The following is a 55,315-nucleotide window of genomic DNA, read 5'->3' on the forward strand; positions in this document are numbered from 1 at the left end:
TACTGCAGGGGGGACCCTGTGGGAGAGTAGGACGCCGCCGAACAATTATTCAGGGAAAGCCCCCCGCCATTTCTGGCGGGGGGCTTTTTCGCGTTCCCGGGCTCTCAGAGAATCGGGCCGGCCAGGGTTTCGATCGGCAGCCGGCGGTCCGTTCCGGACTGCTCCGGCGTTCCTGTGGCCCGTCGGGGGTAGAGGTCGTCCCAGCCGCCGACGTAGGTGGTGGTCGGGATGTGGTGGATGCTGCCGTCGTGGCGGTCCACCAGGTAGGGGCCGGAGCCGATCAGGGCCGTGCGCCGGTTCCGGGTGCGGACGAACTCCGCCGACTGCCAGAAGACCAGCCAGCCGGCGGTGTGTTCTTCCACGCGGAGGATGGCGAGTTCGGGGAGGCGGGCCATCCAGGCCACCTCCCCGCGTCGTCTCTCCAGCAGTGCCTCGACCAGTTCGGCAGCGCGCTCTTTCGTGATCATGGATGCGAGTCTGCACCAGGCATGCCGGGGGTCACAGGTGCGAGCCGCCGGTCGCGTCGATGGCCTGGCCGGTGATCCAGCGGGCGTCGGGGGTGGCGAGGAAGGCGACGACGTCGGCGATGTCGTCGGGCCGGCCGATGCGGCCGAGGGCGGAGAGGGCGGCGGCCTGCTGCTGGGCGGCGGGGTTGTCGCGGAGCCAGGAGGCGTTGACGTCGGTGTCGACGATGCCGGGGCGAACGGAGTTGGCGGTGATGCCGCGGGGGCCGAGCTGGGCGGCGAGGTTGAGGGTGAAGTTGTCGAGGGCACCCTTGGTGGCGTTGTAGGCGATGATGTCGGGCATCGCGATGCGGGCGACGCCGCTGGAGATGTTGATGATGCGGCCGCCGTCGCGCAGGCGCGTCAGTGCGTGCTGGACGACGAAGAACGGCGCGCGGACGTTGACCGCGAAGACCTCGTCGAACTCCTCCTCGGTCAGCTCGGCGAGAGTGGAGCTGCGGCCGATGCCCGCGTTGTTGACCAGGATGTCGAGCCGGCCGTCGGGCGCGTAGTCGCGGCCGGCCTCGTCGAAGGCGGCCCACAGGCGGGCGGCGTCGCCGTGGCTGCCGAGCGGGGCGTGGACCAGGAAGGCCCGGCCGCCGTCGGCGCGGATCTTCTCCAGCACGGTGGTGGCGGCGTCGTGGTCGCGGGCGTAGCCGATGGCGACGGTGGCGCCGTCCTGGGCGAGCCGCTCGGCGATGCCGCGGCCGATACCCCGGGAAGCGCCGGTGACCAGGGCGATCTTGCCGTCAAGTGCGCGTGCAGACATGGTGGTTGACCCCGTCCCAACTTATTGAGTGCTCGTTCAAGAAAGACCGTAGCACGGCCCGGCGCACTTATTGAGTGATCGCTCTAAAATGGATGCCATGACGACGAGTACAGGTGCGAGACGAGGCCGCCCGCCCGCCTTCGACCGGGCGGCGGTGCTGGCGGCGGCGACCAGGCTGTTCTGGGAGCGCGGCTACCAGGCGACCTCGGTGGGCGAGCTGACCGGGGCGATGGGGATCAAGCCGGGCAGCCTGTACGCGGCGTTCGGTGACAAGGAATCGCTGTTCCGCGAGGTGGTGGGGGCCTACCAGCAGTCCCCGATGGGCCAGTTCGTCGGCCTGGCGTTCGCGGAGGAGCCGACCGTCCGGGCGGCGTTCGACCGGCTGCTGCGGGACGCGGCGCGGATCTACGCGGATCCGGCGCACCCGGCGGGCTGCCTGGTGATCAGCGCGGCCGCCAACGTCGCCGCCCAGGACGACGAAGTGGCGGTGTTCCTGCGCGATCTGCGGGCGGCCAACCTGGCCGGCTTCGAGGAGAAGCTGTCCACCGCCAAGCGCCTCGGCGAACTCCCGACGGACGCCGAACCGGCCGCGCTGGCACGGTACTTCGGCGCGGTGCTGCAAGGCATGTCGCAGCGCTCCCGGGACGGCGCGGACACCGCCGAGCTGACCGCCACGGCCGAACTGGCCATGCACGCCTGGCCGGTGGCCGACAGCCCGGCCGACAGTCCGGCCGCCTGAGCGCACCGCCCCCGGAAAGCGTCCCCGAGGACGTACGCTCGGCGGTATGCAGACTGCTGAGAACACGTCGGGCGAGGGCCGGGTCGAGCGCGTCGAGGTGCTGACGGCGGAACAGGCCGCGTTGGTGCGCGAGTTGCTGACGGAGGCGGCCCGGGCGGACGGCCGCGAGGCGGTCTCCGAGGCGGGCCGCCTGCGCATCCGCCCCGACAGCCCGCGACCGGGCGTGCGGCACCTGGTGCAGCTGGCGGACGGCCGGGTGACGGGTTATGCCCAGGTCGAGGGCGAACGCCCGGGGACGGTCGAGCTGACCGTCGCCCCGGCCGACCGCGGCCGGGGCCTCGGCGCGGCGCTGGTGCGTACCGTGCTGGACGGCGCGGCCGGCGGGCTGGACTTCTGGGCGCACGGCGGCCTGCCGGCGGCCCGGCACCTGGCCGAGGTCCACGGTGCCGAGCTGGTACGGGAGTTGCGCCAGATGCGCCGCACCGCCGAGGCACCGGAGCCGGCACCGATGCCGGCCGGCGTCGAGCTGCGGACCTTCGAGCCGGGCCGCGACGAGCAGGCCTGGCTGGCACTCAACGCGCTGGCGTTCGCCCACCACCCGGAACAGGGCTCGTGGACGGAGCAGGACCTGGCCGAGCGGATGGCCGAGCCCTGGTTCGACCCGAAGGGCTTCTTCCTCGCCGAGCGCGACGGCCGGCTGGTCGGCTTCCACTGGACCAAGACCCAGCCGGACGGCCTGGGCGAGGTCTACGTGGTGGGCGTGGACCCGGCCGAGCAGGGCGGCGGCCTGGGCAAGGCGCTCACCGCGGCCGGCCTGCGGCACCTGATCCTGGAACGCGGGCTGCCGACCGTGATGCTGTACGTGGACGCCGACAACACGGCGGCCGTCCGGGTGTACGAGCGCCTGGGCTTCGCCGTCCACGAGGTCGACCTGATGTACCGCTGGGAGCCCTCCGCGGAGCGCTGAACGCGCCGGGGAGCGGGCGGGTGCCGGGCGGACGAGGCCGTCCGGTAACCGCCACAGGGGTGACGGACTCAGCTTTCCTCCCGGCCATGCGGTGTTTACCGTGGATTCAATTGGCGCCGCGAAGATCACAGAATGTCGTCCGTATTGCCCCGTCCGCGTCACCGCTCCACCCGCCGCCCGGCCGGGCCGGTTCCGGCTGCGCCGGGTGGGTGGCCGTGGGTCGACGAGGACGAGCAGCGTGCGGAGGTGTGTCCTTCGTCCCGCCGGGACCACGTCCTGCAGGAGGAGCTGGAACTGATGAGCATCCCGCGCCCCGTCTCCGACCCGGCCGCGGCCGAGTCCACGGCCGTGTCCGCCGCCGCGTCCGGCAGAGAGCCCAGCAGAGAGTCCGGCACCGAGCAGAAGCCGACCGCCCGGCCCGGCGGGAAGGCCAGGTCCAGGGCCGCGGCCAAGGAGCCGAAGCCGCGCGCCAAGGCCGAGCCGGCCCGGGCGACCACCGCCCTGCCCGCCGCGGTGGCGGCGACGTTCCTCGGCAGCGGCGCGGCCGGCACGGCCGCCGCCGCGGACGGCGCGCGCGGCGGCCAGGAGGCCGAGCTGCCGGAAGGCCGGTTCCTGGACCGCGAGCGCAGCTGGCTGGCGTTCAACGAGCGGGTGCTCGAGCTCGCCGAGGACCCGAACATCCCGCTGCTGGAGCGCGCCAAGTTCCTGGCCATCTTCGCGTCCAACCTGGACGAGTTCTTCATGGTGCGGGTGGCCGGCCTGAAGCGCCGGATCGCCACCGGCGTCGCCCAGCGCTCGGCGTCGGGCCTGCAGCCCCGCGAGGTGCTGGACCTGATCTGGCGCCGCTCGCGCGAGCTGATGGCCCGCCACGCCGCGACCTTCCAGCAGGAGGTGCTGCCCGACCTGGCCGCCGAGGGCATCGAGCTGGTGCGCTGGCCGGACCTGGCGGAGACCGAGCAGACCCGCCTGCACACGCTGTTCCGGCAGCAGATCTTCCCCGTCCTGACGCCGCTGGCCGTCGACCCGGCGCACCCGTTCCCGTACATATCGGGACTGTCGCTGAACCTGGCGGTGGTGGTGCGCAACCCGGTGTCGGGGCACAAGCACTTCGCCCGGGTGAAGGTGCCGCAGCTGCTGTCGCGCTTCCTGGAGGCCTCGCCGCAGCGGTACGTGCCGCTGGAGGACGTGATGGGCGCGCACCTGGAGGAGCTGTTCCCGGGGATGGAGGTGCTCGCCCACCACGCCTTCCGGGTCACCCGCAACGAGGACCTGGAGGTGGAGGAGGACGACACCGAGAACATCCTCAAGGCCCTGGAGAAGGAGCTGATGCGGCGCCGCTTCGGCCCGCCGGTGCGCCTGGAGGTCGAGGAGTCCATCGACCCGTACATCCTGGACCTGCTGGTGCGGGAGCTGAACATCACCGAGGCCGAGGTCTTCCCGCTGCCCGGCCCGCTCGACCTGACCGGCCTGTTCGGCCTCGCCGACCTGGACCGCCCGGAGCTGCGCTACCCGAAGTTCGTGGCGGGCACCGCACGCGGCCTGATCGACGTCGAGTCGGCCTCGCAGCCGGACATCTTCGCCGCGATGCGCGAACGCGACGTGCTGCTGCACCACCCGTACGACTCGTTCTCCACCTCCGTGCAGGCGTTCCTGGAGCAGGCCGCCGCCGACCCGCACGTGCTGGCGATCAAGCAGACGCTGTACCGCACCTCCGGCGACTCGCCGATCGTGGACGCGCTGATCGACGCCGCCGAGTCCGGCAAGCAGGTGCTGGTCCTGGTGGAGATCAAGGCGCGCTTCGACGAGCAGGCCAACATCAAGTGGGCCCGCAAGCTGGAGGAGGCGGGCTGCCACGTCGTCTACGGCCTGATCGGGCTGAAGACGCACTGCAAGCTGTCGCTGGTGGTCCGCCAGGAGGGCGACACGCTCCGCCGCTACTCGCACGTCGGCACCGGCAACTACCACCCGAAGACCGCCCGGCTGTACGAGGACCTCGGCCTGCTGACCTCCGACCCGCAGGTCGGCGCCGACCTCTCCGACCTGTTCAACCGCCTGTCCGGCTACTCGCGCCGCGAGTCCTACCGCCGGCTGCTGACCGCGCCGCGCGGCCTGCGCGACGGCCTGGTCGCCCGGATCAACGGCGAGATCGCCCACCACCGGGCCGGCCGCCCGGCCTTCGTCAAGCTGAAGGTCAACTCGATCGTCGACGAGGTGGTCATCGACGCCCTGTACCGGGCCTCGCAGGCCGGCGTGCCGGTGGACGTGTGGGTGCGCGGCATCTGCGCGATCCGGCCGGGCGTGCCCGGGCTGAGCGAGAACGTCCGGGTGCGGTCCATACTCGGCCGGTTCCTGGAGCACTCCCGGGTGTTCGTGTTCGGCAACGGCGGCGACCCCGAGGTGTGGATCGGCAGCGCCGACATGATGCACCGCAACCTGGACCGCCGGATCGAGGCCCTGGTACGGGTCACCGACCCCGCGCACCGGGCCGAACTGAACGGGCTGCTGGACCTCGGCGTCTCCGACGAGACCGACTCCTGGCACCTCGGCCCGGACGGCGCCTGGATCCGGCACGCGCAGGACGCCGAGGGCCGCCCGCTGCGGCACGTCCAGGACCTGCTGATCGACTCACGCCGCCGCAACCGCGGCTCCGCCGCCGCACGCTGAGCGGCACCCCGCCCGCGCCGGGAGGCCCCCGGCGCGGGCGGCATGCAGCCCCGGGGCGCACCCGGGGAAGGAATCGGGGAGAGCCACAGCCATGACCGATGCGCCGACGACGGCCCCGGTGGCGCGCGCCGCGACCGCCGGGGAGGTCCTTGCCGGCTACCTGACCGCCCAGGCGGGCGCGTTCCTGCGCGCCCTGCCGCAGGCGGTCGGCGAGGCGGGCTCCAGACCGGGTGCGCTGCCCGCGTCGGCACAGGCCGCGGACGACCTGCGGCGCGCGGTGCGCCGGATCGGCGGGGCGCTGCACACCTTCGCCCCGCTCTTCGACCCGTTCTGGGCGCAGGAGTCGCGGACCGAGCTGCGCTGGCTGGTCGAACTGCTCGCCCAGGAACCCGGCTACCGGAGCCGCGCCGACCGGCTGCTCGGCGCCGTCGACTCGCTGGCCGACACCGGGCCCGACGGGGCCGGCATGCTGGCCGGCCACCCGGGCGCGCCCAAGGCCCGGGCGCTGCTGGAACGCCAGCTGACACTGGCCCGCACCCGCGCCCACACCGCGCTGCTGCAGGAGCTGCGCTCGGCCCGGCTGCACGCGCTGGCGGACCGGATGACGCTGCTGGCCGGCGAGGTGCCGCTGCTGCCGGAGACCGCCGCCGAGCCGGCCCCGGCGCTGCTGCCGCTGACCGCGGCGGCCCTGGGCGCGCTGGTGGCGGAGGTCGAACGGCTGCCCTGGCAGCGCTCCGCGCAGGCCTACGCCGGGGCCGGACTGCACCGGCTGGGCACCGCCCCGGCCGACCCCGGCACCGTCCCGGCGGCGCGCGGTACGGCGGAGGCCGACGTGGCGCTGGCGGCGGACGACGCGCCGTGGCTGCGGGTGCGGATCCTGGTGAAGCGGGCCCGGTACGCGCTGGAGGTGTGCCACGCGCCGGACGGCGAACTCCTGGAGCTGGACCGGGTGCTGGCCCGCCACCAGGAGGCCTCGGACGCGGCGGCCACCGTCGCCACCGCCGCCCGCACGCCGCGGATCACCCCGGCCACGGCGTACGTGCTGGGCGTGGTGCACGCCGATCAGCGGCTGGACGTGGAGGCCGCCCGGTACGCTTTCGGGCGCCAGTGGCCGGTGGTGTCGCCCGGGCTGGCCGGCCCGGCCGCGGTGCTGCCGGACTGACCCCCCGTTCCCCGCCCGGATGGATCGCGTGCCGCAGCTCCCCGACCGCCCGTCCCCGCCCGACCGCGCCCGTGCCCGGTCGGGCGGCGCCCGCACCGACCGCCGCCCCGCCGCCGGGGCCCGCTCGACGGTGCTGGCGGCGGGCGCGGTGCTCTGGGTGCCGGGCCCGCCGCGCAAGGACGGCAGCCGCAAGAAGCCCCGGGTGGCGCTGGTGCACCGCCCCAAGTACGACGACTGGAGCCTGCCGAAGGGCAAGCTCGACCCGGGCGAGGGCTGGCAGGAGGCCGCGCTCCGCGAGGTCCGCGAGGAGACCGGCCTGCACTGCGTGCTGGGCCCGGAGCTCCCCACCCAGCACTACCGGGTGCAGGGCCGGCCGAAGGAGGTCCGGTACTGGGCGGCGGTCCCCACCGGCGGCGCCTTCCGGCCGAACCGCGAGGTGGACCGGCTGGAGTGGCTCCCGCCCCGCCGGGCCAGGCAGCGGCTGACCCACCCCCGCGACCGGGTGCTGATCGACGCGCTGCTGGAGCTGCTGCGCGCCGAGCACTGAGGCCTTGCCCCGCCCCGGTGGTTCGGGTTCCCCCGACGGGTGATCTGCCCGCGCCCTCCCTGTGACGCAACCGTTACTACCGGCCCAGGTTTCCTGACATCCGTCCGAGGTTCACTCCCCGTTCATTTGTGACGGACTGACGCGTCACCTGATCTGCCTAACTTCGGGGTTACCGGAGGGCCGATAGGGCCCCGGACCACAGCAAATCCGGTCGCGCGGCGGCCGGTATTGCCTCAGAAAGGGACACCCTGTGAACCTGCGGAACGGCCGCTCCAAGGCCCTCGCCATCGGTGCCGTCGCGCTCGTCTCCACGCTGTCGCTGTCGGCTTGCGGCACGGACGAGAACACCAAGCCCGCCGCGAACGGCTCGTCCTCCGGTGCCCCTGCGGCCAAGATCGCCTGCTCCGACAAGGGCGGCCAGCTGCTGGCGGCCGGTTCGACCGCGCAGACCCCGGCCATCGAGGTCTGGAAGGCCGCCTACGGCACCGCCTGCGCCAACACCACCCTGACCTACAGCGGTGGCGGCTCCGGCGCGGGCGTCACCCAGTTCAACCAGGGCAAGATCGCCTTCGCGGGCTCCGACGGCGCCCTGAAGCAGTCCGAGATCGACGCCTCGAAGACGGTCTGCACCGGCGGCCAGGGCATCGACCTGCCGATGGTCGGCGGCCTGATCTCGATCGTCTTCAACGTTGAGGGCGTCAACAAGCTGATCGTGGACGGCCCGACGCTGGCCAAGATCTTCGACTCGCAGATCACCAAGTGGAACGCCCCGGAGATCGCCGCCCTGAACCCGGGCGTCAACCTCCCGGCCGCCGACATCCAGGCGATCCACCGCTCCGAGGACTCCGGCACCACCCAGAACCTGACCGCCTACCTGGCCAAGGCCGGCGGCGGCAACTGGAAGTACCCGGCCGCCAAGAGCTGGGCCGGCCAGGGCGGCCAGTCCGCCAACGGCTCCGCCGGTGTCGCGGCCCAGGTCAAGCAGACCAAGAACTCGATCTCCTACGTCGAGCTGTCCTACGCCCAGACCAACAAGCTGAACAGCGCCGCCATCGCCACCGGCGCCTCCAAGCCGGTCGAGGCCACCGCCGCCAACGGCGCCACCACCCTGGCCAACGCCAAGGTCGTCGGCCAGGGCGCGGACATGGCGCTGGACATCGACTACGCGACCAAGGCCGAGGGTGCCTACCCGCTGACCCTGGTCACCTACGAGATCGTCTGCGACAAGGGCAACAAGGCCGAGACCCTGCCCGCCCTGAAGTCCTTCCTGACCTACACCGTCAGCGAGGAGGGCCAGCAGGCCATCGGCGCGGTCGGCTACGTGCCGCTGCCCAAGGAGCTCGCCGGCAAGGTGAAGACCCAGATCGACGCCCTCGCCTGAGGCTGATCGACGACCGGCCGGGCGGCCCCCGAAGGAGGGGGAGGGGCCGCCCGGCCGGGCCGCGTCGAAGCTCCACCCGCACCACCCACCACCAGAACGTCCGGGGCACCGCCGCCAAGGTGCCGCCCTCCGCGGGGCAGCGCCGCCAGACCGGAGTAAACGATCATGACTTCTTCCTCCCCCGCCGACGCGCGGGGACGGACCCCACGACGCCGCGGCGACAGCCGCCGCGGTGACGCCGTGTTCTTCAACCTCTCCCGCGGTGCGGGCATCCTGCTGCTGGTCATCATGGCCGCCATCGCAGGATTCCTGACCTACCGCTCGGCCCTCGCCCTGGGCAAGAACGAGGGCAACTTCCTCACCACCTTCGAGTGGACGCCGGACGCCGCCAAGCCGGTGTTCGGCATCGCCGTCCTCACCTTCGGCACCCTGGTCAGCGCGCTCATCGCGATGGCCATCGCCGTTCCGGTCGCGGTCGGCATCGCGCTGTTCATCTCGCACTACGCGCCGCGCCGGATCGCCCAGCCGTTCGCGTACCTGGTGGACCTGCTGGCCGCCGTCCCGTCGATCGTCTACGGCCTGTGGGGCGTGCTGTTCCTGGTGCCGCACATGGACGGCCTGACCAGCTGGATGGACCAGTACCTCGGCTGGACGTACATCTTCGACCAGTCCAGCGCCGGCGTCCCGCCGCGCAACCTGTTCACGGTCGGCATCCTGCTGGCGATCATGGTGCTGCCGATCATCACCGCGGTCACCCGCGAGGTGTTCCGCCAGGTCCCGCGGATGCACGAGGAGGCGGCGCTCGCGCTCGGCGCGACCCGCTGGGAGATGATCCGCACCGCCGTCCTGCCGTTCGGCCGCCCCGGCATCATCTCCGCGTCGATGCTCGGCCTCGGCCGCGCGCTCGGCGAGACCATCGCGGTCGCGACCGTGCTGTCCACCAACAGCAAGCTGACGCTGCACCTGCTCGACCCGGGCGGCGGCACCTTCGCGGAGAACATCGCCCTGAAGTTCAGCGAGGCCCAGCCGCTCGGCCGGGACGCGCTGATGGCCTCCGGCCTCGTCCTGTTCGTGATCACGCTGCTGGTGAACGGCGCCGCCCGCGTCATCATCGCCCGCCGCAAGGAGTACTCGGGGGCCGCCGCGTGAGTACCGTCTCCACCGTCACCGAAGCCACCCCGCCGCAGCTCAACCACCGGCTGACCGCGGCCCGGCTGCCCCGCTGGGCGCCGGCGGGCATCGCGGTCGCCTCGATCGCCGTCGGCTGCGGCATCGGCGCCGTCGCCGGCCTCGCCAGCCACCTCCAGTGGGGCCTGCTCTCCGCGCTGGTCTTCCTGGCCGCCAGCTACGCCGTCTCCGCCTCGGTCGAGGGCCGCCGGCAGGCCAAGGACCGCTTCGCTACCTCGCTGGTGTGGGTCGCCTTCATCTGCGCCGTGGTGCCGCTGGTCTCGCTGACCTTCTACACCGTGCAGCAGGGCATCGGGGCGATCAGCCCCGAGTTCCTCACCCACTCGATGAAGGGCGTCGTCGCCACCCTCAGCCCGGACGGCGGCATCTACCACGCCATCATCGGCACCATCGAGCAGGTCCTGCTGGCCACCCTGATCGCCGCGCCGATCGGCCTGCTCACCGCCGTCTACCTGGTGGAGTACGGCCGCGGCCGGCTCGCCAAGGCGGTCACCTTCTTCGTCGACGTGATGACGGGCATCCCGTCGGTCGTCGCCGGTCTGTTCATCCTCTCGCTCTGGAACATCCTGCTCGGCTTCCAGTACTCCGGCTTCTCCGGCAGCCTCGCGCTGGCGATCCTGATGATGCCGGTCGTGGTCCGCTCGACCGAGGAGATGCTCAAGCTCGTCCCGAACGAGCTGCGGGAAGCCTCCTACGCGCTCGGCGTGCCGCGCTGGAAGACCATCCTGCGGATCGTGCTCCCCACGGCCATCGGCGGCATCACCACCGGCGTGATGCTGGCGGTCGCCCGCATCACCGGCGAGACCGCGCCCGTGCTGATGCTGGTGTTCGGCGCCGACTTCATCAACAACGATCCGTTCAACGGACCGCAGCAGTCGCTGCCGCTCTACATCTGGCAGCAGTACTCGCAGGTCAACAACGAGTTCGGCTACACGCGCGCCTGGGGCGCGGCGCTGGTGCTGATCGCCTTCGTGATGGGGCTCAACCTCATCGCCCGGGGCATCGCGCGCTGGCGCTCGCCCAAGGGCGGACGCTGACCCCGACTGACGTACGAACAGACGAGAGAAGACGAAAGATCATGGCCAAGCGCATCGACGTCAGCGGACTGTCCGCCTACTACGGCTCCACCCGCGCCATCGAGGACATCTCGATGACCATCGAGCCCCGCTCGGTGACCGCGTTCATCGGCCCCTCCGGCTGCGGCAAGTCCACCTTCCTGCGCACCCTCAACCGGATGCACGAGGTGATCCCCGGCGCCCGCGTCGAGGGCAAGGTGATGCTCGACGACGAGAACCTGTACGGCTCGAACGTCGACCCGGTCGCCGTCCGCCGCTCGGTCGGCATGGTGTTCCAGCGCCCCAACCCGTTCCCCACCATGTCGATCTACGACAACGTGGTGGCCGGCCTCAAGCTGGCGGGCGTCAAGAAGAAGTCCGTGCTGGACGGCGTGGTGGAGAAGTCCCTCCAGGGCGCCAACCTCTGGAACGAGGTCAAGGACCGCCTCAACAAGCCCGGCGCGGGCCTGTCCGGCGGCCAGCAGCAGCGCCTGTGCATCGCCCGGGCGATCGCCGTCGAGCCCGAGGTGCTGCTGATGGACGAGCCCTGCTCGGCCCTCGACCCGATCTCCACCCTCGCCATCGAGGACCTGATCGGTGAGCTGAAGTCGCAGTTCACCATCGTGATCGTGACCCACAACATGCAGCAGGCGGCGCGCGTCTCCGACCGCACCGCGTTCTTCAACCTGGCGGGCGTCGGCCAGCCCGGCAAGCTGATCGAGCTGGACGACACCCAGCGGATCTTCTCCAACCCGTCGGTCCAGGCCACCGAGGACTACATCTCCGGCCGCTTCGGCTGACCGGCCCGGCGCCCAGGCGCCGAGCCCACCGGCTGCTCCGCGGCGCTGCATGGCGGTGCCGCCGCGGAGCGAGGAAGGGCCCGCCCCCGTGCTGTGGGGGCGGGCCCTTCCGCTGTGCCGGTCAGTGCGCTCAGAGGACGATCAGATTGACCAGTCCGAACATCGCGGCGGCCACGACCGCCGCCGCCGGCATCGTGATGAACCAGCCCATCACGATGTTCTTCGCCACGCCCCAGCGGACCGCGCGGACCCGCTTGGTGGCGCCCACGCCCATGATCGCCGAGGTGATCACGTGGGTGGTGGAGATCGGCGCGGCGTAGACGAACGAGGTGACGTACATGACCGCGGAGGCGGTGGCCTCGGCGGCGAAGCCCTGCGGCGGGTCCAGCTCGATGATCTTCCGGCCGAGGGTGCGCATGATCCGCCAGCCGCCCGCGTAGGTGCCCAGCGAGAGCATCAGGGCGCAGGAGATCTTCACCCAGATCGGGATGCCCGTCCCGGAGTGGTGGCCGGAGATGGTCAGGGCCATCACCACGATGCCCATGGTCTTCTGGGCGTCCTGCAGGCCGTGGGCCAGCGCCATCGCGGCGGCCGAGGCGGTCTGCGCCACCCGGAAGTTGCGCTTGGCCTTGTGCGGGTTGGCCTTCTTGAAGATCCACAGGATCGCCAGCATGACCAGGAAGCCGCCGATCAGGCCGACGACCGGAGAGATGATCATCGGAAGGATGATCTTCTCCACCACGCCGTGCCAGACCACGTCGGTGCCGCCGGCCAGCGCCGCTCCCACCATGCCGCCGAACAGCGCGTGCGAGGAGGAGGACGGAAGGCCGAAGTACCAGGTCACCAGGTTCCAGGCGATCGCTCCGACCAGCGCGGCGAACAGGATCGCCATGCCCTTGGAGCCCGTCGGGGTCGCGATGATCCCCTCGGAGACGGTCTTCGCCACCCCGCTGCCGAGGAAGGCGCCCGCCAGGTTCATCACCGCCGCCATCGCCAGCGCCGCCCGGGGCGTCAGCGCCCGGGTGGAGACCGAGGTGGCGATCGCGTTTGCGGAGTCGTGGAAGCCGTTCGTGTAAGTGAAGAAGAAAGCGACGCCGACGACGACGATCAGTGCTGCCATGTCCACGGAGCTCAGGACTCCTTGACGGCGATGGTCTCCACCGTGTTGGCCACGTGCTCGAACGCGTCGGCGGCCTCTTCGAGAACGTCCACGACCTGCTTGAGCTTCAGCACCTCGATCGCGTCGTACTGGCCGGAGAACAGGTGGGCCAGCAGCTTGCGGTGGATCTGGTCCGCCTGGTTCTCCAGCCGGTTGATCTCGATCCAGTACTCGGTGAGGTTCGACATCGACCGCAGGTTGGGCATCGCCTCGGCGGTCAGCTCGGCCGCCCGGGCCAGCACCTCGATCTGCTGCTCGATGCCCTTGGGGAGGGTCTCGATGTCGTACAGCACGACGAGGTCGACGGCCTCCTCCATGAAGTCCATGATGTCGTCCAGCGAGGAGGCCAGCGTGTAGATGTCCTCCCGGTCGAACGGGGTGATGAACGAGGAGTTCAGCTGGTGGAAGATCGCATGGGTGGTGTCGTCCCCGGCGTGCTCGGCGGCGCGCATGCGCTCGACGATCTCCGCGCGGGCGGACACGTCCGAGCCCAGTAGTTCCAGCAGGAGCTTCGATCCGACGACCAGGTTCTCCGCCGCGGCGGCGAACATGTCGTAGAAGCTCGTCTCCTTCGGGGTCAGGCTAAAACGCACGGAAATCTCCGATGTGCGGGGTCGGTACTTGACGATGCTAGGCGCACGCCCGGCGTGTCCGAGCACGGGGCTGCCGACGCGCGCCCTAAGTGTGTCCCACGACACGCCGGTTTGCTCCCGCTCTGCACGGGGATCTCTGAGCTGACGCCCGGACGGCGGAACACCGCGCGGGCCCCGAATGTTGGAAACTGGGGACACCTCCCGGCCGAAGGCCGGGGGAGGGCCGAGTACCGAAACCAAGAGGGCGGACCGGGATGACCACCATCGACACCCCCAGCACCAAAACCGCGCCGGCCTGCCACGGAGCGGTGCAGGGCGACGGCCCGCACGGCTACAGCGCCGACAAGGAATCCCACCTGAAGCGCCTGCGCCGGATCGAGGGCCAGATCCGCGGCCTCCAGCGGATGGTCGACGAGGACGTCTACTGCATCGACATCCTCACCCAGGTCTCCGCCTCCACCAAGGCGCTGCAGTCCTTCGCGCTGTCGCTGCTGGAGGAGCACCTGGCGCACTGCGTGGCGGCCGCGGCCGCGGCGGAGGACGGCGGCGAGGAGCTGAACGCCAAGGTCTCCGAGGCCAGCGCGGCCATCGCGCGCCTGCTGCGCACCTGACGCACCGCCCGTTCCCGACGACCGCTCAGCCGTCCGTGCCCGCCGCGCCGGACGGCTGAGCGGCGTCTCTGCGCAGCAGCACCCGGTCGATCTGCTCGGCGGCCAGCCGCTCGGCGTGACTGGCCGAGGCGGCGATCATCAGCTCGCCGGCCAGGTCGATCTCGTCCAGCGCGGTGCTGTCGTGGCCGCCGGTGCCGCTCTCCCCGGTTGCCATTGGCCTCCACCCCTTCCGCGCCCCGTCCGTGCCGACCGGCCCCCGTACCAGCGTAGGCAGCGGGCGGCCCGCCCACATGGCACGGACGGGCCATCTCTGGTGTCCGAAACGGGTGGGACGGTCACTTCGGGGAGGGCGAGGGCTTCATCGACCACAGGTCGCCGGCGGGCGGCTCGGCGGCCTCCACCGGCTTGCCGAAGTCGCTCAGCCGCAGCGTGGAGACCACCTTCACCTGGTCCTTCGCGGCAGTGGAGCCGGCCACCCCGGCGAAGGTGAAGTTCTCCACCACCTTGTGCAGCCGGCCCTGGCCGTCCAGCCAGACCTCGTACGGGACCTCCTTGACCGTGAAGGTCTGCCCGGCCATCCGCAGCCCGTCCGCGCCGCGGCCGCCGGTGGCGTCGGCGGCCTTGGACAGGTCCAGGGTGCCCTTGAAGTGCTTCAGCTCCACGCCGTCCACCGTCTCGGCGCCGACCAGCTCGGCGGTCTGCGCGCCGCGCAGCGCGCCCGCCGCGGTCGCCGGGTCGGTGGCGCCGGAGCTCACCAGGTTGCCGTCCGGGAGCTGGCGGACGTCCAGCTTGACCCACTTGCCCTCGGGGATCTTGGCGCCGCTGTTCTGCAGGTAGACCGTGCCGGGCAGCACCACCTCGGTGATCCTCCCGCTGGTGGCGGCACCCGGCGGGACGTCGATCTCCAGCCGGCCCAGCCGCTTCACGTAGTCGTAGCCGCCGGTGCCGTGGAACACCGACTTCTTCTCCGCCGACTCCGTGCTCAGCTCGGTGACGGCGTGCGCCGAGCCGGTGCGGCCGGTGATGTCGGCGGCGGAGCGCACCGCCGTCAGCGGGTCGGCGGACAGCTGGTCGGCGGAGCTGTCCTGGTTCTGCCCGCCGCCGGTGCAGGCGGTCAGCAGCGCGGCGAGCACGGCCGCGGCGGCGACCCCGTTGAGCTTCTTCACGACTTCGACAACCCCCTGCGCCCCGGACGACCCGGCAAGCAGCCGCCCCGGATGGGCAGCGCGCCTGCCCGGCAAACGAGTTGGGGCGCGGAAGGTTACGTCTCGGACACCCGTGCCGTTCTGGGGCCGGAGGGGACTACCGTGAAACACGTGGCAGACCGGAAGCCGGAGACGACCGGCTTGGCAGCACGGAACGACCATCGGCCCGAGGTGGTGGAGCGCGGCTCCTTCTGCTTCGCCCAGTGCGACTGCGGCTGGTACGCCCCCGGGCGGCGATCCCGCGACAAGGCCCGGCGGGACGCGGCCGGGCACGAGGCGGACCCGGACCCGGCCGACTGACCCGGCCGGCCGTCAGGCCGCCAGATCCGACTCCCGGTCGCGCTCCGCCCGCCGGCCCGCGCGGCCGAGCCGGCCCCCGGCCGGGGCGGCCGACCGACGCCGGCCGCCGGCCGCCGCCGGGGCCTTGGCCATCACCAGCGGTCGCAGCGCCGTCCGGGACAGCGCGTGGCACAGCGGCACCAGCACGGCCATCGCGATCGGCGCGAGCAGCAGCACCACGGCGGTGGCCAGCGCGTAGCCGCCGATCACGTCGGTCGGGTAGTGCACGCCCACGTACATCCGGCAGAAGCCCTGCAGCAGGGCGAGCGCCCCGGCGGCCACGCCGAGCTTGCGGTTGACCAGGAACACCGCGACGGCGATGCCCATGGACATCGCCGAGTGGTCGCTGACGAAGGACAGGGTGTCCTCCTTGCCGGCCACCAGCACGTCGATCTCGGGGTGGTCGACGAACGGGCGGGGCCGGTCCACGATGGCCGAGATCGGCAGGTTGGCGAGCTCGGCGATGGCGACCGCGATCGGCGCCCACAGCACCCCGGCGACCGCGACCGGCGCGTCCGGGCGGCGGCGGGCGCTCAGCCAGGCGGTCAGTCCGATCGCGGCCAGGCCCAGCAGGATGCCGTACTCGGCGGTCCAGGAGACCAGCGAGTCCAGCCAGCCGGGCGCGTCGGCGGCCAGGCCGTTGACGGCCTTGAGCACACCCAGGTCGGGATCGCCCGAACCGGCTCCGGCATCGGCGAGCAGCGTGGGCACGCCGCACCTCCCTGTCCGCATCTCCGCAGTGGTTCCCGGTCCGTGCGGCCGGGTGCGGACGTCCGGCAGCCTCCTGAGTCAACGCGATCCGGGCGGTCGGGGGTTCCGCCGAAACGTGCTGTTATGCAAACTTGACTCAGCGTCCACCCCGCATGCACATGCCGACCGGACGCCCTGTCAGCTCTTTGCCGGCCCTTGACCCGCCGTGATGGTGCCGTCGTTCATGTTCCGGGCCGGCAGCGCCGCCGCCCCGTCCGGGGTGACCCGGGTCGCCCCGATGTAGTCGCGCTGGTTGATGGTGTCGTAGCGCACCTTGGCGCCGGTGTGCGGGGCGTCGATCATGTACCCGCCGCCGACGTAGATCCCCACGTGGTGGATGGTGCGCGGATCCTCCAGGTCATTGGCGAAGAACACCAGGTCGCCCGGCCGGAGTTGGTCCCGCGACGGGTGCGGACCGCTGTACCACTGGTCGTTGGCCACCCGGGGCAGCGTGATGCCCACGCTCTCGAACGCCGCCCGGGTCAGGCCCGAGCAGTCGAACCGCCCGTCCTCCCAGGCCTGTCCGGTGCCGCCCCACAGGTAGTCGGTGCCCAACTTGCTCTGCGCGAAGTAGATCGCCCCCGCCGCCTCCTTGGACAGCGCCAACTGCGCCCCCGGCTTCGGCGGCGCGGTGAACGAGGTGGCCAGCGCCCTGATGCTCTTCACGTACCCCTGGGTCTCGCGGTACGGCGGCACCCCGTTGTACTTGATCACCGCGTACGGCCCCGCGTTGTACGCCGCCAGCATGTTGGCCTGCTTGTCCCCGGGCACGTTCGCGACGTCCCGGGCCAGCGCGCAGTCGTAGGTGGCGGCGGAGGCGATCGCGTCCTCCGCGTTCCAGATGTCCGACTTGCCGTCGCCGTTGCCGTCCGTCCCGTACGTCGCCCACGTCCCCTCCAGGAACTGGGCCATCCCGTACGCCTTCGCCGGGCTCTTCGCCAACGGGTCGAAACCGCTCTCCTGGTACAGCTGCGCGGCCAGCATCGGCGCCGAGATCTCCGGGCACAGCAGGCCCCACTTCTGGATCTGCGCCCGGTACTGCGCCGGCACCGTCCCACCGGACAGCGCCAGTTCACCGGAGCGCTCCGGGGCCCCGCTGGCCGCGTACGTCCCCAGCGTCACCACCCCGACGAACCCGACGGCGACCACCGCGGTCGCGGCACCCGCGAGCTTCGCCTTCCGGAGCACCATCCCGCACCATCCCGACGGATCGTCAGCTGCCATGTCCCGTTGCGTTATTGCCCGGTGCAATCATCACAGATACCAAGGGCGGGCAGTATCCTCGGACTACCGGACATCTTGGCGGAGGCGTCCGGCCACCACGAGCGATCCGCGAGAAGCAGCCAAGTCGACGTCAGATCTGGCCAAGAATAGGACCTGCCCCTTCGCTCGACCGTGGTCCGGGGCCTTGAATTTTCCTGATCGGGCGGTGAGATGGGATGAACCTGAACGTGGACAGCACAACGATCCGGTACCTGGCGGAGGACCCGCCCAAGAAGGCCAACATCGACACCATCATCGGCGGCATCGCCCCCGACTGGGGCCCGTTCGCCTCGCTCGGCTCCTCGGCCCGCGTGATGGTCCAGGTCGTGATGGCCGTCGCCATCCTGCTCTGCCTCGGCATCGCCATCTGGGGCGCCGCCAAGCAGCGGATCGGCGCCACCGCGATGCGCGACACCTTCAGCGCCGAACAGGGCAAGGGCCTGATCATCGCCGGCCTGACCGGCGTCTTCATCATCGGCTCGCTCGGCACCCTGTTCACCATCGTCTACGGCATGGCGATCTGACGACCCGCCGACTCCCGTCCCACCCGCGCCGACCCACGCACCGCGTCCCGCGCGCCGACACCGAGAACACCCGTCACGCCGCGTCCCCCACGCGGTGACGCCGCACCAGGAGGGCCCCGTGCCGTTGTCCGACGACCAGCCGCACACCCGCACGCGGCTACCGGTCGCCGAACAGACCGCCCCCGCGGCAGGCCGCCAGGCCCGGCCGCTGCGCACCCTCCTGACCATCCTCGGCATCGTCACCCTGCTGGTGGTCGCCGTCGCCATCGCCAACCGCGACAAGGCCGTCCCCGGCCGCACCCCCGCCGCCGCCTCCGGCGACCAGGCCCAGGGCGGCGCCACCCCCACCGCCGGCCACACCGCCGCCACCGGCCAACAGCCCGTCACCACCACCACCAACGGCATCGCCACCGGCTACCCCCACACCGACCAGGGCGCGCAGTCCGCCGCCGCCAACTACGCCGTCGCGCTGGGCTCCACCGACATGTTCCGCCCCGACACCCGCCACACCATCCTCGCCACCCTCGCCGACCCCACCACCCTCCCCACCCTCCAATCCCGCCTGGACCAGGCGTTCTCCCCGGAGACCAACGCGCGCTACGGCCTCGACGCCAAGGGCGGCGCGCCCAAGGGCCTGACGTTCATCAGCCGTACCGTTCCGATCGGCGCGGACCTGGCGAACTACTCGGACACCGGGACGAAGGTGGACGTGTGGTGCAACTCGCTGGTCGGGCTGACGGGCGACGCCTCGACGATCCCGGTCACCGAGAACTGGTACACGCTCAACATCACGCTGCGCTGGACCGGCAGCGACTGGAAGCTCATCGATTACAGCCGGAAGGCAGGCCCGGCCCCGTTGCCCGCTGACCAACAGGCCGCGACCTCGGAGGAGATCACGGATGCCGTCCAGCAGTTCGGAGGTTTCCGTTATGCGCGCTGACGGATCGGGCAGAGGCTTCGGCCGCCGAGTCGCAGCACTGGCCGGCGCGAGCGCCGTCCTTCAGATGGTGATGCTCGCGGTGGCCAGGGTCGCCACCGCCGACCCCAGTCCCAGCGCCCAGCCGACCTGCAAGGTGGACGTCCCGGTGCCGGGCGCCGACAAGCTGTGCACTCCCCCCGATGCGGTGTACATCCCCGGCGGCAATTCCGTCTCCAACGTCACCGACCCCCTCGGGTCGCTCGCGAAGGGTTGTGCCCAGGCCGCTGCCTGGGTGGTGCGGCAGTTGGCGGGGGCGATCGACGGGACGACGAAGGTCGACTTCACGAACGCGGCGTTCCTGCAGCAGTACGCGGTGGTGTTCGCGGTGTCGACGGTGGTCACGCTGGTGCTGTGGCTGCTGGCGGTGACGAAGCGGGCGGTGCGGGGTGCGCCGTTGGGGCAGGCGTTCGGCGAGGCGGTCGGGTTCCTGTGGCTGACGGTGATCGCTTCGGCGTTCACGCCGCTGATCCTGTACACGGTGGTGACGGTCACCGACGGGATGACGGAAGCGATCGCGGCGGGGACGAAGTCCGACACGGGGACGTACCTGGGCGGGTTCGCGGACACCCTGGACAAGGGCACCATGGGCGGTGGCCCGCTGATCCTGATCATCGTGTCGCTGGTGGCGGTGCTGGCCGCGGCGGTGCTGTGGATCGAGCTGGTGATCCGGGCGGCGATGCTGTACGTGGGCGCGCTGCTGGGGACGGCGGTGTACGCGGGGCTGGTGGACAAGCAGCTGTGGAAGCACGTGCGCCGGTGGGCCGCGATGATGCTGGCGGTCGACCTGGCGAAGCCGATCATCGTGATCATCCTGGGCCTGGCGGGCGCGGTGGCGACCGGCTCGGGCGCGGACGACGATTTCGCGCGGGTGCTGAGCGGGCTGGCGATCCTGTTCCTGTCGATCTTCGCGAGCGCCGCGGTGTACCGGTTCGTGCCGGGCTTCGGCGACGAGCTGCTGTCGATGCGGCGGGCCCGGGCGAGCGCGGTGCAGGCCGGCAGTGCGATGATCAACGGCCCGGCGAACCTGGTGAAGCAGGGTATTTCGACGCACGGTTCGCGCGTCGGCCCGCAGGCCGGGAACGCCTCGCCGGGCGCGGGCGGTGGCGGGGTGGCCCCGGGCATCGCCGCGCACGCGTCCCGTCCCGCCGGTCCCGGTCGGGCGGCCGCGCCGCCCGCGCAGTCGCAGGCCCCGGTCAACAACCCGAAGGGAGGGTGACGGGTAGATGAGCAGCGAACAGTTCGGCCAGTACGGCACCCAGTACGCCCAGCAGCGCCGCAGCTACCTGATCGGCAAGGCGCGCCCGAACGCGCCGATCGGGCGCAACCGGGAGACCGGCGAGATCGTGCTGATCATCGCCGGCGCGGGCCTGGGCATGCTGTGGGGCCTGGGGGTGCCGATCCTGCCGCTGCGGCTGGCCGGCCTGGTGGGCTTCCCGCTGCTGGCGATCATGGCGGTGTACGTGCCGTACCGGCGGCGGACGTTCTACAAGTGGGTGGAGATCAACCGGACGTACCGGCGGACGGTGCGCAGCGGCCGGGCGGTGTGGAAGCCGGAGGTGCACGAGGCCGGGACGCGGTTGGACGGGCGCGAGGTGGAGGTCGGCCCGCCGCCGGGCGTGGGGCGGCTGCGCTGGCTGACCGCGCCGTTCGGGCCGGACGAGGTCGCGGTGCTGATGCACCTGGAGCGGCGCACGGTGACCGCGGCGATCGAGATCGAGGGCCCGGGCGTGGGCCTGCGCGACTCGGAGGACCAGGAGGCGCTGGTCGACCGGTTCGGCACGCTGCTGAAGCACGTGGCCAACGGCGACGGCTTCGTGACGCGGCTGCAGATCCTGGCCCGGACGCTGCCGGCCGACCCGGACGCGCACGCCAAGGACGTGGAGCGGCGCGGCGACCACTCGGCGCCGCGCTGGCTGCAGGAGAGCTACGACCAGCTGCAGTCGATGGTGTCGACCTCTTCGGAGCAGCACCGGGCGTATCTGGTGGCCTGCATGCAGTACACCCGGGAGCTGGCGTCCGAGGCGCATGCGATGGGACGGACCGCGTACGGGCGCGGGGAGGGCAAGCGGGACCGCGGGGACGACGGCCTGGCGACCGTGATGGCGCGTGAACTCACCGACATCTGCGCCCGGTTGGCGGAGGCGGACATCCGGGTGCGGCAGCCGCTGGGGCAGGCCCGGCTGGCCTCGCTGATCCACTCGATGTACGACCCGGACCACCCGATCGACCACATCCAGGCGATGAGCAGGCGCAACGCCTGGCCGGCCGAGCTGGACGCCACGCACCCGCAGTACCTGCAGGCGAAGACCCGGGAGTCGGCGACCCGGGAGCCGTGGTGCCACGCCACCGCGTGGATCAAGGAGTGGCCGCTGACCCCGGTCGGGGTGAACTTCCTGGCGCCGCTGCTGGTGCACACCCCGGACGTGATCCGGACGGTCGCGGTGACCATGGACCTGGAGCCGACCGACGTCGCGATCGAGCGGATGCTCACCGAGAAGACCAACGACGAGGCGGAGGCCAGCCGGGCGGCGAAGATGAACCGCACGGTGGACCCGCGCGACCTGGCGCACACCGGCCGGGTGGACCAGCGCGGCGACGACCTGGCGTCCGGCGCGGCCGGGGTGAACCTGGTGGGCTACCTGACGGTGTCCTCGCGCAGCCCGGAGGCGCTGGCCCGGGACAAGCGGACCATCCGCGCCTCGGCGGGCAAGAGCTACCTGAAGCTGGAGTGGTGCGACCGCGAGCACCACCGGGCCTTCGTCAACACCCTGCCGTTCGCCACCGGCATCCGCCGCTGACCCCCTCGGAGGCCCGCTCATGATCGGCAATCTCACCGACGCCTTCGCCAGCGCCCTGTTCGGCCGGGTGGAGACCACCCGGCTCCCGGTGCGCACCTCCAGCGGCCAGGCGCAGGCGGTGTACCTGCCGACGGCGGCGCCCGGCCTGGGCGACTCCGGGGTGATCATCGGCCGCGAGGTGTACAGCGGCAAGGGCTACGTCTACGACCCGTTCCAGCTGTACGGCCAGCAGCTGCCGGCCCCGCACTGGCTGGTGCTGGGGGAGTCCGGCAACGGCAAGTCGGCGCTGGAGAAGACTTACGTGCTGCGGCAGTTGAGGTTCCGCGACCGCCAGGTGGTGGTGCTGGACGCGCAGGGCGAGGACGGCGTCGGCGAGTGGAACCTGATCGCCAACGCGCTGGGGATAAAGTCCATCCGGCTCGACCCGATGGCGGCCCGGGACGGCGGGGTGAAGCTCAACCCGCTGGACCCGTCGATCACCACCACCGGCCAGCTGTCGCTGCTGCGCACCATCATCGAGGTGGCGATGGGCCGCTCGCTGGAGGAGCGGGCGGGCTTCGCGCTGAAGGCCGCGCACGCGTACGTGCACGCCACGGTGAAGGACCGCCAGCCGGTGCTGAACGACATCATCGACACGCTGCGCAGCCCCGACCTGTCGGCGGTGGAGTCGCTGGGCGTGGAGATCGGCGAGGTGCAGTCCTGGGGCCTGGACGTGGCGCTGGTGCTGGACCGGCTGGTCGACGGCGACCTGCGCGGCATGTTCGACGGCCCGACCTCGGCGGGCATCGACCTGGACGCGCCGCTGATCGTTTTCGACCTGTCGCACATCGACCGGAACTCGATCGCGATGCCGATCCTGATGGCGATCGTCGGGGTGTGGCTGGAGCACACCTGGCTGCGGCCGGACCGGGTGAAGCGGATCTTCCTGGTCGAGGAGGCCTGGCACATCATCAACAGCCCGTTCGTGGCGCAGCTGTTCCAGCGGCTGCTGAAGTTCGGGCGCCGGCTCGGCCTGTCGTTCGTGGCCGTGGTGCACCACCTGTCGGACGTGGTGGACGGGGCGGCGGCGAAGGAGGCCTCGGCGATCCTGAAGATGGCCTCCACCCGCACCATCTACATGCAGAAGGCCGAGGAGGCGAGAGCCACCGGCCGGGTGCTGGGCCTGCCGCGCTGGGCGGTGGAGATCATTCCGACGCTGTCGCCGGGCATCGCGGTGTGGGATGTCAACGGCAACGTGCAGGTGGTCAAGCACATCATCACCGAGGCCGAGCGGCCGCTGGTGTACACCGACCGCGCGATGACCGAGGACGCGGTGGAGGAGCGCGAGCGCGCCGAGCAGCAGTTGGCCGCGCAGCCCAGGATCTGACGCCGGAGGACCGGCTGACGGGGTGTCGGCAGAGAACTCGTCAGCCGTCGGATACCAGCTCGTTACTTCAGGGTTCCTGACAGCTACGCGCGTGGACTCTAGGCTGCTCCCCGATACAACGCCAGGCCGCCGTCTCGGCGGCCCCGACGGTGCAGGGGATCCTCATGCCCATTTCCGGCTCCAACGGCCGCCGCAGGACCGCGCTCGCGGCCGCCGCCGCTGCCGCCCTCCTCGGTTCGATGGCCCTGCCGGCCACCGCCGAGGCCCACGGGCACGGCCAGGACAAGCCCAAGTACGAGGACCTGCAGCTCCTCGCCATCAACGACCTGCACGGCAACCTGGAGCCCCCGGCGGGGTCGTCCGGCACCATCAACGAGGGGAAGGTCGACCCGGCGACCGGCAAGCCCCTCGGGACCCCCGCCGGTGGCGTCGCCTACCTGGCTACCGCGCTGAACGAGGCCCGCGAGGGCCACAAGAACAGCATCACCGTGGCGGCCGGCGACCTGATCGGCGCCAGCCCGCTGGTCTCCGGCCTGTTCCACGACGAGCCGACCATCGAGGCGCTGAACATGATCGGCCTCGACGTGACCTCGGTGGGCAACCACGAGTTCGACGAGGGCGCGGCCGAGCTGAAGCGCATGCAGAACGGCGGCTGCCACCCGACCGACGGCTGCTACGAGCCGGGCCGCACCTTCGAGGGCGCCGACTTCCCGTACCTGGCGGCCAACGTCACCGACGAGAAGACCGGCAAGCAGCTGCTCAAGCCGTACTGGGTGAAGAACGTCCGGGGCGTCAAGGTCGGCTTCATCGGCGTGACCCTGGAGGGCACCCCGAACATCGTCACCGCCGCCGGCGTCAAGGGCCTCAAGTTCGACAACGAGGTCGCGACGATCAACAAGTACACCGCCGAGCTGAAGCGCCAGGGCGTCAACTCGGTGGTCGCGCTGATCCACGAGGGCGGCCTGCCGGCCAGCAGCGTCTACAACTACGACTGCGGTGCGGGCGGCTCCGGCATCTCCGGCCCGATCGTGGACATCTCCAAGCGCCTCGACCCGGCGGTCGGCGCGATCGTCACCGGCCACACCCACAACTCGTACGCCTGCATGATCCCGGACCCGAACGGCGTGCCCCGCTCGGTCACCAGCGCCGCCTCGTTCGGCCGGCTGTACACCGAGATCAACCTCAAGCTGGACAAGCGCACCGGCACCATCGTCCGCCCGTCGGTGACCGCCGCGAACCACATCGTGCGCCAGACCGACGCGAACAGCGACGTGCTCGACCTGATCAAGCGGTACAGCGCGCTGGCCGCGCCGATCGCCAACCGCCCCGTCGGCTGGATCAGCGCCAACATCGACGGCCGCGGCTCCAACGACATCGAGAAGCCGCTCGGCGACGTGATCGCCGACGCGCAGCTGGCCGGTCTCGCGCCCGCCGACAAGGGCGGCGCGCAGGTCGCCTTCATGAACCCCGGCGGCATCCGCTCGGACCTGGTCTTCACCGCGTCCGGCAGCGAGGGCGACGGCGTGGTGACCTACGGCGAGGCGTTCACCGTCCAGCCGTTCACCAACATGATGCAGGTCAAGACCCTGACCGGCGCCCAGCTGATCCAGGTCCTGCAGCAGCAGGTCTCCGGCTCCAACGCGGCCGCCCCGAAGATCCTGCAGATCTCCTCCAACCTCAGCTACACCCTGGACCAGGGCAAGGCCGGTGCGGACCGCATCGTCCTCGACTCGGTCCGCCTGAACGGCGCCCCGATCGACCCGAACGCCACCTACCGGGTCGCCGCCAACGAGTTCCTGGCCGGCGGCGGCGACGGCTTCCCGGCCTTCGCGGCCGGCACCGACAAGCTCGTCGGCGCCTCCGACCTGGACCTGTTCAACGCGTACCTGAGCAGCCACAGCAGCGCCACCGCCCCGCTGGCCCCGCCGGCCCAGAAGCGGATCACGGTCATCCAGCCGCCCAAGAACGGCTGACGACACACAGGAGTTCACGGAGGGCGGGGCGTCGAAGCGCCCCGCCCTCCGGCGTGCTCAGCGCGGGTCGTCCGGCTGCCCGGGCAGCACCATCACCGCCTGCGTCCCCGGCCTGCCGTCCGACGCGGGGCCGAGCGAGACCTGGCCGCCGGTGTCCCGCACGGTCTGCGCGACGATCGACAACCCCAGCCCGGAGCCCGGGAGTTGGCGGGAGGACGGGGAGCGCCAGAAGCGGTCGAAGACGAACGGCAGCTCATCGGCGGGGATGCCCGGGCCGTGGTCGCGGACCGTCAACCGCCCGCCGCGCAGGCGGACTTCGACGGTGCCGGACGGCGGCGAGTACTTCACCGCGTTGTCCAGCAGGTTGATCACCGCCCGTTCGAGGGCCGCCGGGTCGCCCTGCACGTACCAGGGGTTGACCTCGGCGGCGAAGGTCAGCGCCGGGCCGCGCAGCCGTCCGCGCTCCAGCGCGCGCTCCACCGTCTCGTGGAACGGCACCACGGTGCGCACCGACTCGGGGTTCGGGGTGTCGGGGCGGGAGAGCTGCAGCAGGTCGCCGATCAGCACGGTGAGCTCCTGCATCTGCGCCTTCATGTTGCCCAGCATCCGCGCCCTGGTCTCCGGCGGCAGCGCGCGCCCCTGCTGGTCGGAGCGGATCAGCAGGTCCACGTTGGTGCGCAGCGAGGTGAGCGGGGTGCGCAGTTCGTGGCCGGCGTCGGCGATCAGGCGGGTCTGGCGCTCGCGGGAGTTGGCGAGGGCGGTGGACATCGAGTTGAAGGAGGTGGAGAGGCGGGCGATCTCGTCGCTGCCGTTGACGGGGATGGTGGTGCCGACCTCCTCGGTGCGCGCGATGTGCTCGACGGCGTCGGTCAGCCGGTCGACCGGCCTGAGCGCGGAGCGGGCGACGACCCGGCCGGCGACGCCCGCCCCGATGACGCCGAGGCCGGCCAGGCCGGCCATCAGCAGGGCGAGGCTGTTCAGCGATTCGTGGACGTCCTTCATCGGGGTGGCGGTCAGCATCACCGCCGGCTTGCCGCCCACCGCGACGGGGAGCACCCGGACCATGGCCGACCCGCCGTCGGCGTAGTGGCCCTCCCGGTAGGCCGGGCGGGTGGGGGTGCCGGCCTTGAGGTCGGACAGTACGGTGTCGATGGCCCGGGTCGAGCCGAGCGGGAAGCACACCTGGCGGTCGGCGGTGATCACCTGGATGTCCCACTTGTTCTGGGCCAGGTGGTCGGTCCTGGGCGGCAGCGCGTCCAGGGCCTCCTCGGCGTTGTCGGCGCACTTCCCGAGGATCAGCTCCCGGTTCGGCGTCGGCTTGGGCGCCTCCGCCAGCGCGTTGCGGGCCTGCTGGTAGAGGCTGTCGCGGACCACGAGCCAGCAGGCCACCGCCGCGACCGCGATCGCCACCGCCACCGCGGCGGCCGTGAGCATGGCCAGCCGGCTCCGCAGCGATCTGCTGCGGAACCACCCCGTGAGCCGGCCGATCGGCTTCACGCCGCGGCGCCGCTGGGGACCGTGCGCAGGGCATAGCCGACGCCGCGCACGGTCTGGATGATGCGGGGCATGCCGTTCTGCTCGGTCTTGCGGCGCAGATACATGACGTACACGTCGAGGGAGTTGGAGGACGGCTCGAAGTCGAAGCCCCAGACGGCCTTGAGGATCTGTTCGCGGGTCAGCACCTGGCGCGGGTGGGAGAGGAACATCTCCAGCAGCATGAACTCGGTGCGGGTCAGCTCAATCGGGGTGCCGGCCCGGGTGACCTCGCGGGTGGCGGTGTTCATCCGCAGGTCGGCGAAGGCGAGCACCTCGCCGCCGTCCTCGTCGGCGGCGGTGCGGGCGGCGGCCTCGGCGGCGAGTGCGTTGCGGCGGAGCAGGGCGCGGATCCGGGCGAGGAGCTCGTCGAGTTCGAAGGGCTTGGCGAGGTAGTCGTCGGCGCCGACGTCGAGTCCGGTGACGCGGTCGCCGACGGCGTCCCGGGCGGTGAGCATCAGGACGGGGACGGTGTCGCCGCGCGAGCGCATCCGGCGGACGGCGGTGAGGCCGTCCATGCGCGGCATCATGATGTCGAGCAGGACCAGGTCGGGGTGCTCGCGTTCGACGGAGGCGAGGGCCTCGTAGCCGTCGGTGGCGGTGGTGACCTGGTAGCCCTCGAAGGCGAGGCTGGATTCCAGCGCGTCGCGCAGGGCGGGTTCGTCGTCGACCACGAGGACGCGGGCGCCGCCGCCCGGGGCCTCGGCAGGGGTGCGGTCGTCGGCGGGGGGAGTCATCGGCGCGGGGCCCTTTCTGAGTCCGGTCGGTCGAGGCCATTGTCCGTCGCTCGGGGACGGAACCGGCGGGTGTCAGAGGTTCTGGCCGGCCTGGAGCTGCGGCAGGACCTGCTTGACGCTGTTGATCGGGATGGCGAAGCCGAGCCCGACGCTGCCCGCTTCGGCGGAGGCGCCGGAGCCGGTGTCGGCGCCGCTCGCGGAGTACATGGCCGAGTTGACGCCGATGACCTGGCCGGCGGCGTTGATCAGCGGTCCGCCGGAGTTGCCGGGGTTGAGCGCGGCGTCGGTCTGCAGTGCCTGGTAGGTGGCGGTGTCGGGCCCGGTGGCGCCGGTGGAGCCGCGCAGGCCGGGCAGGTCGGGGAGGCCGAAGCCGCCGTTCGCCCTGGTGGTGCCCTCGTCGACCTGGACGGAGACGGTGCGGTTCTTGGCGGAGACGATGCCGGAGGTGACGGTGCCGGTGAGGCCCTCCGGGTTGCCGATGGCGACCACGGGATCGCCCACGGCCGTCGCGTCGGAGTCGCCGAGCACGGCGGTGGTCAGGCCGCTGACGCCGGACGCGGTGACGACGGCGGTGTCCAGCGACTTGTCGGTGCCGGTGACGGTCGCGGAGGCGCTGCGGCCGTCGTGGAAGGTGACCGTCATCCGGCCGCCGCCGGTCACCGCGCCGGAGACGACGTGGTAGTTGGTGAGGATCCGGCCGTCGCCGGTGAGGACCACGCCGGTGCCGGTCGCGGTGCCGCTGCCGGTCCTGACGGTGATCTGGACGACGGCGGGCGAGAGTGCGGCGGCGATCGCCGAGACGTCGGCGCTGCCGTCGGCGCGCGCCGCCACCGGGCGGGCCGGGGTGCCGCTCGCGGTGGAGGAAGAGCCGTCCCGGTCGTGCGCCAGGACGCCGCCGGTGACGCCGCCGAGCAGGGCCGCCACGGTGGCGACGGCGGTGGCCAGCGCGACGCGGCTCCTCAGCAGGCCCCGGCGGGCGCGGTGGCCCCGGGGCTGCGGCTCGGGCTGCGGCTGGGGCTGCGGGTCGGCCTCGGGGAAAGCGGGGTGCGCGGTGCGGTGCTCGCTCATGGGAACGACGGTCCGCCCGCTTCATGAACGTTCGATGAGAGCGCGGTACGAGTTCCCCCAGAAGCCTGTCAGCTTCTCATAAAGCCTGGTCAGGCGGGCTCGCCGGAGCAGCCGCAGGAGCGCCGCACGACCAGCCGGGACGGGAACTTGCGGACCCGCTCGGTGTCGCTGCCGGGCACCATCAGCGAGTCGTCGAGGACCAGGTCGACGGCGGCCCGGGCCATCGCGTCCCGGTCGGAGGCGACGGTGGTGAGCGGCGGGTCGGCGAACCCGGCCTCCGGGATGTCGTCGAAGCCGGCCACCGCGAGGTCGTCGCCGACCTTCAGGCCGAGCTCGCGGGCGGCCCGCAGCACGCCGATCGCCTGGTCGTCGGTGGAGCAGAAGATCGCGGGCGGCCGCCGGTCGGAGGACAGCAGCTCCAGCGCGACCTGGTAGGCGCCGTAGCGGTGGAACGGGGCGTCGATCAGGTACGGCTCGGTGGGCAGGCCGTGGGCGGTCATGGCGAGTTCCCATCCGGCCACGTGGTCGATGACCGGGTCGCCGGGGGCGGGGGATTCGACCGGGCCGCCGAAACATGCCACGTACGGGTGACCGTGCACTTCGAGCAGGTGACGGACGACCAGTTCGGAGCCGCCGACGTCGTCGGTGACCACGGCGACGTCGTCGATCGCCTCGGGCCGGCGGTGCAGCAGCACCACCTTGGCGCCCTCCATCGCGGCGAACTCCTCGGCGGCGCGCTGCGAGGGGCCCTGGCTGACCAGGATCAGACCGGAGACCCGCATGCCGAGGAAGGCGCGGACGTAGTGCACCTCGCGGTCGTCCACGTAGTCGGAGTTGCCGATCAGCACCAGCTTGCCGCGCTCGGAGGCGGCGCGTTCCACGGCGTGCGCCATCTCCGCGAAGAAGGGCTGCCGGGCGTCGGGGACGACCATGCCGATCAGGTTGGTGCGCCGGGAGGCCATCGCCTGGGCGACGGAGTTCGGGCGGTACCCGAGCTGCTCGATCGCGGCGAGCACCTTCTCCCTGGTGGCCGGGGCGACCGGCCGGGGACCATTGTTGATCACATAGCTGACGACCGCGGTCGAGGTCCCAGCCAGTCGGGCTACATCGTCGCGCGTCACCTTGGCCACGGGGGGAGTCTACGCGGGTCGTTCGGCGCTCCGAGCCGGGGTCGCACCTGGTGGGACGGGGCGCGGCGGCGGGCCCGGCGGGCCGAAAACGGACCGATCCGGGCAAGCCGGGCGAGGTGGCGCCGCCCGGCCCGTCGCCGCCGGATCCGGTCAGCGTTCGCGCCGCGCCGGGGCTCTGGCCGGCTCCGCCCGCTCGCCGCCCTTGTCGGTCCGCTCCGGCACCACGAAGCGGTAGCCGACGTTGCGCACGGTGCCGATCAACTGCTCGTTCTCGACGCCGAGTTTGGCCCGCAGCCGGCGTACATGGACGTCCACGGTGCGGGTGCCGCCGAAGTAGTCGTAGCCCCACACCTCCTGGAGCAGCTGCGCCCGGGTGAACACCCGGCCGGGGTGCTGGGCCAGGTACTTGAGCAGCTCGAACTCCTTGAAGGTGAGGTCGAGGACGCGGCCCTTGAGCTTGGCGGAGTAGGTGGCCTCGTCGACCGACAGGTCGCCGTTGCGGATCTCCATCGGGGAGTCGTCGACGGCGACCTGGAGCCGGCCGAGGGCGAGCCGCAGCCGGGCCTCGACCTCGGCGGGCCCGGCGGTGTCCAGCAGTACGTCGTCGATGCCCCACTCGGCGGTGACGGCGGCCAGGCCGCCCTCGGTGACCACCAGGATCAGCGGGCTGCCGATGCCGGTGGACCGCAGCAGCTGGCACAGGCTGCGGATCTGCGGCAGGTCGCGGCGCCCGTCGACCAGGATCACGTCGGCGCTCGGGGTGTCGATCAGGGCGGACCCCTCGGCGGGGGCCACCCGGACGCTGTGCAGCAGCAGTCCGAGGGCGGGCAGCACCTCGGCGGAGGGTTGCAGGGCGTTGGTCAGCAGGAGCAGTGAACTCATACCCGGCCAGTCCCCTTTCCGGGTCGTCGCGGTGGCGTCCGCCGGGGGGACGGCGGGCGCGGTACAGGGTGGGGGAGCGCCCACAGCCCGGAGGAGGCGGCGGCGGACGGGGCGGCGGCCGGCCGGGGGTCCCGCAACCCCTGGCGTCCCGCTGGTGCCTCGTCCATCGGCGTACCCTCCGCTCTGTCCGCCGACGGCCGGCACGTCGTCGTGCGGCCGGCGGCGGGGTCGGTCCGGCGGCCGGTGCGGGTGGGGCACCGTTCGCAAGAACGTCCTACTGGCGTCCTGAAAGCACAAAAGGACCCGGGGGCGACTCTGCCCGGATCCCTTACGGAATCGAGAATAGCCGACCACCCGCGCGCCCGGGAGTGGCGCGAGCGGCGCACGGGCCCGCGAGGGGCCCGGGAACGGGTGAGGTACGACACCTTGCGCCCCCGTGGCGAGCTGGGAGGTTTGCCCGGCGGCGGGGGCCGGGGGCGATGATGGGGCCTGCACCGGGCCGGCCGCCGCACCGGTCGAGCACCGACGAGAGGGGTTGCCGTGACCGGGACCGCCGATGCCCGTACCGCGCCGAATTCACCTGTGCGGGTGAGCGGGACGGTCCGCTACTGGGCCGCCGCCAAGTCGGCGGCGGGCCGCGCCGAGGAGCCGTACCTGGCCGCGACGCTGGCCGAGGCGCTGGCCGCGGTGCGGGCCGCGCACGCCGGGCGGCCGGAGCTGCTGCGGGTGCTGGGCATGTGCTCGTTCCTGGTGGACGGCGATCCGGTGGGCGCCCGGGACCACGCGGCGGTGCCGCTGAGCGAGGGCGGCACGGTCGAGGTGCTGCCGCCGTTCGCCGGGGGCTGAGCGCGGATGTGTCCGAGTGCCGGGCCGGAACCCGGGCATCCGTGCGATCGTCCTAGGTGTCCGAGACCGGTTCGTCGACGGAACGGCCCGGCCGGACCGTCCAGGGGGAAGCGATGCATGGCGCAGTGAAGCTGCTGATCGGGCTCGGAGTGGTGGGCGGCCTGCTGGTCGCCGCCGACCGGGTGGCCGTCGGGGTCGCGGAGGACCAGGCCGCCGACGCCGCGGTCTCCTCCGGCTGGCTGACCGACAAGCCGGAGGTCGAGATCGGCGACGTCCCCTTCCTGACCAGCGCGGTCGCCGGGGAGCTCGACCAGGTCGACCTCTCCTCGAACGGGATGACGGTCACCGACGGCAAGGAGCGGGTGACGGTGCACTCGTTCAAGGCCAGCCTGTCCCAGGTGAAGTTCACCGACTCCTACCGCGGCGTGACGGTCGGACGCGGCGACGGCCAGGGCGTGGTCGACTACAAGGACCTCGCCAAGTTCATGAAGGGCGGCGGCCTGCTCGGCCTGGAGTACGCCGGCCCCGGCGCGGTGAAGGCCTCGGTGCCCGGCGGCGGGATCACCGGCAAGCTGCACAGCGAGGGCGACGAGGTGGTCGTCGACGACGTCCAACTGACCGGCACCGCCTCGGCGTTGAAGGGCCTGGCGGGCGACCTGCTGAAGCCCCAGCGGTTCCGGCTGACCGGCCTGCCCCGGGGCCTGTCGCTGGCCGAGGCCACCCCGGAGCCGGACGGCGTGCGGCTGCGCTTCACGGTCGCCCCGGGGACCACGCTGGGGCACTGACGCCTGTCCGGTGGGCGAGACACGCTGTCCAGCACCGCCGGGGGAAACCTTCGCAGCACCGGTTCGCCCGGGCCCCGCACGGGGTCCGGGGCCCGGCCGGGCCGACGGGCGCGCACGGGAAAAGCGGTAAATCTCAGTATTCGGTTGATCGAGTCTCATTATTCGACACGATGATGACAGCGCCCCTTCGGAGTCCCTAGCATCGACGACATGAAGCGACAGGCGGACCTCACAAAGCGGCGGGCGGTAGACCACTGCCGCGTGTCGAGCTGCCTGTGTCGAATGCGCTGACCGGGCGGTCCTGACCCAGTCACGGCACGCCCTCCCCCGTTCCGACGCCGCGAACCGGTAGCAGTTCCGCACCGGTGCGTCGGGGACGACGAGCACCTCTCTCACGATTCACCCCCGGCTCTGCCGCACCTCACGCCGTCCCACTATGCGGACAGGTGTGCGGACAACGCGGCCCGGGACCCTCCAGCAGCCTTCCGCCAACCGCCCCCGGATGGAGAAACAGCACATGAGCCGCAGCGACGTTCTGGTCGATGCCGACTGGGTCCAGGCCCACCTGGACGACCCGAAGGTGGTCGTCGTCGAGGTCGACGAAGACACCGCCGCCTACGACAAGAACCACATCCGCAACGCGGTCCGGATCGACTGGAAGAAGGACCTCCAGGACCCGGTCCGCCGCGACTTCATCGACCAGGCCGGCTTCGAGGCGCTGCTGTCCGCCAAGGGCATCGCCAACGACGACACCGTGGTGCTGTACGGCGGCAACAACAACTGGTTCGCCTCCTACGCCTACTGGTACTTCAAGCTGTACGGCCACGGCGACGTCCGCCTGCTGGACGGCGGCCGCAAGAAGTGGGAGCTGGACTCCCGCGAGCTGGTCGTCGAGCAGCCCCAGCGGGCCGCCACCCAGTACACCGCGCAGCCGGCCGACTCCTCGATCCGCGCCTTCCGCGACGACGTGATCAACGCGATCGGCACCCTGAACCTGGTCGACGTCCGCTCGCCCGACGAGTTCTCCGGCAAGCTGCTCGCCCCGGCGCACCTCCCGCAGGAGCAGTCGCAGCGCCCCGGCCACGTGCCGAGCGCGAGGAACATCCCGTGGGCGAAGAACGCCAACGACGACGGCACCTTCAAGAGCGACGACGAGCTGAAGGCGCTCTACGAGGCCGAGGGCGTCGACCTGGCCACCGACACCATCGCCTACTGCCGGATCGGCGAGCGCTCCGCGCTCACCTGGTTCGTCCTGCACGAGCTGCTCGGCCAGGCGAACGTCAAGAACTACGACGGTTCGTGGACCGAGTACGGCAGCCTGGTCGGCGTGCCGATCGAGCTCGGCAACTGAGCCCCGGCTCGCGCGAAGCAAGGAAGAGGGAGAACAGACATGTGCGGTGCGAAGGCCGGCGGCCCGGACCTGGCAGGAGTTGACGTGGCGAACGAGACGATCATCCAGGGTTCGGTGACCCGCAACGAGGAGCCGGTCAACGGCTACGTGCGGCTGCTGGACGAGAACGGCGAGTTCACCGCCGAGGTCCCGACCTCGGCGACCGGGCAGTTCCGGTTCTTCGCCCGCCCGGGCAAGTGGACCCTGCGGGCCCTGGTGCCCGGCGCCACCGTGGACCGCCAGGTGGTCGCCACCCAGGGCGAGTTCACCGAGGTCGCGATCGCGGTCTGACGAGGGCGAGCAGCACGAGGGCCCCGGGCGTCCTTACGACGGCCGGGGCCCTCGGCCTACCCTGGAGGCGTGCAGGCACACCGGCGGCACGTGCGCTACTTCGTGATGATGGGCGTCTGTCTGGGGCTGTTCGTCCTCGCCTGGGGCGTGGTGCGGTTCTTCTCGGTCGGCGCCGCCATCGGCATGTGCGTGGTCGCGATGGTGATACCGCCGCTGGCCGCCGTCCTCGCCAACCGGCGCGACAAGGACGACGACTGGTGGAACGACCCGCGCTGGGACGACCCGCACTGGGAGCGGCGCGGCCACGACCGGGACCGGCCGGACCGCGAGCCCCCCGGCGATCAGTAGACGAGCGCCTTGGCCTCGTCCGCCATCACCTCGGACAGGAACACCTGCGCGCCGGCGATCCGCACGCCCTCGATGACGTCCTCCTGGGCGATGCCCCGGCGGGCGGCGCACTGGGTGCACAGGGTGACGGTGCCGGCGGCGAGGATCGCCTCCAGCAGGTCCGGCAGCGGCGCGGAGTGCGGCAGTTCGAACTCGGCGGCCTTCCCCGGCAGCGCGAACCACGCGGACTCGCCGGTGAGCCAGAGCGACACCGGCACGCCGCTGGCGACCGCGACCGAGGCGACCGTGAAGGCCTGGGAGCAGCGCTCCGGGGCGTCCGCACCGGCGGTGACCTTGATGACCAGCTTCTTCGACATGCCCCAGAGACTACGGCCGCAAGGGTCGCCCGATAGACTCCCGGCCGTAGTGGAAAGCCCCGTTCCTCCGTCGAACCCGCCCCTGGGAGCACACCGTGTCCGGTCTTGAGATCTTCTTCGAAAGTGTCCTGGTTCTGGTGGCCGTGCTGATCACCTGGTTCGCCATCTTCTCCGTGATGAAGCTCTACCAGGGCCAGCGCTGAGCACTGCCGTACGGTTGAGCCGGTAACCGTCCGACGACAGCAGCCAGGACCATGATCGAGATTCCTTCCGACCTCCACCGGGACGTCGTCCCGCTCGCCTTCCTCCTCGGTACCTGGGAGGGCGCGGGCGTGCACGACTTCCCCGGCAGCGAGAAGTGCAACTTCGGCCAGGAGATCGTCTTCCGCCACGACGGACGACCCTTCCTGGAGTTCCGCTCCCGCACCTGGGTGCTGGACGAGCAGGGCGAGAAGATCCGCCCGCTGGAGATGGAGCACGCCTTCTGGCGGGTCACCAGCAACCAGCACGGCACCAGCGGCGAGCGCGAGATCGAGGTCTCCTCGGTGCGCGACGACGGCACCGTGGAGATCTGGTACGGCAAGCTGCACGACGGCAAGCCGCAGATCGACCTGGCCACCGACGCGGTCGCCCGGATCGAGGGCGCGGCCCCCTACAGCGGCGGCAAGCGCCTGTTCGGCCTGGTCAAGGACGAGCTGCTGTGGGTCGGCGAGAAGGCCGCCCCCGAGGTGCCGCTGCGGCCGTACATGTCCGCGCAGCTGAAGAAGGTGCTCAACCCGGCGCAGCTGATCAAGGACGTCAACGACCTCCCGGACGACGGGATCGCGTTCTTCCGCTGAGCACGACCGAGTGGGGGACCGACCCGGCGGTCGGTCCCTACACTGGTCGGCACGACCTCTCAACGGGCAGGGACACCGTGGCGAACACCGACACCACCGACTGGAAGGCCGACCTGCGCGAGCGCGGCTACCGGTTGACCCCGCAGCGCCAGCTGGTGCTGGAGGCCGTCGACGTGCTCGACCACGCCACCCCGGACGAGATCCTGGTGCAGGTCCGCCGCACCGCCAGCGGCGTCAACATCTCCACCGTGTACCGGACGCTGGAGCTCCTGGAGGAGCTCGGACTGGTCTCGCACGCCCACCTCGGCCACGGCGCGCCCACCTACCACCTGGCCGGCCGGCACACCCACCTGCACCTGGTCTGCCGGGACTGCGACCGGGTCACCGAGACCGACACCGCGATTGCCGCGCCGCTGATCGACAGCCTGCGCACCGAGCACGGCTTCGACACCGACCTGAAGCACTTCGCCATCTTCGGCCGCTGCGCCGACTGCACCGCCAAGGCGGAGCACCCGCAGCCGTAGCCCGCGGCGGCGGAGGACCCCGGCCGTGGACCGCAGCCGCCGGTCGTAAGCTGGCCGGTATGAAGAGCCCGCTGCTTGCGCTGCCCGGCGCCGTCGCCGCCGAAGGTCCCGACGAGGGGGTCGCCGCCCACTACGGCGACCTGTTCCGCGAGCAGCGCGAACTGGCCGCCGGACGCGGCTTCGTCGACCTGTCGCACCGCGGCGTGGTCACCGTCACCGGCCCGGACCGGCTGAGCTGGCTGCACCTGCTGCTCACCCAGCACGTCAGCGAACTGCCGCCGCAGCAGGCCACCGAGGCGCTGGTGCTGTCCCCGCACGGGCACGTCGAGCACGCGCTCTACCTGGTCGACGACGGCGCCACCACCTGGATCCACGTCGAGCCCGGCACCGCGCCCGCGCTGGTGGCGTACCTGGAGTCGATGAAGTTCTGGAACCGAGCCGAGGTCGCGGACGCCACCGCCGAGCACGCCGTGGTGTTCCTGCCGGCCGGCTCCACCGCTCCCGCCGGCCGGGCCGCCGCGGTGCGCGAACTCCCCTGGGGCCGCGACCTGTTCGTGCCGCGCGCCGAACTCGCCGACGCCGCCGCCGAGTTCGGCCCGGCCGCGGGCGTGTGGGCGTACGAGGCGCTGCGGATCGAGGGCCACCGGCCGCGGCTGGGCTTCGAGACCGACCACCGCACCATCCCGCACGAGGTGGACTGGCTGGGCAGCGCGGTGCACCTGAACAAGGGCTGCTACCGGGGCCAGGAGACCGTCGCCCGGGTGCACAACCTGGGCCGCCCGCCGCGCCGGCTGGTGTTCCTGCACCTGGACGGCACCGAGGAGAAGCTGCCCGCGCACGGCGCCGAGGTGCGGGTGGAGGGCCAGGAGCGCCCGGTCGGCTTCGTCACCTCCGCGGCCCGCCACCACGAGCTGGGCCCGGTGGCGCTGGCCCTGGTCAAGCGCAACACCCCCGTCGACGCGGTGCTGCTGGCCGACGGCGTCCCCGGCAGCCAGGACGTGATCGTCCCGGCCTGACGCCGCTCAGACCTCCAGCAGGACGGTGAACGGCCCGTCGTTCACCAGCGCGACCTTCATGTCGGCGCCGAACCGCCCGGTCTCCACCTTCGCGCCCAGCGCGCGGAGTTCGGCCACCACGGCGTCCACCAGCGGCTCGGCGACCGGGCCGGGGGCGGCGGCGTTCCAGGTGGGGCGGCGGCCCTTGCGGGCGTCGCCGTACAGGGTGAACTGGCTGATCACCAGCAGCGGGGCGCCCAGCTCCGAGCAGGACTGCTCGGGGCTGCCCGGGAACAGCCGCAGCGTCCAGAGCTTGCGGGCCAGTTGGGCGGCCTGCGCCGGGGTGTCCTGGTGGGTCGCGCCGACCAGGACGCACAGGCCCGGCCCCTCGATCGCGCCGACCGTCTCGCCGTCCACCGTCACGGCCGCCTCGGCGACCCGCTGCACCACTGCTCGCATGCCGCCCATTGTGCCCGCACCCCCGCCGGGGGAGCGCGCGCCCTCGGGTTGCACGCCGGGGTCGCACATGGTGCGCCCCGATCGGTGCAGGTGAGCCCATGGCGCGGATTCTTCGTACTAGCCAGGGGTGTTCGCCAGGGGGCCGTTCGGGTACTCGGGCGTGCGGGGCCGGGCCCCGGGGTGGCACGCTGTCCGACGGCCCGGGGCCATCCGGGCCCCGAGTGGGCGTCCGCCGTCCCGGCGAACCGCGTCACCCGCACGAGTGGCACCGCCCGCCGGGGGAACCCTGAGGACGGGCGGTCCCGCGATCGGCGGGCACAGGTACTACGGCAGGTGGTCGGATTGATGGACGTGAGCGCGGTCGACGAACTGGCCGGCCTGGCCCTGGAGCAACTGCGGGTGCTGCGCCGGGACGCCCTGGAGCAGGAGGCCGACCTGTCGTACCTGCGCCGCCTGCTGCACGGTCGGATGGACATCCTGCGGGCCGAACTCCAGCGCCGGGAGATCCCGCTGGCCGGCGCCATCGAGGCGCAGTGCGCGCTGCTCGACCGGCTGCCCGCGATCCTCGCGGACGCCCCGTCCGCCACCCCCCGCCCGGCCCGGCACCTGACCCTCGGCCCGCCGCGCGGCGAGCGCTACCGGCTGGAGGCGGACGCCCTGATGGGCGACGTCCAACTGGCCGACCTCGGCGCCCACGCCACCGCCGACCTGCTGGCCGCCGTGGAGCGGCTGGCCGAGCACGAGCGCGAGGTGTCCGGCCGCCGCCAGGCGCTGCAGCGCACCGCCGACGACTGCGGCGCGGAAATCACCCGCAGGTACCGTGAGGGGGAGGCCCGGGTCGAGGACCTGCTCGGCGGCAGCTGAGCGGGCGCAGCGCGGTCGGGGCCGCAGTACCCACCCTCACCGCATTCCTGGAGACCACCCGTGTCGCAGTCCGCCCTGCCCGCCCTCGCCGAGGTCATACGCTCCGGCTTCACCGAGGGCCGCCACCGCGGTTCGCTGGTCCTGCTCGACGCCGACGGCACCGTCGCGTACACCCTGGGCGACCCCGAACAGCCGGTCTACCCGCGCTCCACCGCCAAGCCCTTCCAGGCCGTGGCCACCCTGCGGGCCGGCCTGGCCCTGCACGGCGAACAGCTCGCGCTGGCCGCCTCCAGCCACTCCGCCGAGCCCTTCCACCGCGCCGGGGTGCGCCGCATCCTGGCCGACGCGGGCCTCACCGAGGCCGCCCTGCGCACCCCCGCCGACCTGCCGCTGGACGAGGTCGAGGCGGAGGAGCTGCTGCGCTCCGGCGGCGAGCGGGCGCCGATCCTGATGGACTGCTCCGGCAAGCACGCCGGCTGGCTGGCCGCCTGCGCCGCCAACGGCTGGGACCTGGCGGGCTACCTCGACCCCGAGCACCCGATCCAGCGCCTGGCCCGCACTGCGCTGGAGGAGGCCACCGGCGAGCGGGCCGCGCACACCGGCACCGACGGCTGCGGAGCCCCGCTGCTGGCCGTCTCGCTGACCGGCCTGGCCCGCGGCTACCGCGCCCTGCTGCTGGCCGAACCGGGCACCGAGCCGCGCCGGGTCGCCGACGCCATGCGCGCCCACCCCGAGTACGTGGCCGGCACCCGCCGGGCCGACACCTGGCTGATGCGGGCGGTGCCCGGCGCGCTGTCCAAGATGGGCGCCGAGGCCGTGCAGGTGGTCGCGCTGGCCGACGGCCGGGCCCTCGCCTTCAAGATCGAGGACGGCGCGGAGCGCGCCCGCGGCCCGGTGCTGGCCGCCGCGCTGCGCCGGCTGGGCGTCCAGGACCCGGTGCTGGACCGGATCGCGGCCGCCCCGCTGCACGGTGGCGGCCAGGTGGTCGGCGAGGTCCGCGCGGCGTTCTGACGTCCCGTCGGGTGAAGCCCGGATGCCCGACCCGGCCCGCTGGTGCACCGTGGACGGCGGGGGAGCGCCCGCCACCGCCGCACAGGGAGTACTGCATGTCCGACCACACCTACCGGGTCACCGAGATCGTCGGCTCCTCGCACGAGGGCGTGGACGCCGCCATCCGCAACGGCATCGCCCGCGCCGACCGCACCCTGCGCCACCTGGACTGGTTCGAGGTGATCCAGGTCCGCGGCCACATCGAGGACGGGGCGGTCAAGCACTTCCAGGTCGGCCTGAAGGTCGGCTTCCGGCTCGACGACAACGACGGCTGAGCACCGCCGCAGCACGCGCGAGGGGCGGGAGTCCGAAGTGGACTCCCGCCCCTCGCAAGGGTGTTGAGGGCCGCCCCGGAGGGCGTCACGGCTCAGTGGCCGCCCTGCTCCTCAAGGCGCTTGATCGAGGCGGTGATCTCCGCCTCGGCCTCGGCGCGGCCGACCCAGTCGGCGCCCTGGACGGACTTGCCGGGCTCCAGGTCCTTGTAGACCTCGAAGAAGTGCTGGATCTCCAGGCGGTCGAACTCCGACACGTCCTGCAGGTCCTGCAGGTGCGACCAGCGCGGGTCGGTCGCCGGGACGCACAGCAGCTTGTCGTCGCCGCCGGCCTCGTCGGTCATGTGGAACATGCCGATGGCGCGGCACTTGATCAGGCAGCCGGGGAAGGTCGGCTCGTCCAGGATGACCAGCGCGTCCAGCGGGTCGCCGTCGTCCGCGAGGGTGCCCTCGACGTAGCCGTAGTCGGCCGGGTAGCGGGTCGAGGTGAAGAGCATGCGGTCCAGGCGGAGGCGACCGGTCTCATGGTCGACCTCGTACTTGTTGCGCGAGCCCTTCGGGATCTCGATCAGGACGTCGAACTCCAACGGTTCCTCCAAGGTTGGGACTGACAGAATCCAAGTGTCTCCTACGGCAGGGGGTGCTCGGGAAAGGGGCCGGTCGGTGAGATCAGGGGCTGGGGCGGGACGCGGGCGCAGGACGTTGCTCGCCGGGGTGCTGGGGGCGGCGCTGGCCGCGGGGGCGCTGACCGCCGCCGATCCGGCGCCGGCCCAACCCTCGCCGGGCGCCGGCCGCTCGGACGGGCACGGCAGGGGCGCCGAGGACGGCCGCCACCAGGGCGGCGGCGACCCGCAGGGCGGCCGGGGCCGCGGCGAGGGGCACGGCGACCGGCACCGCGCGGTCCCCGTCAAGGGCCCGGTGCTCGACGCCGGCGAGGGCCGCGCCCCGACCGGCGACGGCCTGCGCGGCGCGCTCGGCGCCACCGTCCAGGACCGGGCACTGGGCACCCTGAACTTCGCGGTCGCCGACGCCGCCACCGGCGAGCTGCTGTTCGGCGACCGGGAGAACACCCCGGCCACGCCCGCCTCCACCACCAAGCTCGCCACCGCCGTCGCCGCGCTGGCCCTGCTGCCGGCCGGCCACCGGATCGCCACCACCGTCGTGCGGGGCGCCGCCCCCGGCGAGATCACCCTGGTCGGCGGCGGCGACCCCACCCTGACGGCGCTGCCCCGCGACCAGGTCCGGATCGGCGGCGCCCCCGTCGACGCGGACAGCGCGCCCGCCTCGCTGACCGACCTGGCCCGCCGCACCGCCGCCGCGCTGAAGGCCGCCGGCACCACCGGCGTCCGGCTCTCCTACGACACCTCGCTGTACAGCGGCCCCGTGCTGCACAAGGAGCACGACGGGACGAACATCGCCGCCGTCACCCCGCTGATGGTCGACGAGGGCCGGGTCGACCCGCGCTCCGCCGCCGAGGCCCCGGACCGGGTGCCCGACCCCGCCGGGCAGGCCGCCGAGGCCTTCGCCGGCCTGCTCGCGGCCGAGGGCATCACCGTCCAGGGCCGCCCCGGCCGGGCCACCGCCCCCGCCGGGGCCGGCGAGCTGGCCCGGGTGCAGTCGCCGGAGATCGGACGGCTGGTGGAGCGGATGCTGACCACCTCCGACAACCAGCTCGCCGAGGCCGTCGCCCGGCAGGCCGCGATCGCCGCCGGGCAGCCGGCCGGCTTCGAGGGCGCCGCGAGCGCCGTCACCGCCGAACTCGGCAAGCTGGGCGTGCCGCTGACGGGCGTGGTGCTCACCGACGGCAGCGGCCTGGCGCACGCCAACCTGATCCCGCCGGTCACCCTGGTGAAGCTGCTCGCCGAGGCCGCCTCCCCGCGCCACCCGGAGCTGCGCCCGGTGCTCACCGGCCTGCCCGTCGCCGGCTTCACCGGCACCCTGGCCGGCCGGTTCGGCGCCAAGTCCGGGGCGGGCGGCGCGGCCGGCGTCGTGCGCGCCAAGACCGGCAGCCTGCAGGGCGTCAACACGCTGGCCGGCACCGTGCTGGACGCCGACGGCCGGGTGCTGGCCTTCGCGCTGATGACCCGCACCGACGCCGACCCGGCCACCGCCCGCGCCGCCGTCGACCGGATCGTCGCGAAGATCGCCGCCTGCGGCTGCTGACCGCCCGTCGGCCCGCTGAACACCCGTCAACCGGCCGGGGCTCCTGTCTCCCGCCGAGCGGGGGCGAGCACGTACCGTGAGGGCATGACGAGCGCGAACAGCGGTGCGGAGATGGTCGACTGGGATCTCGCGGTGGCGACCGCCGTGCGCCTGGCCCGGCCCGGGCCCCGGGTCGGCCGGGAGGAGGCCCGCACGGTGGTCGCCGAGCTGCGCCGGCACGCCGCCGAGGCCGAGCGGCACGTGCGCGAGTTCACCCGGATGGGGACGGACGAGGACACCCCCGGCACCCCCGTGCTGGTGGTCGACCGGCCCGGCTGGGTGCGCGCCAACGTGGCGGGCTTCCGCACCGTGGTCCGCCCGCTGACGGACCGGCTGGCGGCCCGCCGCCCGGACGGCCCGGCCGCCGCCGCGGCCGGCTCGGTGGGCGCCAAGGCCACCGGCGTGGAGGTCGGCGCGGTGCTGGCGTTCCTGTCGGGGAAGGTGCTCGGCCAGTACGAGACCTTCGCCCCCGCCGCGCTGCCGACCGCCCCGGACAGCCCCGAGGGCCTGTTCGACCAGCCGCGCCGGGGCCTGGCGACGCCGCCCGGCCGGCTGCTGCTGGTGGCGCCGAACATCGTCCAGGTGGAGCGCGAACTCGACGTCGCCCCGCACGACTTCCGGCTCTGGGTGTGCCTGCACGAGGAGACCCACCGCACCCAGTTCACCGCCGTCCCCTGGCTGCGCGACCACATCCAGTCCGAGGTGCAGGAGTTCCTCGCGCAGACCGACGTCGACCCCTCGGCGCTGCTGGACCGCCTGCGCGAGGCCTTCGGCGGCCTGCCCGGCTTCGGCGGCCGGGGCAACGGATCGGGCCCGGGCAGCCTCACCGACCTGGTGCAGACGCCCGCCCAGCGGGAGATCCTGGCCCGGCTGACCGCCGTGATGTCACTGCTGGAGGGCCACGCCGACGTGGTGATGGACGGCGTCGGCCCGGCCGTGGTGCCCTCGGTCGCGGAGATCCGGGAGAAGTTTCAGCGCCGCCGCGACCGCGGCAGCGGCCGCCTCGACCTGGTGCTGCGCCGCCTGCTCGGCATGGACGCCAAGCTGCGCCAGTACCAGGACGGCGCGGTGTTCGTCCGGGGCGTGGTGGAGCGGGCCGGGATGGACGGCTTCAACCGGGTGTGGACCTCGCCGAACACGCTGCCCACCAAGGACGAGATCCACGACCCGGCGTCCTGGGTGGCCCGGGTGGTCGGCTGAACGGGGCCCCGGGGTGGTCCGCCGCGGCCCCGGGTGGACGATCACTCGGGCGAGTCGTACACCTGGCGGCAGACGTAACGTTTCTCCATTCACCCGTACGTGGGACCGTGGATCCGCCGTTGGCGCGGGTGGCGTGGGCGGTGGCCTGATTCTGCGACCATCTGTGAGCGCCTGGTGACCGAGAGCTGACAGGCGGTCCCGTACCCCCTCCGCCAAGGAGTGCCAACCATGGGCCCACACCCCGCTGTCGCGGCGATACGCCTCGCCGTCCGCCGTACCCTCGCCGAGCTCGCCGCCGAGGCGGGCGTCGGCCCGGCCGAGCCGGTGCGCGCCGCCCGCACCGCGCCCCCGGCGCAGCCCGCCCCGCTGCCCGCGCTGGCCGCCACCGCCACGGTGCCCGGCACGCTGATCGGCAACGCCCGCCGCCACCCCTCCGGCCTGCCCCGCACCCCGGCCGCCCCCGGCTCCCCGCTGGTGCTGGTCGCGGTCTCCGGCGGCGCCGACTCGATGGCCCTGGCCACCGCCACCGCCTTCGAGGCCCCCAAACTCGGCCTGCGGGTCGGCGCCGTCACCGTCGACCACGGCCTGCAGGACGGCTCCGCCGAACGCGCCGAACAGGTCGCCGTCCGACTGCGCGAACTGGGCCTGGACCCGGTGGAGGCGGTCGCCGTGCGGGTCGGCCGCGAGGGCGGCCCGGAGAACGCCGCCCGGGAGGCCCGCTACGCCGCGCTGGACTCCGCCGCCGAACGCCACGGCGCACTCGCCGTCCTGCTCGGCCACACCCGCGACGACCAGGCGGAGACGGTGCTGCTGGGCCTGGCCCGCGGCTCCGGCGCCCGCTCGCTGGCCGGGATGCCGGCCCAGAAGGGCCGCTACCGCCGCCCGCTGCTGGAGCTCGACCGGGCCGCCACCCGGCAGGCCTGCACCGCCCAGTCCATCCCGGTCTGGGACGACCCGCACAACGCGGACCCGGCCTACACCCGCTCCCGGGTGCGGCACGAGGTGCTGCCGGTGCTGGAGAAGCACCTCGGCGGCGGCGTGGTGGAGGCGCTGGCCCGCACCGCCCGGCTGTTCCGGGACGACGCCGACGCCCTGGACCAGTGGGCCGCCCTCGCCGAGCGCGACCTGCGCGCCGCCGACGGGGCGCTCGACGCGGGCAAGCTCTCCGAACTGCCCCCCGCGGTGCGCCGGCGGGTGCTGCGCCGCGCCGCCCTGCGCGCGGGCTGCCCGGCCGGAGACCTGTTCGCCCGCCACCTGGAAACCGTGGACTCGCTGGTCACCGGCTGGCGCGGCCAGGGCCCCCTGCACCTACCCGGGGGCGTCGAAGCCGTGCGCCGGTGTGGCACGCTGGTGTTTCGGCGGCAGGGCGACTGAACACGAACCAGTCGCACCGCCGCCGCCGAACCCAGACCCCGAACGTTTGAGGACGTATCCCCGGTGGACCAGAACGACATGGGCGCAGACCTCGCGAAGGTGCTCATCAGCAAGGACGAGATCGACGCCAAGCTGGTGGAGCTGGCCGCGCGGATCGACCAGGACTACGCCGGGAAGGACCTCCTGCTGGTCGGCGTCCTCAAGGGCGCCGTGATGGTGATGGCGGACCTGGCCCGGGCCCTGCACAGCCAGGTGACCATGGACTGGATGGCGGTCTCCTCCTACGGCATGGGCACCAAGTCCTCGGGCGTGGTGCGCATCCTGAAGGACCTGGACACCGACATCGCCGGCCGGGACGTCCTGATCGTCGAGGACATCATCGACTCCGGTCTGACGCTGTCCTGGCTGCTCGGCAACCTCGGTTCGCGCGGCCCGGCCTCGCTCAAGGTCTGCACCCTGCTGCGCAAGCCGGACGCCGCCAAGGTGGAGATCGACGTCGAGTACGTCGGCTTCGACATCCCCAACGAGTTCGTGGTCGGCTACGGCCTGGACTACGCGGAGAAGCTGCGCAACCTGCCGTTCATCGGCACCCTGGCCCCGCACGTCTACGGGGGCTGAACCGATCGGGCGACCGGTGGGAACAGTGCCCTGTTCCCACCCGTTGTGCGGGGGTAGGAAAATAGGTCGCACCGTGGTGTGATCCCGTCGTGAGCGGGACCCGCTGCGGTACGGTCCAATCAAACGCTCGTCTTACGAGCACATATCGGATGCGCCGCGGCCCACGGCCGACCAGCGCCCGTTGAATGGCAGGAGGGACGGGGCGGTGACGCCCCGCATGGATGGACGTCAAGCGATACTTCCGTGCGCCGATCATGTGGGTCGTGCTGGCCGCCCTCGCCGTGTTCGCGTTGATGGAGCTCGTCTCGGACTCGAGCGGCTACAAGACGGCGGACACCGGTCAGATCATCAGCGCGATCGACAACAATCAGGTGAAGTCGGCGCAGCTCACCACCGGTGACTCGAACCTCATCAAGATCCAGCTGCAGGACAACCAGAAGCTGAAGCCGGGCGCCAACGGCAAGTCGCCGTCCGGCAGCCGCTTCCAGGCGTCCTACACCGGCGACCAGCAGGCCGCCGACCTGGCCAAGAACCTCCAGACCAAGTTCGCCGGCGGGCAGATCCCCGACGGCTACACGGTCAGCCCCGAGAAGCAGTCGACCTTCGTCAGCCTGCTCTTCTCGATGCTGCCGATCGTGATCATCGTCGTGGTCTTCCTGTTCCTGATGAATCAGATGCAGGGCGGCGGCTCCCGGGTCATGCAGTTCGGCAAGTCCAAGGCCAAGCTGCTCACCAAGGACACCCCGAAGACCACCTTCGCGGACGTCGCGGGCGCGGACGAGGCGGTCGAGGAGCTCCACGAGATCAAGGAGTTCCTGCAGGAGCCGGCCAAGTTCCAGGCGGTCGGCGCCAAGATCCCCAAGGGCGTGCTGCTGTACGGCCCGCCCGGCACCGGCAAGACGCTGCTGGCCCGCGCGGTCGCCGGCGAGGCCGGCGTCCCGTTCTACTCGATCTCCGGCTCCGACTTCGTCGAGATGTTCGTCGGCGTCGGCGCCAGCCGCGTCCGCGACCTGTTCGAGCAGGCCAAGGCGAACGCCCCGGCGATCATCTTCGTCGACGAGATCGACGCCGTCGGCCGGCACCGCGGTGCGGGCCTCGGCGGCGGCCACGACGAGCGCGAGCAGACCCTCAACCAGCTGCTGGTCGAGATGGACGGCTTCGACGTCAAGGGCGGCGTCATCCTGATCGCCGCCACCAACCGCCCCGACATCCTGGACCCGGCGCTGCTGCGCCCCGGCCGCTTCGACCGGCAGATCGCCGTCGACCGCCCGGACCTCCAGGGCCGACTGGACATCCTCAAGGTGCACCAGAAGGGCAAGCCGATCGCGCCGGACGTCGACCTGTCGGCCGTCGCCAAGCGCACCCCCGGCTTCACCGGCGCCGACCTGTCGAACGTGCTGAACGAGGCGGCGCTGCTCACCGCCCGCTCGGACCTCAAGCTGATCGACAACAACGTGCTGGACGAGGCGATCGACCGCGTCGTGGCCGGTCCGCAGAAGCGTTCGCGGATCATGTCCGACAAGGAGAAGAAGATCACCGCGTACCACGAGGGCGGTCACGCCCTGGTCGCGGCGGCCTGCAACTACTCCGACCCGGTGCACAAGATCACCATCCTGTCCCGGGGCCGCGCGCTCGGCTACACCATGGTGCTGCCGGACGAGGACAAGTACTCGACCACCCGCAACGAGATGCTCGACCAGCTCGCCTACATGCTGGGCGGCCGGGCGGCGGAGGAACTGGTCTTCCACGACCCGACCACCGGCGCCTCGAACGACATCGAGAAGGCCACCGCCACCGCGCGGGCCATGGTCACCCAGTACGGCATGAGCGAGCGCCTGGGTGCGATCAAGTTCGGCTCCTCCGACTCCGAGCCCTTCCTGGGCCGTGAGATGGCCCACCAGCGCGACTACTCCGAGGAGGTTGCCGGGCTGGTGGACGAGGAGGTCAAGAAGCTGATCGAGACCGCGCACAACGAGGCCTGGGAGATCCTGGTCGAGAACCGCGACGTGCTCGACAACCTGGTCCTCGAACTGCTGGAGAAGGAGACGCTGAACAAGGAGCAGATCGCCGAGGTCTTCGCTCCGGTCATCAAGCGTCCCCCGCGTCCGGCGTGGACCGGCTCGGCCCGCCGCACCCCGTCCACCCGGCCGCCGGTGCAGTCGCCGAAGGAGCTGGCGCTGACCAACGGCGCCGTCACCGGCTCCGAGGGCCCGGTGGACACCGTGAAGCTCCCGCCGGCCGACGGCGGCCAGGTCGAGAGCTGATCGACCGAGCACCTGTTCGGAATGGATGCCGCGTTTCCCGGGTTTGTACCCTGGAGGCGCGGCATTCGTGCTGCACGGACACCGTTTCCCTTTGAGAGCAGCGAGGCACGCATGATCGATCCGGTGACGCTCGACGGTCAGTCCCCTGTCGGTGAGTTCGACCAGAAGCGGGCCGAGAACGCCGTCCGCGAGCTGCTCATCGCCGTCGGTGAGGACCCGGACCGCGAGGGCCTGCTGGAGACCCCGGCCCGGGTCGCGCGCGCCTACCGGGAGATATTCGCCGGCCTGTGGCAGCAGCCCGAGGACGTCCTCACCACCACCTTCGACCTCGGTCACGACGAGATGGTGCTGGTCAAGGACATCGAGGTGTACTCCACCTGCGAGCACCACCTGGTGCCGTTCCGCGGCGTCGCGCACGTCGGCTACATCCCCGCCACGACCGGCAAGATCACCGGCCTGTCCAAGCTGGCCCGGCTGGTCGACGTGTACGCCCGCCGCCCGCAGGTGCAGGAGCGGCTGACCAGCCAGGTCGCGGACGCCCTGATGAAGATCCTGGAGCCGCGCGGCGCCATCGTGGTGATCGAGTGCGAGCACATGTGCATGTCGATGCGCGGCATCCGCAAGCCCGGCGCGACCACCGTCACCTCCGCGGTGCGCGGCCAGCTGCGCGACCCCGCCACCCGGGCCGAGGCGATGAGCCTGATCATTGGGCGATAAGGGCAGCATCGGGCGGTAGTGGGGGAGCCTCCCGTCAGGGCCGCGGTTCGCGGTCCTGCGGGGGAGCGAGGTGGTCGCTGAGCCACTCCAGGGTGGCCGGCAGTTCGCGGCGCCAGGTCTCGAAGGTGTGGCCGCCGTCCGGCAGCAGCAGCGAGTCCACCAGGAACTCGGGGTGGTCGTCGGAAGCCTGTTTGGCGGCGCTGAGGAACTTCTCGGTCGCGGGGTAGTCGTCCTCGGCGTGGGTGGAGACCACCAGCAGGGCCGCGTTCGGCGCGGGCAGGTTCTTGAGCCGCCAGTTCAGGTCGGACTTCTGGGCGGCGTCCCCGTCGCCCTTGAACAGGTCGCCGTCGGTCCAGCGGTCGTTGGGCACCGTGTAGTCCGGGTGCATCCCGGCCGCGTTCCGGTAGACGTCAGGGTGGCGCATCGCCAGCCGCAGCGCGCAGGATCCGCCGGTGGAGTAGCCGAAGACGCCCCAGGACTCCGCCGTGCGGCCCAGGCGGTAGGCGGAGCGCAGCGCGGCCGGCAGGTCCTTGACGAACCAGGTCTCGGTCTTCGGGCCGCCGGGGACGTCCACGCACTCGGTGTCGCGCGGCGGGGTGACGGTGGGGCGGGCCATCACGATCACGGTGGGGGCCATCATGCCGGTGCGCTGGAGTTCGGCGGCGGTCTGCGGCAGCTGGAGGCTCTCGATCAGGTGCAGCGTCGGGCCGGGGTAGCCGGCCAGGGCGACCAGGACCGGGAAGTGGTCGCGGTTGTAGCGGGGGTTGAAGTACTCAGGTGGCAGATAGATGAACATCTGATCGGACAGGCCCGAATCGGGGCCCGTCACCTGCACCGAATCGACCCGCCCGACCTCTTCGGGCGGCCCCGGCGGTAGCACGTCCTTGACCGTCTCCAGCCCGCCCTCGGTGGTCGGCTGCACCAGCTTGTCGCCCTCCGGGACGGCGCCGGGGGCGCGCCCCGAGGTGAGCGACAGGGGGGCGCCCGAGCCGGGGCGCAGCAGGTCGTTCCAGGAGGTGTAGAAGCCGTACGCGTTGTTCACCGACAGCAGCAGTACGGACAGCACCGACACCTGAGTGACGGTCAGCAGGCCCAGTCGTCCCAGCATCGGCAGCGGGCGCTGCTGCGACAGGCGCGGCCACAGCCAGAGGGTCGCGACCAGGGCCGCCGCACCCACCACGATCAGCACCCACACCAGTGTCCCGCTGGTCAGCTCCATGCCTTCCGGTCCTCCTCGACTCCCGCTCGGTCAACGTGGTCTGACGGTCCGTCGGGTGCGAGTGGGGGTAGTCTGACCGCGCGTCGGAAACCAGTACGAACGGATGACTGCGCGAACGGGAACCGTCGCCCTAGAATGCGGCGTCCACGGGTTGGAATCGCGCCGAACCGCCGTGCCGGCGGCCATGGGTGCGGCATCGGTGGTACCCGCCGCGTCGCCCGGTCCGGCGAGTGCAGCCGTTCGAGCCGAGCCCCGCCCGGGTCGTCGCGTCCGTCCGGTGGAACCCCTCTTGACGTGCGGATTGCCAGAAAAAGGAACAGTCATGAAGGTTCATCACAACCCGGCTCCCGGGGTGCGCGAGCAGCGCCCGGGTGCCTCTAGGCTGGGTTCTCATGAGCGCTCCCGTGTCCGCTGAGACGACGACCGACCACCCCCGCCGGCGGGGGCTGCAGGCGCTCCGGTCGCAGGCGTCCGCCGTGCCCCGGCGGTGGCTGCCGGGCGTGGTCGGGTACGCGTGCCTGGCGATCGGCCTGATCGACATCGTCTGCGCGATCTTCCCGCGCTTCCGGTACACCCGGATGCACCTGTGGGCCGGTCAGCTCCCCGGCGGCACCACCACGCTGGCCGCCGCCGGCACCCTGATGGTCGGCATGCTGCTGGTGCTGCTCGCGCACGCGCTGCGCCGCCGCAAGCGGCGCGCCTGGCGGGCCGTGTGCGTCCTGCTGCCCATCGGCGCCGCGCTGCACCTGCTGCGCTGGCACCAGTTCGGGCAGGCCGCGATCTCGCTGGCGCTGCTCGTGGTGATGCTGATCCACCAGCGCGAGTTCTACGCCAAGGCCGACCCGCGCACCCGCTGGCGCGCGGTGCTCAACTTCGTCGTGCTCGGCGCCGTCTCGGTCGGGCTCGGCCTGGTCATCGTCTCCGTCCGGTGGAAGGCCGAGATCGGCGACCCGTCGCTGTTCCAGCGGCTGGAGCACGTCGGCTACGGCCTGTTCGGCTTCGAGGGCCCGATCCACTACACCAGCGACCGGATCAGCGACCTGGTCGGCTACTCGCTCGGCGCGCTCGGCCTGGTCACCGCCCTCACCACCGCGTACCTGGCGCTGCGCCCCGAGAAGCCCGAACCCGAGCTCACCCCCGAGGACGAGCTCAAGGTCCGCGAACTGCTCGCCCGGCACGGCCGGCGCGACTCGCTCGGCTACTTCGCGCTGCGCCGCGACAAGAGCGTGCTGTTCTCGCCGACCGGCAAGGCCGCGATCTCCTACCGGGTGGTCTCCGGCGTGATGCTCGCCTCCGGTGACCCGGTCGGCGACGTTGAGGCCTGGCCCGGCGCGATCAAGGTCTTCATGGCCACCGCCCGCGAACACGCCTGGGCGCCCGCCGTCATGGGCTGCTCGGAGGTCGGCGGCGAGGTCTGGACCCGTGAGGCGAACCTCGACGCGCTGGAGCTCGGCGACGAGGCCATCGTCGACACCTCCACCTTCTCGCTCTCCGGCCGCGCCATGCGCAACGTCCGCCAGATGGTCAAGCGGATCGAGCGCAACGGCTACTCCTGCAAGGTGCGCCGGGTCGGCGACCTCAGCCTGGAGGAGAAGCGCCAGATCGCCGAGGCCGCGGCCCGCTGGCGCGGCACCGACACCGAGCGCGGCTTCTCGATGGCCCTCGGCCGCTTCGGCGACGTCGGCGACGACGAGTGCGTGGTCGTCACCGCCCACAAGGCGCCCGAGGAGGGCGAGGCCGGGGACGACCTGAAGGCGGTGCTGCACTTCGTCCCGTGGGGCGAGGACGGCATCTCGCTGGAGCTGATGCGCCGCGACCGGGAGGCCGACCCCGGCCTCAACGAACTGCTGATCGTCGCCGCCCTCCAGGAGGTCGGGGCGATGGGCATCCGGCGGGTCTCGCTCAACTTCGCGATGTTCCGCTCGGCGCTCGCCCGCGGCGAGAGGATCGGTGCGGGCCCGGTGCTGCGGGCCTGGCGCGGGCTGCTGGTGTTCCTGTCGCGGTGGTTCCAGATCGAGTCGCTGTACAAGTTCAACGCGAAGTTCCAGCCCACCTGGGAGCCGCGGTTCCTGGTCTACCAGCACACCCGCGACCTCCCGCGGATCGGCTTCGCCGCGATGCAGGCGGAGGCGTTCATCACGCTGGGCATGCCGCGGTTCGGGCGCAAGCGGCAGCGGCAGGGGCTCATGCCGGAGGCTCCGGCTCAGCTCGGCAGGGCGGCGTAGGGGGCACAAGGGGCACAGCCGGGGCGCGGGGGACTGCGCGAGCGAGGAGTGCACGTCAGCTGGGGCGCGATCAAGTGCAGGTCATTGTCTTGCGTCGCGATCTTGCGGATGGGTGCCTTCCGATTCGCGCAGTTCTCCCCCAGCCCTAGCGGGCCGGGAGGTACCCCCACGCGCCCCTGTCTTCGCACCCGCCAGCTCTCCTTCCTGCTGCGTCGATAATGGGGCGTATGAGCGAAAACCTCCCTGGCCTGCCCGTCCTCGACCGTTGTGCGGTGATGGGGGTGGTGAACGTCACGCCGGATTCGTTCTCGGACGGGGGGATGTGGCTGGATCCGGCGAAGGCGATTTCGCACGGGCTGGAGCTGGTGGCGCAGGGGGCGGACCTGGTCGATGTGGGTGGGGAGTCGACGCGGCCGGGGGCGGCGCGGGTGACGGAGGAGGAGGAGCTGCGCCGGGTGGTGCCGGTGGTGACGGAGCTGGCCCGGGCGGGGGTGGTGGTGTCGGTGGACACCATGCGGGCGGCGGTCGCGCGGGAGGCGGTGCGGGCGGGGGCGAAGATCGTCAACGACGTGTCCGGAGGACTCGCGGACGCGGGGATGGCGCAGGTGGTCGCCGAGACCGGCGCGCCGTTCGTGGTGATGCACTGGCGCGGGCAGTCGGCGGACATGTACGCGCAGGCGGTGTACGGGGACGTGGTCGCGGACGTGGTGCGGGAGCTGTCCGACCGGGTGGAGGAGCTGCTCGCGGCGGGGGTGAAGGAGGACCAGCTGATCCTCGACCCGGGGCTGGGGTTCGCCAAGACGGGTGAGCACAACTGGGCGCTGCTGGGCCGGCTGGACGCGCTGACGGCGCTGGGGAGGCCGGTTCTGGTGGCGGCTTCGCGCAAGCGCTTCCTGGGTACGCTGCTGGCCAACCCGGAAACCGGGGAGCTGCGTCCGGCGCGGCAGCGGGACGATGCCACGGCAGCGGTCTCGGTGCTGTCGGCGAAGGCGGGTGCCTGGGCGGTCCGGGTCCATGACGTGTCCGGCACGGCTGACGCCGTACGAGTCGTCGCGGCCTGGCAGCAGGCGGAGCAGAGGGGGTAGTCGTGGCGGAGGCAGTGAGCGGCAACGACCGGGCGGCGGCGCTGGAACCGGACGAGGAGGCCGTGCTGGCGGCCAATCAGGCGCTGTACGAGGCTCTGGAGCACGGAGACCTGGACGCCGTCGAGTCGATCTGGCTGGGGCCGGGCGAGGCGGACGACAAGGGCGGGGTGTTCTGCGTGCACCCGGGCTGGCCGGTGCTGGTGGGCCGGGCCCAGGTGACCCGTTCGTACATGCTGATCATGGCGAACACCGAGTACATCCAGTTCTTCCTGACGGATGTGGAGGTGGACGTGCAGGGCGATGTGGCGCTGGTCACCTGTACAGAGAACATCCTGTCCGGCGGGGAGCCCGAGGAGGAGGGCGAACTGGGGCCGCTGGTGGGCGGGAAGGTCGTGTCGACGAACGTGTTCCGGCGCACCTCGGACGGCTGGAAGCTGTGGTCGCACCACGGTTCGCCGGTGCTGACGAGCGGAGACGACGAGGACGACGAGGAGGACTGAGCGCCGTCCGTCAAGGGCCGCGGTGGCCGGTCCGATCGGGTGGGCGGCCGGGGAGGCGGTCCTGGGCGGTCTGTGCTCGAAGGTAGATTCGAGGGGCGGCGGGCGACGGTGCCCGCCGGTCCCCGCTCCGGCGGGGCCGTCAGCTGGGAGCAGTGATTCTTGTGCTGGACCGCGTCACCCTGCGTGGGCTCCGTGCCCGCGGCCACCACGGCGTCTTCGAACGGGAGCGGATCGAGGGGCAGACCTTCGTCGTCGACCTGACGCTGTTCCTGGACACCCGTCCGGCCGCCGCGAGTGACGACCTGACCCGCACCGCGCACTACGGCGTGATCGCGGAGGAGGTCACCGCGGTGATCGCGGGCGACCCGGTCGACCTGATCGAGACGCTGGCCCAGCGGATCGCCGACCAGTGCCTGCGGCACGAGGTGGTCGAGGAGGTCGAGGTCGTCGTGCACAAGCCCGACGCCCCGATCACCGTCCCGTTCGACGACGTCACCATCACGATCCGCCGGGGCCGCGCCTGACGGCACCCGGTGGAGCCCGAGCGGAGGGAACTCCCATGGCCACCACAGACCCGACCGCCACGCCGACCACGTTCGACCTGCAGGGCAAGGTGGACCGCGTGGAATCCACCCTGCACGAGTCGCGGACCGCCGCGGTCGCGCTCGGCAGCAACCTGGGCAACCGCCTGGAGACCCTGCAGGGCGCGGTCGACGCGCTGGAGGACACCCCCGGCGTACGGGTGACCGCGCTGTCCGCGGTGTACGAGACGGACGCCGTCGGCGGGCCCGCCGACCAGCCGAGCTACTTCAACGCCGTCGCGGTGCTGCGCACCTCGCTGCCGCCGCAGGACCTGCTGGAGCGGGCCAACGCCGTCGAGGACGCGTTCGGCCGGGTGCGGACCGTCCGCTGGGGCGCGCGCACGCTGGACGTCGACATCCTCACCTACGAGGGCGTGCGCAGCGACGACCCGCAGCTGACCCTGCCGCACCCGCGGGCGCACGAGCGGGCGTTCGTGCTGGCGCCCTGGCGGGACGCCGACCCGCAGGCCGAGGTGCCCGGGCACGGGCCGGTCTCGGAGCTGCTGGCGGCGCTCGGCGGGCCGGAGGGGCAGGGCGTGCGGCTCCGCGCCGACCTGCAGCTGCGCCTGCCGGAGTGAGCCGTCCGGGAACTTCCGGTCGGGCGTGGCCGTAGCTCCCTGCGGGTGCGGCCCGGCCGGTACGGTGGGCTGGTCGCCCTGCCGAACCGAACCTCTGGAAGGAAGCCCGTCCGCGTGAAGCCGCTCCGTCTCCGCCTGCTGCTCGGCATCACCGCGATCACGGGGCTGCTGTCCTGGGGCGGCGCCCGGTTGTGGGACTCGCTGGGCACGCTGCCCGGGGTGCCCGCGTACGCGCCGTTCGTGCTGGCGGCGGTCGCCGTGGTGCTGCTGGCCGCGGCGATCTCGCTGCGGACGCGGTTGAAGGCGATCCGGGAGCGGCGGCCGGACGCGAAGCGGGTCGATCCGCTGCACGCGGCGCGGGCGCTGGTGCTGGGGCAGGCCAGCGCGCTGGTGTCGGCGGTGGTGACCGGTGTGTACGCGGGCGTCGGGGTGTTCCTGCTCGGCTCGCTGGACGTTCCGGCCCGCCGCTCGCAGGCCGGGACGGCGCTGTTCGCGGTGCTGGCCGGCGCGGCGGTGATCGCGGTGGCGCTGTGGCTGCAGCACATCTGCAGGCTCCCCGAGGACCACGACGACCCCGAGCACCCGCGCGGAACGGCCGCCTCCTCGCGCTGAACCCGACCTCACGGCGTGTGATGGTTCGGGTGCGGCCCGTGTTTCTGTCGGCGTGTCAAGGGCGGAATGGGGGTCGAGGCTGACAGGGCCGCGATTCGCACGCTAGTTTCTAGCCATGTCTCGCGGACGCCACCGTCATTCCTCCGTCCTGGGCCGGTCGCTGCCGCCGGTCGCCTCCGGTGTGCTCGCGGTCGCGGCCGTCGCCGCGCTGGTGGCCAGTCCGGACCAGATCGTGGCCCGCTCGGTCGGCGTCGCCGCGGTGGTCGCGGTGGTCGGCCTGGCGCTGGTGCTGCGGCAGCGCGACCGGGCCGCCCGGGCCGCCTCGGAGCTGGCCATGACGCGCCGGCTGCGCGCCGAGGAGCGCTACGAGGAGCAGATCGCCGAGGCCGAGTACGCGGCCGAGGTCGCCGAGGAGCGGGCCACCCGCTTCGGGCGG

At 72.3% G+C, this 55,315-nt stretch carries 57 protein-coding genes and 1 pseudogene (1 of these 58 cut by a window edge); 41 read left to right on the plus strand and 17 right to left on the minus strand.

The window, feature by feature from the left end; translation table 11 throughout:
* Nucleotides 1-104: 104 nt before the first annotated feature.
* On the minus strand, nucleotides 105-467 hold the full coding sequence (locus ACWEMJ_RS18405) for a YrhB domain-containing protein (RefSeq protein WP_452138105.1): 363 nt from the start codon (nucleotides 465-467) through the stop codon (nucleotides 105-107).
* Nucleotides 468-498: 31 nt separating this feature from the next.
* On the minus strand, nucleotides 499-1,272 hold the full coding sequence (locus ACWEMJ_RS18410) for a glucose 1-dehydrogenase (RefSeq protein ID WP_452138106.1): 774 nt from the start codon (nucleotides 1,270-1,272) through the stop codon (nucleotides 499-501).
* A 97-nt stretch (nucleotides 1,273-1,369) separates the two neighbouring features.
* On the opposite strand from ACWEMJ_RS18410, the gene ACWEMJ_RS18415 reads away from it, so the two are divergent.
* The 9 genes from ACWEMJ_RS18415 (at nucleotide 1,370) to pstB (ending at nucleotide 11,775) form a co-directional block, all read left to right on the plus strand.
* Complete coding sequence (locus ACWEMJ_RS18415) at nucleotides 1,370-2,011, plus strand: TetR/AcrR family transcriptional regulator (RefSeq protein WP_452138107.1); 642 nt, start codon at nucleotides 1,370-1,372, stop codon at nucleotides 2,009-2,011.
* A gap of 46 nt (nucleotides 2,012-2,057) precedes the next feature.
* Nucleotides 2,058-2,978, plus strand: a complete 921-nt coding sequence (mshD, locus tag ACWEMJ_RS18420; RefSeq protein WP_452138108.1) for a mycothiol synthase — start codon at nucleotides 2,058-2,060, stop codon at nucleotides 2,976-2,978.
* 297 nt (nucleotides 2,979-3,275) lie between these two features.
* Complete coding sequence (locus ACWEMJ_RS18425; protein WP_452138109.1) at nucleotides 3,276-5,642, plus strand: RNA degradosome polyphosphate kinase; 2,367 nt, start codon at nucleotides 3,276-3,278, stop codon at nucleotides 5,640-5,642.
* 91 nt (nucleotides 5,643-5,733) lie between these two features.
* On the plus strand, nucleotides 5,734-6,804 hold the full coding sequence (locus ACWEMJ_RS18430; protein ID WP_452138110.1) for a CHAD domain-containing protein: 1,071 nt from the start codon (nucleotides 5,734-5,736) through the stop codon (nucleotides 6,802-6,804).
* Between the two features lie 130 nt (nucleotides 6,805-6,934).
* Nucleotides 6,935-7,351, plus strand: a complete 417-nt coding sequence (locus tag ACWEMJ_RS18435) for an NUDIX hydrolase (protein ID WP_452138157.1) — start codon at nucleotides 6,935-6,937, stop codon at nucleotides 7,349-7,351.
* A gap of 250 nt (nucleotides 7,352-7,601) precedes the next feature.
* Entirely contained in the window at nucleotides 7,602-8,732 is a 1,131-nt protein-coding gene (pstS, locus tag ACWEMJ_RS18440; RefSeq protein ID WP_452138111.1) for a phosphate ABC transporter substrate-binding protein PstS, read from the plus strand.
* A gap of 165 nt (nucleotides 8,733-8,897) precedes the next feature.
* Entirely contained in the window at nucleotides 8,898-9,881 is a 984-nt protein-coding gene (pstC, locus tag ACWEMJ_RS18445) for a phosphate ABC transporter permease subunit PstC (protein WP_452138112.1), read from the plus strand.
* Nucleotides 9,878-10,957 (plus strand): phosphate ABC transporter permease PstA, encoded by a 1,080-nt coding sequence (gene pstA / locus ACWEMJ_RS18450; RefSeq protein WP_452138113.1) that lies wholly within the window; start codon nucleotides 9,878-9,880, stop codon nucleotides 10,955-10,957. The genes pstC and pstA overlap by 4 nt, the downstream gene beginning before the upstream one ends.
* A gap of 41 nt (nucleotides 10,958-10,998) precedes the next feature.
* Entirely contained in the window at nucleotides 10,999-11,775 is a 777-nt protein-coding gene (pstB, locus tag ACWEMJ_RS18455; protein ID WP_380372985.1) for a phosphate ABC transporter ATP-binding protein PstB, read from the plus strand.
* Nucleotides 11,776-11,905: 130 nt separating this feature from the next.
* Here pstB and ACWEMJ_RS18460 read toward each other — a convergent pair whose 3' ends face one another.
* Both ACWEMJ_RS18460 and ACWEMJ_RS18465 read right to left on the minus strand, forming a co-directional pair.
* Nucleotides 11,906-12,901, minus strand: coding sequence for an anion permease (locus ACWEMJ_RS18460; RefSeq protein ID WP_452138114.1), 996 nt, complete (start codon nucleotides 12,899-12,901; stop codon nucleotides 11,906-11,908).
* Nucleotides 12,902-12,906: 5 nt separating this feature from the next.
* Nucleotides 12,907-13,527, minus strand: coding sequence for a DUF47 domain-containing protein (locus ACWEMJ_RS18465; RefSeq protein ID WP_452138115.1), 621 nt, complete (start codon nucleotides 13,525-13,527; stop codon nucleotides 12,907-12,909).
* 254 nt (nucleotides 13,528-13,781) lie between these two features.
* On the opposite strand from ACWEMJ_RS18465, the gene ACWEMJ_RS18470 reads away from it, so the two are divergent.
* Nucleotides 13,782-14,138, plus strand: a complete 357-nt coding sequence (locus ACWEMJ_RS18470) for a metal-sensitive transcriptional regulator (protein ID WP_452138116.1) — start codon at nucleotides 13,782-13,784, stop codon at nucleotides 14,136-14,138.
* 25 nt (nucleotides 14,139-14,163) lie between these two features.
* Here the strand turns inward: ACWEMJ_RS18470 and ACWEMJ_RS18475 are convergent, their stop codons facing one another.
* Nucleotides 14,164-14,352, minus strand: a complete 189-nt coding sequence (locus tag ACWEMJ_RS18475; protein WP_452138117.1) for a hypothetical protein — start codon at nucleotides 14,350-14,352, stop codon at nucleotides 14,164-14,166.
* A 121-nt stretch (nucleotides 14,353-14,473) separates the two neighbouring features.
* Entirely contained in the window at nucleotides 14,474-15,304 is an 831-nt protein-coding gene (locus ACWEMJ_RS18480; RefSeq protein WP_452138118.1) for a hypothetical protein, read from the minus strand.
* Nucleotides 15,305-15,454: 150 nt separating this feature from the next.
* Between ACWEMJ_RS18480 and ACWEMJ_RS18485 the strand changes: the two genes are divergently transcribed.
* On the plus strand, nucleotides 15,455-15,643 hold the full coding sequence (locus ACWEMJ_RS18485; RefSeq protein ID WP_452138119.1) for a hypothetical protein: 189 nt from the start codon (nucleotides 15,455-15,457) through the stop codon (nucleotides 15,641-15,643).
* Nucleotides 15,644-15,655: 12 nt separating this feature from the next.
* Here ACWEMJ_RS18485 and ACWEMJ_RS18490 read toward each other — a convergent pair whose 3' ends face one another.
* On the minus strand, nucleotides 15,656-16,393 hold the full coding sequence (locus ACWEMJ_RS18490) for a phosphatase PAP2 family protein (RefSeq protein WP_452138120.1): 738 nt from the start codon (nucleotides 16,391-16,393) through the stop codon (nucleotides 15,656-15,658).
* A gap of 177 nt (nucleotides 16,394-16,570) precedes the next feature.
* Nucleotides 16,571-17,623: a C40 family peptidase gene (locus ACWEMJ_RS18495; RefSeq protein WP_452138121.1), complete on the minus strand. Its 1,053-nt coding sequence runs from the start codon at nucleotides 17,621-17,623 to the stop codon at nucleotides 16,571-16,573.
* 248 nt (nucleotides 17,624-17,871) lie between these two features.
* Here ACWEMJ_RS18495 and ACWEMJ_RS18500 point away from each other — a divergent pair, with 248 nt between their 5' ends.
* The 6 genes from ACWEMJ_RS18500 to ACWEMJ_RS18525 all read left to right on the plus strand — a co-directional run bounded on the left by ACWEMJ_RS18500 (nucleotide 17,872) and on the right by ACWEMJ_RS18525 (nucleotide 25,335).
* Nucleotides 17,872-18,219, plus strand: coding sequence for a hypothetical protein (locus ACWEMJ_RS18500; RefSeq protein WP_452138122.1), 348 nt, complete (start codon nucleotides 17,872-17,874; stop codon nucleotides 18,217-18,219).
* Nucleotides 18,220-18,337: 118 nt separating this feature from the next.
* The gene (locus ACWEMJ_RS18505) at nucleotides 18,338-19,159 is read left to right on the plus strand and encodes a hypothetical protein (RefSeq protein ID WP_452138123.1); all 822 of its coding nucleotides are present in this window, start codon (nucleotides 18,338-18,340) and stop codon (nucleotides 19,157-19,159) included.
* A gap of 64 nt (nucleotides 19,160-19,223) precedes the next feature.
* On the plus strand, nucleotides 19,224-20,414 hold the full coding sequence (locus ACWEMJ_RS18510) for a hypothetical protein (protein WP_452138124.1): 1,191 nt from the start codon (nucleotides 19,224-19,226) through the stop codon (nucleotides 20,412-20,414).
* A 7-nt stretch (nucleotides 20,415-20,421) separates the two neighbouring features.
* Nucleotides 20,422-21,996 (plus strand): SCO6880 family protein, encoded by a 1,575-nt coding sequence (locus ACWEMJ_RS18515; protein ID WP_452138125.1) that lies wholly within the window; start codon nucleotides 20,422-20,424, stop codon nucleotides 21,994-21,996.
* Nucleotides 21,997-22,015: 19 nt separating this feature from the next.
* A complete protein-coding gene (locus tag ACWEMJ_RS18520) occupies nucleotides 22,016-23,362 on the plus strand; it encodes an ATP-binding protein (RefSeq protein ID WP_452138126.1) in 1,347 nt (448 codons plus the stop codon).
* A gap of 164 nt (nucleotides 23,363-23,526) precedes the next feature.
* Nucleotides 23,527-25,335, plus strand: a complete 1,809-nt coding sequence (locus tag ACWEMJ_RS18525) for a bifunctional metallophosphatase/5'-nucleotidase (protein ID WP_452138127.1) — start codon at nucleotides 23,527-23,529, stop codon at nucleotides 25,333-25,335.
* 57 nt (nucleotides 25,336-25,392) lie between these two features.
* Here the strand turns inward: ACWEMJ_RS18525 and ACWEMJ_RS18530 are convergent, their stop codons facing one another.
* From ACWEMJ_RS18530 to ACWEMJ_RS18550, 5 genes are all read right to left on the minus strand, one after another.
* Nucleotides 25,393-26,769, minus strand: a complete 1,377-nt coding sequence (locus tag ACWEMJ_RS18530; protein ID WP_452138128.1) for a sensor histidine kinase — start codon at nucleotides 26,767-26,769, stop codon at nucleotides 25,393-25,395.
* A 59-nt stretch (nucleotides 26,770-26,828) separates the two neighbouring features.
* Nucleotides 26,829-27,605 carry a response regulator transcription factor gene (locus ACWEMJ_RS18535; RefSeq protein ID WP_452138129.1) on the minus strand — a complete coding sequence of 259 codons (777 nt, stop codon included), beginning with the start codon at nucleotides 27,603-27,605 and terminating at the stop codon, nucleotides 26,829-26,831.
* A 72-nt stretch (nucleotides 27,606-27,677) separates the two neighbouring features.
* Nucleotides 27,678-28,673 (minus strand): S1C family serine protease, encoded by a 996-nt coding sequence (locus tag ACWEMJ_RS18540; protein WP_452138130.1) that lies wholly within the window; start codon nucleotides 28,671-28,673, stop codon nucleotides 27,678-27,680.
* Nucleotides 28,674-28,762: 89 nt separating this feature from the next.
* Entirely contained in the window at nucleotides 28,763-29,803 is a 1,041-nt protein-coding gene (locus tag ACWEMJ_RS18545) for a LacI family DNA-binding transcriptional regulator (protein ID WP_452138131.1), read from the minus strand.
* Between the two features lie 150 nt (nucleotides 29,804-29,953).
* Nucleotides 29,954-30,685: a response regulator transcription factor gene (locus ACWEMJ_RS18550; protein ID WP_452138132.1), complete on the minus strand. Its 732-nt coding sequence runs from the start codon at nucleotides 30,683-30,685 to the stop codon at nucleotides 29,954-29,956.
* Between the two features lie 588 nt (nucleotides 30,686-31,273).
* Here ACWEMJ_RS18550 and ACWEMJ_RS18555 point away from each other — a divergent pair.
* The 5 genes from ACWEMJ_RS18555 (at nucleotide 31,274) to ACWEMJ_RS18575 (ending at nucleotide 34,345) form a co-directional block, all read left to right on the plus strand.
* Nucleotides 31,274-31,531 (plus strand): MoaD/ThiS family protein, encoded by a 258-nt coding sequence (locus tag ACWEMJ_RS18555; protein WP_452138133.1) that lies wholly within the window; start codon nucleotides 31,274-31,276, stop codon nucleotides 31,529-31,531.
* 113 nt (nucleotides 31,532-31,644) lie between these two features.
* Nucleotides 31,645-32,316 (plus strand): LmeA family phospholipid-binding protein, encoded by a 672-nt coding sequence (locus ACWEMJ_RS18560; protein WP_452138134.1) that lies wholly within the window; start codon nucleotides 31,645-31,647, stop codon nucleotides 32,314-32,316.
* A gap of 517 nt (nucleotides 32,317-32,833) precedes the next feature.
* Nucleotides 32,834-33,667: a sulfurtransferase gene (locus ACWEMJ_RS18565; RefSeq protein ID WP_452138135.1), complete on the plus strand. Its 834-nt coding sequence runs from the start codon at nucleotides 32,834-32,836 to the stop codon at nucleotides 33,665-33,667.
* A 39-nt stretch (nucleotides 33,668-33,706) separates the two neighbouring features.
* Nucleotides 33,707-33,997: a DUF1416 domain-containing protein gene (locus tag ACWEMJ_RS18570; RefSeq protein WP_035864892.1), complete on the plus strand. Its 291-nt coding sequence runs from the start codon at nucleotides 33,707-33,709 to the stop codon at nucleotides 33,995-33,997.
* A gap of 69 nt (nucleotides 33,998-34,066) precedes the next feature.
* Entirely contained in the window at nucleotides 34,067-34,345 is a 279-nt protein-coding gene (locus ACWEMJ_RS18575) for a DUF3099 domain-containing protein (protein WP_452138136.1), read from the plus strand.
* Here the strand turns inward: ACWEMJ_RS18575 and ACWEMJ_RS18580 are convergent.
* The gene (locus tag ACWEMJ_RS18580; protein ID WP_452138137.1) at nucleotides 34,339-34,701 is read right to left on the minus strand and encodes a DsrE family protein; all 363 of its coding nucleotides are present in this window, start codon (nucleotides 34,699-34,701) and stop codon (nucleotides 34,339-34,341) included. The two genes, ACWEMJ_RS18575 and ACWEMJ_RS18580, sit on opposite strands and share 7 nt — an antisense overlap.
* A 254-nt stretch (nucleotides 34,702-34,955) precedes the next feature.
* Here ACWEMJ_RS18580 and ACWEMJ_RS18585 point away from each other — a divergent pair, with 254 nt between their 5' ends.
* The 3 genes from ACWEMJ_RS18585 (at nucleotide 34,956) to ygfZ (ending at nucleotide 37,080) form a co-directional block, all read left to right on the plus strand.
* Nucleotides 34,956-35,540 (plus strand): FABP family protein, encoded by a 585-nt coding sequence (locus tag ACWEMJ_RS18585; RefSeq protein WP_452138138.1) that lies wholly within the window; start codon nucleotides 34,956-34,958, stop codon nucleotides 35,538-35,540.
* A gap of 77 nt (nucleotides 35,541-35,617) precedes the next feature.
* A complete protein-coding gene (locus ACWEMJ_RS18590) occupies nucleotides 35,618-36,064 on the plus strand; it encodes a Fur family transcriptional regulator (RefSeq protein WP_452138139.1) in 447 nt (148 codons plus the stop codon).
* 59 nt (nucleotides 36,065-36,123) lie between these two features.
* Nucleotides 36,124-37,080, plus strand: coding sequence for a CAF17-like 4Fe-4S cluster assembly/insertion protein YgfZ (ygfZ, locus tag ACWEMJ_RS18595; protein WP_452138140.1), 957 nt, complete (start codon nucleotides 36,124-36,126; stop codon nucleotides 37,078-37,080).
* A gap of 6 nt (nucleotides 37,081-37,086) precedes the next feature.
* Here the strand turns inward: ygfZ and dtd are convergent, their stop codons facing one another.
* Nucleotides 37,087-37,518 (minus strand): D-aminoacyl-tRNA deacylase, encoded by a 432-nt coding sequence (gene dtd / locus ACWEMJ_RS18600; protein ID WP_452138141.1) that lies wholly within the window; start codon nucleotides 37,516-37,518, stop codon nucleotides 37,087-37,089.
* A gap of 345 nt (nucleotides 37,519-37,863) precedes the next feature.
* Between dtd and ACWEMJ_RS18605 the strand changes: the two genes are divergently transcribed.
* From ACWEMJ_RS18605 to ACWEMJ_RS18615, 3 genes are all read left to right on the plus strand, one after another.
* A complete protein-coding gene (locus ACWEMJ_RS18605) occupies nucleotides 37,864-38,382 on the plus strand; it encodes an RsiG family protein (RefSeq protein ID WP_452138142.1) in 519 nt (172 codons plus the stop codon).
* A gap of 60 nt (nucleotides 38,383-38,442) precedes the next feature.
* Nucleotides 38,443-39,393 (plus strand): asparaginase, encoded by a 951-nt coding sequence (locus tag ACWEMJ_RS18610; protein ID WP_452138143.1) that lies wholly within the window; start codon nucleotides 38,443-38,445, stop codon nucleotides 39,391-39,393.
* 95 nt (nucleotides 39,394-39,488) lie between these two features.
* Nucleotides 39,489-39,707 carry a dodecin gene (locus ACWEMJ_RS18615; RefSeq protein ID WP_452138144.1) on the plus strand — a complete coding sequence of 73 codons (219 nt, stop codon included), beginning with the start codon at nucleotides 39,489-39,491 and terminating at the stop codon, nucleotides 39,705-39,707.
* 92 nt (nucleotides 39,708-39,799) lie between these two features.
* Here ACWEMJ_RS18615 and ACWEMJ_RS18620 read toward each other — a convergent pair whose 3' ends face one another.
* Nucleotides 39,800-40,291: an inorganic diphosphatase gene (locus tag ACWEMJ_RS18620; RefSeq protein ID WP_452138145.1), complete on the minus strand. Its 492-nt coding sequence runs from the start codon at nucleotides 40,289-40,291 to the stop codon at nucleotides 39,800-39,802.
* Between the two features lie 76 nt (nucleotides 40,292-40,367).
* Here ACWEMJ_RS18620 and dacB point away from each other — a divergent pair, with 76 nt between their 5' ends.
* The 6 genes from dacB (at nucleotide 40,368) to folE (ending at nucleotide 48,079) form a co-directional block, all read left to right on the plus strand.
* Complete coding sequence (gene dacB / locus ACWEMJ_RS18625; protein ID WP_452138146.1) at nucleotides 40,368-41,867, plus strand: D-alanyl-D-alanine carboxypeptidase/D-alanyl-D-alanine endopeptidase; 1,500 nt, start codon at nucleotides 40,368-40,370, stop codon at nucleotides 41,865-41,867.
* An 84-nt stretch (nucleotides 41,868-41,951) separates the two neighbouring features.
* Entirely contained in the window at nucleotides 41,952-43,106 is a 1,155-nt protein-coding gene (locus tag ACWEMJ_RS18630) for a zinc-dependent metalloprotease (RefSeq protein WP_452138147.1), read from the plus strand.
* 228 nt (nucleotides 43,107-43,334) lie between these two features.
* Nucleotides 43,335-44,480, plus strand: coding sequence for a tRNA lysidine(34) synthetase TilS (tilS, locus tag ACWEMJ_RS18635; protein WP_452138148.1), 1,146 nt, complete (start codon nucleotides 43,335-43,337; stop codon nucleotides 44,478-44,480).
* Nucleotides 44,481-44,543: 63 nt separating this feature from the next.
* Nucleotides 44,544-45,098, plus strand: a complete 555-nt coding sequence (hpt, locus tag ACWEMJ_RS18640; RefSeq protein WP_035864922.1) for a hypoxanthine phosphoribosyltransferase — start codon at nucleotides 44,544-44,546, stop codon at nucleotides 45,096-45,098.
* Nucleotides 45,099-45,319: 221 nt separating this feature from the next.
* Nucleotides 45,320-47,362: an ATP-dependent zinc metalloprotease FtsH gene (ftsH, locus tag ACWEMJ_RS18645; protein ID WP_452138149.1), complete on the plus strand. Its 2,043-nt coding sequence runs from the start codon at nucleotides 45,320-45,322 to the stop codon at nucleotides 47,360-47,362.
* Nucleotides 47,363-47,473: 111 nt separating this feature from the next.
* Nucleotides 47,474-48,079, plus strand: a complete 606-nt coding sequence (gene folE, locus ACWEMJ_RS18650) for a GTP cyclohydrolase I FolE (RefSeq protein ID WP_452138150.1) — start codon at nucleotides 47,474-47,476, stop codon at nucleotides 48,077-48,079.
* 34 nt (nucleotides 48,080-48,113) lie between these two features.
* Here folE and ACWEMJ_RS18655 read toward each other — a convergent pair whose 3' ends face one another.
* Nucleotides 48,114-49,298, minus strand: a complete 1,185-nt coding sequence (locus tag ACWEMJ_RS18655) for an alpha/beta hydrolase (protein WP_452138151.1) — start codon at nucleotides 49,296-49,298, stop codon at nucleotides 48,114-48,116.
* Nucleotides 49,299-49,690: 392 nt separating this feature from the next.
* On the opposite strand from ACWEMJ_RS18655, the gene ACWEMJ_RS18660 reads away from it, so the two are divergent.
* From ACWEMJ_RS18660 to ACWEMJ_RS18690, 7 genes and pseudogenes are all read left to right on the plus strand, one after another.
* Nucleotides 49,691-51,523: a phosphatidylglycerol lysyltransferase domain-containing protein gene (locus ACWEMJ_RS18660; protein ID WP_452138152.1), complete on the plus strand. Its 1,833-nt coding sequence runs from the start codon at nucleotides 49,691-49,693 to the stop codon at nucleotides 51,521-51,523.
* A 218-nt stretch (nucleotides 51,524-51,741) separates the two neighbouring features.
* A complete protein-coding gene (gene folP, locus ACWEMJ_RS18665) occupies nucleotides 51,742-52,608 on the plus strand; it encodes a dihydropteroate synthase (RefSeq protein ID WP_452138153.1) in 867 nt (288 codons plus the stop codon).
* 2 nt (nucleotides 52,609-52,610) lie between these two features.
* A complete protein-coding gene (locus ACWEMJ_RS18670; protein ID WP_452138154.1) occupies nucleotides 52,611-53,108 on the plus strand; it encodes a nuclear transport factor 2 family protein in 498 nt (165 codons plus the stop codon).
* Nucleotides 53,109-53,272: 164 nt separating this feature from the next.
* Entirely contained in the window at nucleotides 53,273-53,632 is a 360-nt protein-coding gene (gene folB / locus ACWEMJ_RS18675) for a dihydroneopterin aldolase (RefSeq protein ID WP_043916702.1), read from the plus strand.
* Between the two features lie 35 nt (nucleotides 53,633-53,667).
* Entirely contained in the window at nucleotides 53,668-54,267 is a 600-nt protein-coding gene (gene folK / locus ACWEMJ_RS18680; protein ID WP_452138155.1) for a 2-amino-4-hydroxy-6-hydroxymethyldihydropteridine diphosphokinase, read from the plus strand.
* A 114-nt stretch (nucleotides 54,268-54,381) separates the two neighbouring features.
* Nucleotides 54,382-54,879: a DUF3180 domain-containing protein gene (locus ACWEMJ_RS18685; protein WP_452138156.1), complete on the plus strand. Its 498-nt coding sequence runs from the start codon at nucleotides 54,382-54,384 to the stop codon at nucleotides 54,877-54,879.
* Between the two features lie 115 nt (nucleotides 54,880-54,994).
* Nucleotides 54,995-55,315: pseudogene (locus ACWEMJ_RS18690) on the plus strand (hypothetical protein) (its annotated part continues 383 nt past the right edge of the window); the annotation flags it as partial.

The sequence above is a fragment of the Kitasatospora sp. NPDC004531 genome (genome assembly GCF_053602195.1).

Coding starts and splice junctions, on each gene's coding strand:
- ACWEMJ_RS18405 (WP_452138105.1), bottom strand. CDS start 467: ATGATCACGAAAGAGCGCGCTGCCGAACTGGTCGAGGCACTGCTGGAG.
- ACWEMJ_RS18410 (WP_452138106.1), bottom strand. CDS start 1,272: ATGTCTGCACGCGCACTTGACGGCAAGATCGCCCTGGTCACCGGCGCT.
- ACWEMJ_RS18415 (WP_452138107.1), top strand. CDS start 1,370: ATGACGACGAGTACAGGTGCGAGACGAGGCCGCCCGCCCGCCTTCGAC.
- mshD (WP_452138108.1), top strand. CDS start 2,058: ATGCAGACTGCTGAGAACACGTCGGGCGAGGGCCGGGTCGAGCGCGTC.
- ACWEMJ_RS18425 (WP_452138109.1), top strand. CDS start 3,276: ATGAGCATCCCGCGCCCCGTCTCCGACCCGGCCGCGGCCGAGTCCACG.
- ACWEMJ_RS18430 (WP_452138110.1), top strand. CDS start 5,734: ATGACCGATGCGCCGACGACGGCCCCGGTGGCGCGCGCCGCGACCGCC.
- pstC (WP_452138112.1), top strand. CDS start 8,898: ATGACTTCTTCCTCCCCCGCCGACGCGCGGGGACGGACCCCACGACGC.
- pstB (WP_380372985.1), top strand. CDS start 10,999: ATGGCCAAGCGCATCGACGTCAGCGGACTGTCCGCCTACTACGGCTCC.
- ACWEMJ_RS18470 (WP_452138116.1), top strand. CDS start 13,782: ATGACCACCATCGACACCCCCAGCACCAAAACCGCGCCGGCCTGCCAC.
- ACWEMJ_RS18475 (WP_452138117.1), bottom strand. CDS start 14,352: ATGGCAACCGGGGAGAGCGGCACCGGCGGCCACGACAGCACCGCGCTG.
- ACWEMJ_RS18495 (WP_452138121.1), bottom strand. CDS start 17,623: ATGGTGCTCCGGAAGGCGAAGCTCGCGGGTGCCGCGACCGCGGTGGTC.
- ACWEMJ_RS18500 (WP_452138122.1), top strand. CDS start 17,872: ATGAACCTGAACGTGGACAGCACAACGATCCGGTACCTGGCGGAGGAC.
- ACWEMJ_RS18510 (WP_452138124.1), top strand. CDS start 19,224: ATGGTGATGCTCGCGGTGGCCAGGGTCGCCACCGCCGACCCCAGTCCC.
- ACWEMJ_RS18515 (WP_452138125.1), top strand. CDS start 20,422: ATGAGCAGCGAACAGTTCGGCCAGTACGGCACCCAGTACGCCCAGCAG.
- ACWEMJ_RS18520 (WP_452138126.1), top strand. CDS start 22,016: ATGATCGGCAATCTCACCGACGCCTTCGCCAGCGCCCTGTTCGGCCGG.
- ACWEMJ_RS18525 (WP_452138127.1), top strand. CDS start 23,527: ATGCCCATTTCCGGCTCCAACGGCCGCCGCAGGACCGCGCTCGCGGCC.
- ACWEMJ_RS18530 (WP_452138128.1), bottom strand. CDS start 26,769: ATGCTCACGGCCGCCGCGGTGGCGGTGGCGATCGCGGTCGCGGCGGTG.
- ACWEMJ_RS18535 (WP_452138129.1), bottom strand. CDS start 27,605: ATGACTCCCCCCGCCGACGACCGCACCCCTGCCGAGGCCCCGGGCGGC.
- ACWEMJ_RS18540 (WP_452138130.1), bottom strand. CDS start 28,673: ATGAGCGAGCACCGCACCGCGCACCCCGCTTTCCCCGAGGCCGACCCG.
- ACWEMJ_RS18550 (WP_452138132.1), bottom strand. CDS start 30,685: ATGAGTTCACTGCTCCTGCTGACCAACGCCCTGCAACCCTCCGCCGAG.
- ACWEMJ_RS18560 (WP_452138134.1), top strand. CDS start 31,645: ATGCATGGCGCAGTGAAGCTGCTGATCGGGCTCGGAGTGGTGGGCGGC.
- ACWEMJ_RS18565 (WP_452138135.1), top strand. CDS start 32,834: ATGAGCCGCAGCGACGTTCTGGTCGATGCCGACTGGGTCCAGGCCCAC.
- ACWEMJ_RS18570 (WP_035864892.1), top strand. CDS start 33,707: ATGTGCGGTGCGAAGGCCGGCGGCCCGGACCTGGCAGGAGTTGACGTG.
- ACWEMJ_RS18580 (WP_452138137.1), bottom strand. CDS start 34,701: ATGTCGAAGAAGCTGGTCATCAAGGTCACCGCCGGTGCGGACGCCCCG.
- ACWEMJ_RS18585 (WP_452138138.1), top strand. CDS start 34,956: ATGATCGAGATTCCTTCCGACCTCCACCGGGACGTCGTCCCGCTCGCC.
- ygfZ (WP_452138140.1), top strand. CDS start 36,124: ATGAAGAGCCCGCTGCTTGCGCTGCCCGGCGCCGTCGCCGCCGAAGGT.
- dtd (WP_452138141.1), bottom strand. CDS start 37,518: ATGCGAGCAGTGGTGCAGCGGGTCGCCGAGGCGGCCGTGACGGTGGAC.
- ACWEMJ_RS18605 (WP_452138142.1), top strand. CDS start 37,864: ATGGACGTGAGCGCGGTCGACGAACTGGCCGGCCTGGCCCTGGAGCAA.
- ACWEMJ_RS18615 (WP_452138144.1), top strand. CDS start 39,489: ATGTCCGACCACACCTACCGGGTCACCGAGATCGTCGGCTCCTCGCAC.
- ACWEMJ_RS18630 (WP_452138147.1), top strand. CDS start 41,952: ATGACGAGCGCGAACAGCGGTGCGGAGATGGTCGACTGGGATCTCGCG.
- tilS (WP_452138148.1), top strand. CDS start 43,335: ATGGGCCCACACCCCGCTGTCGCGGCGATACGCCTCGCCGTCCGCCGT.
- ftsH (WP_452138149.1), top strand. CDS start 45,320: ATGGACGTCAAGCGATACTTCCGTGCGCCGATCATGTGGGTCGTGCTG.
- folE (WP_452138150.1), top strand. CDS start 47,474: ATGATCGATCCGGTGACGCTCGACGGTCAGTCCCCTGTCGGTGAGTTC.
- ACWEMJ_RS18655 (WP_452138151.1), bottom strand. CDS start 49,298: ATGGAGCTGACCAGCGGGACACTGGTGTGGGTGCTGATCGTGGTGGGT.
- ACWEMJ_RS18660 (WP_452138152.1), top strand. CDS start 49,691: ATGAGCGCTCCCGTGTCCGCTGAGACGACGACCGACCACCCCCGCCGG.
- folP (WP_452138153.1), top strand. CDS start 51,742: ATGGGGCGTATGAGCGAAAACCTCCCTGGCCTGCCCGTCCTCGACCGT.
- folK (WP_452138155.1), top strand. CDS start 53,668: ATGGCCACCACAGACCCGACCGCCACGCCGACCACGTTCGACCTGCAG.